Source organism: Variovorax sp. (assembly GCF_965279555.1).
Taxonomy (GTDB): domain Bacteria; phylum Pseudomonadota; class Gammaproteobacteria; order Burkholderiales; family Burkholderiaceae_C; genus Variovorax.
Window position 1 is genome coordinate 2345408 of the sequence record NZ_OZ257247.1, and the last position, 53639, is coordinate 2399046.

Genomic DNA, 53639 nt, shown 5'->3' on the forward strand with positions numbered 1-53639 from the left:
AGACGTGGCGGGGGAGCTGGCCGATCTTGCCGCGGGCAGGATTCAGGGGCGAGCCGAGCGTGACGGGCGGACCGTCTTCAAGGCTGTGGGTACCGCGCTGGAAGACTTGGCTGCCGCAGTGTTGATCTACGAAGCTTCCGATTCGAACTGAGGCGCCTGGCGCCGCATCGCTCCAGGACCTGTTCAGCCTTGGGCGCTGCGCATGTCGTGCTCGCGCAGCATCACGGGCTCCATGAAGCCCTGGGCCAGCCGCCGGCGCACGGCCGCCTCGATCTCCGGCACATGCTGCCCGAAGGTTTCAAGCGAATCGGCGCCCTCCGCGGTGCGGAAGTGGTAGCGCAGCGCCTCCCTCCCGATGCTCGCGCTGACGGCGTTGCCGCCGTCCACCGCCACCCAGAAGCGGACGGTGCCGGAGGCGTCATGAAAGTAGGGAGCATCGGACATCTTGGAGATCTTTCTGGGAAGCAGTCATGGCGCACGGGCCTCAGGAGCAAGCCGGGGCGTGGCGCACTGTGGCAGGTCTCCGGACTCGCGTCTGTGCGGTAGCGCTCCGAAGTGCCGGTTTCTGCCTGCCCTGCGGCGGCCTTCAGCTGAAGATCTTGTAGAACGCCGAGGGCCGCGTGCACCACGTCTTTGTGCCGCTGCTGCTGCCGCGCGCTTTCGGCGCGAAGCGCCCGGTGCAGGAAGTCGAGGTCCGATGCGCAATCCAGCACAACCTGCCGGAGCCTGAAAGCACTCTCGGCGGAAGCGTCGGCCGCCCCCGCGCGCATGCTCGAACGCAACCGCGCGGTATGGGCGATGGGCCGGCCGGCAGTGATCAGGCCTTGCCGTGCTGGTTGGGGTTGCTCTTCTGCTGTTCGGGCTTGTGCTGCGGCTGCCCTTGCTGGTGCTGCTTGCCCGGTTGGGCTTGGTCCTGCTGCTTTTGCGGCTGCTGGGCGGGCTTCTTGTCTGTTTGGTTGGACATGGCGATTTCCGGTGGCGCAGACGATGTTGACTGCCCATGCATTGAGCGCCGCGAGAGGTCCATGCCTGTAGGCGCTCGCCGGCCATCACGGTAGGCAAGCGAGAAGAACTCACCACGAATGCGGCAGCAGCGCCAGCACCGCAGCCGCCCGCAGCCGGCGCATTGCGCGCACAGGCAGGTAGCCGTGCGGAGCGCGTCGCGCCAGGGCACGCGGCGAACTCGCGGGAATGCACCAGGCCTTGACCGTCAGGTCGAGAACACGCCGCGCCTGGGCGGCCGGGGAAACATAGTGGGTGCGCAATTGCATGGTGCAGAGAATCGAATGAGAGCCTGGGCTCGATTCTGCAAAGCGCACCGGCTTTTTCCAAAGACGGATTCCAAGTTTCCTGATGCGGTCCTCGATTCGAGACGACACGCGACGAGACGACCCGGGCTCAGACGAAATCGGTCGACGGCTTTTCCCAGAGGTTCACACCGCCCTCCACCGCGTACTTGTCGATCTCGGCCAGTTCCTCGGCACTCAGCGGCGCATGCGCGAGCGCCGCCACGTTGTCGACGATCTGCTCGGGCCGGCTCGCGCCGATCAGCGCCGAGCTGACGCGAGGGTCGCGCAGGGTCCATGTCAACGCAAGCTGGGCCAGGCTCTGGCCGCGGCGCTTGGCGATCTCATTGAGCGCGCGGGCACGCTCGACGTTGGCCTGCGACAGATGCTCCTGCTTGAGCGAGCCGCCGCCGGGGCGGTTGATGCGCGCATCGTCCGGAACGCCGTTGAGGTACTTGTCGGTCAGCAGGCCCTGTGCCAGCGGCGTGAATGCAATGACGCCCGCGCCCAGTTCGTCTGTGGCGTTCAGCAGGTCTTTCTCGATCCAGCGGTTGAACAGGTTGTAGGCCGGCTGATGGATCAGCAGCGGCACCTTCCATTCGCGCAGCAGCGCCGCGATCTCGCGTGTCTTGCCCGCGGAGTACGAAGAAATGCCGATGTACAGCGCCTTGCCCTGCTGCACGGCCTGGGCCAGCGCGGAGGCGGTTTCCTCCAGCGGGGTGTCGGGGTCGAAGCGGTGCGAATAGAAGATGTCGACGTAGTCCAGGCCGAGGCGCTGCAGGCTCTGCTCGAGGCTGGCGAGCACGTATTTGCGCGATCCGCCGCCCTTGCCGTAGGGGCCGGGCCACATGTCCCAGCCGGCCTTGCTCGAGATGATGAGTTCGTCGCGGTAGTGCTTGAAATCTTCGCGCAGGATGCGGCCGAAGTTGGTCTCCGCGCTGCCGTACGGCGGGCCGTAGTTGTTGGCCAGGTCGAAGTGGTTGATGCCCAGGTCGAAGGCGGTGCGCAGCAACTGGCGCTGCGTGGCGATGGAGGTGGTGTCTCCGAAGTTGTGCCAGAGACCGAGCGAGATGGCGGGCAGCACGAGCCCGCTGCGGCCGACGCGGCGGTAAGGAAGCGCGTCGTAGCGATGAGAAGCGGCGAGGTAGGTCATGGGATTTCCACGCGATGAATGAACAATGAAAGGAGGCGCGCCAAGGCGCACTGCGCAACCATACCGCGGCGCGCGCCACTGCGCGAGCGCGAAGGCGCGCTCCGCAAATGCAAAGGAGGTGACCGTATCAACGGGGGGGCCGGGCACAAAGGAGGAAAGCGTCGATCGATATGCGGTCATGAAGCAACTGCCCGGCGCGGCGCCGCGAAGGCGCAGAATGCGGTCCCTTCCGGACTCGTTCAGCCGCTTCAGATGCACAACATCACCTTCTCCACCCCCACGCCAGAAGAGCTGCGCTCCGGTGAACTCGGCCTCAAGCTGCGCCATTTCAACTACGGCTTCGTCGGCGAGTACCCGCCTGAGCAGTACGTGCGCATCAACGCGCGTGACGAGTCCGGCCGGCTGGTCGGCGGCCTGCGCGCCTCGTTGTTTCTGTATTGGCTCGACATCGAGGCGCTGTTCGTCGAGGAAGACATGCGCGGCACCGGACTGGGCAGCCGGCTGCTGGCCGATGCCGAGCGCCAAGGCATCGCGCTGGGCGCAAAGAACGCGAAGCTGAACACCTTCGAGTGGCAGGCGCGTGGCTTCTACCTGAAGCACGGCTACGAGGACTACGCCCGCATCGACGACTACGCGCCGGGCTACTACCTGCAGTTCATGCGCAAGCCGCTGGTGGCCGCGCCGGGCTGATCCGCCCCGGCCCTGCTTACTTCGGCGCAGGCTTGCCGGCCCCGATCGCGTGGCTCTCCAGCCCCTCCCTGGGCAACAGCAAGGCCAGCGCGACCACGCCCAGGCTCACGACCAGCATGGTCACGAAGGTCAGGTGCAGCGAGCCTCCCAGCGCCAGGCGGATGCCGGCGTCCGTTGCGGCCGTGCCGTGCGAGCCTTGCAGCAGCAGGCGCAACTGGTCGTCGGTGAAGGCCATGGCCCCGTCGCCGCGCGTAAGCCCGAAATTGAAGACTGCGCCGAAGAAGGTCGCGCCCAGCGCGCTGCCGAGGTTGCGCGAGAACACGTTCGACGCCGTGGCCACGCCGCGCTGCGCCACGTCCACCGCCTCCTGAATGAGGATGAGCGAGGCCAGGCTCATCACGCCCATGCCCAGCCCCATGATGAAGGAGCCGACTGCCGCGAGCAGCGGCGTGCTGCCGGCCGACAGCAGCGCGAACGCCGCCGTGCCCACCGGAATGAGCGCCCCGCCGATCAGCACCATGCGCCACAGGCCGATGCGGTGGAAGGTGCGCGAGGTCAGCGTCGCGCCGATGGGCCAGCCCAGCATCACCATGGTGAGGGTGAGCCCTGCCGTGACCGACGAGCGCTGCAGCACCACCTGCACGTACATCGGCAGGAAGGTGGTAATGCCGATCAGCACCATGCCGCCCAGCATGGCCGCGCCGTTCACGGTGGCGATGATGCGGGCACCCCACAGCTTGAGCGACACCATCGGGTCGGCGGCGCGGCGCTCCTGCATCACGAACAGCACCAGCGTGACGGCGAAAACCACCGTCCACAAGACGGCGCTGCCGGTGTCGCCAATGCCGAAGTCGGTCAGCGCGATCATCAGCGCCGCGATGCCGGTGGTGAACAGCACCGCGCCCGCGATGTCGATGGACGAGCGCCGCACGGTAGGCGCCTCGTGCAGGTAGAGCCAGAAACCCGCGGCGGCGGCCAGCCCGATGGGCACGTTGACCCAGAAGATCCACGCCCACGACAGCTTCTGCACGATGAGCGCGCCGATCATCGGCCCCACCACCGCCGACACCGCCCACACGCTGGCCAGGTAGCCCTGCACCTTGCCGCGCTCGCGCGCCGGGTACAGGTCGCCCACGATGGTGAGCGACACGGGCTGGATTGCGCCGGCGCCGATGCCCTGGATCAGCCGGAAGCAGATCATGGCCGGCATCGACCACGCAAAGCCCGCCAGCACCGATCCGATGACGAACACCGCGATGCCCACGAACATGATGGGCTTGCGCCCGTACAGGTCGGAGAGCTTGCCGAACACCACGGTCATCGCGGTCTGCGCCAGCAGGAAGGATGCGAACACCCAGCTGTACAGGTGCAGGCCGCCCAGCTCCGAGGCGATCTGCGGCATCACGGTGGAAACGATGGTCGCCTCGATGGCCACCATGGCCATGGAAGCCATGATCGACGCGATGACCAGGGGGCGTCTTGTTGTTCTTGATGGAGATGTCATGAGCGGTGGATGCTATAGACGGCACGAGCCCCTGTCCGCTGCTCAAGCTCTCGGGGCCTCATGACCGGCGCGTGCTGCGCCATCAGTTCGGCCACCCAGTCGATGAAAACGCGCAGCTTGGCGCTGACATGCCGGCTGGGCGGAAACGCCAGGTACAGCGGCATCGGGTCGAGCCGCCAGTCGTGGAACAGCGGCACGAGTTCGCCGCTGGCCAGGTGTGCCCCGGCCATGTAGTCCGGCAGCCAGAGCACCCCCAGCCCTGCCAGGCCGGCCGCGAGGTAGGCATTGCCGTCGTCGACCGAGAGCACGTAGCGGCCCTGCACTTCGATGTGCTCGCCGCCTTCTTCGCGATGCATCGCATACGGAAAGGTCTTGCCGTTGCGCGACCACAGGAATCCCACGATGCGGTGATGCGTGTCTTCCAGCTCGCGCGGATGCGCTGGCGTGCCGGCGCGCTCCAGGTAGGCCGGAGCCGCATACACCCCGAGCTGCAAGTCGCCCACGCGGCGCGCCATCAGCGACCGGTCGGTGAGTTCGCCGCCGCGCACCACGCAGTCCACGTTCTCACCGATCAGGTCCACCATGCGGTCGCTCACGCCCATGTCGAGCTGGATGTCGGGGTAGCGCGCATGAAAGGCCGGCAGCGCCGGCACCAGGATCATGCGTGCCAGCGGGCTGGGCACGTCCACCCGCAGCCGCCCCCTTGGCGACGCCGAGGCGTCCGACAGGCTGGTCTCGGCATCGTCCATGTCGGCCAGCAGGCGCACCACGCGCTCGTAGTAGGCCGCGCCGTCGGCCGTGACGTTCACCTTGCGCGTGGTGCGGTTGAGCAGCTTCACGCGCAGGCGCGCTTCGAGCTGCTGCACCAGCTGCGTCACGGTGGTCTTGCTCATGTGCAGCGTGTCGGCCGCCTTGGTGAAGCTGCCTGCTTCCACCACGCGGGCGAAGGCCTGCATCGCATCGAAACGGTCCATGCGGGCTGCTCCTTTCGGGTCCGGGATTGTTTGGGTTTACCAAACAGTGATTGTTGGCCTTGCCGGTTTATCGGAACGCCGGGGCTGCCTAAAGTCCCTTCATCGTCATCAATCACAGCAGGAAGAAAGCAATCCATGGCCCAACGCGACGTCGTTTTCCCGCCGGGGCGCCAGGCGCTCTATGAAAAGAACCGCTATTCGCCGGCGGTGCGCGCCAACGGCTTCCTGTTCGTCTCCGGGCAGGTGGGCAGCCGCGAGGACGGCTCGCCCGAGCCGGAGCTGGAGGCACAGGTGCGCCGCGCCTTCGGCAACCTGAACGCGGTCCTGGCGGCCGCGGGCTGCACCTTCGACGATGTGGTGGACGTGACCGTCTTCATCGTCGATCCCGAAAAGAACTTCGAGAAAATCTGGAAGCTGGTACCCGAATATTGGGGCGAAGCGCCGCACCCCACGCTGACGGGCATCGGCGTGACCTGGCTCTACGGCTTCCAGTTCGAGATCAAGGTGATCGCTCAGCTCCCGGCGCTCAGTGCCGAGGTGTTGTCGTAGATGTAGCGCCGCGACCAGGGCAGCGTCTTCGCCGCCCTGCCCGCCTTGCGCCCGACGATCTGGTAGATCGCCACGTCGTCGTTCTCGAAGGCATAGGCGCAGCCTGCGAGGTAGATGCGCCAGATGCGGAATTTTTCTTCGTCGACGAGTTCGCGCGCCTTCGCTGCGTTGGCTTCGTAGGCGTCGCTCCAGCAGCGCAGCGTCTGCGCGTAGTGGCGGCGCAGGTTCTCGACGTCGAAAGCCTCGAGCCCGCCCTGCTGCATCGCCTGCAGCGCGAGGCTGATGTGCGGCAGCTCGCCGTTCGGAAACACGTAGCGGTCGATGAAGTCGCCGCCGCCATAAGACACGCCGCCGCCCTCCGGGTCAGATGAGGTGATGCCGTGGTTCATGACCACGCCGTCGTCGGCCAGCAGCTGCTGCACGCGCTTGAAGTAATCGGGCAGGTTCTTGCGGCCCACGTGCTCGAACATGCCGACGCTGGTGATGCGGTCGAACTGGCCGGTCACGTCGCGGTAGTCCTGCAGGCGGATCTCGATGCGGTCTTCCAGGCCCGCGGCCTTCACGCGCTCGGTCGCCAGGTCGAACTGGTTCTGCGACAGCGTCACGCCCACGCAGCGCGCGCCGAACTTCTGCGCCGCGCGGATCACCAGCGCGCCCCAGCCGCAGCCGATGTCGAGCAGGGTCTGGCCCGGCTTGAGTTGGATCTTGGTGAGGATGTGGTCGATCTTCTTGAGCTGCGCTGTCGCGAGGTCTTCGTCGCCGTTCTCGAAGTAGGCGCATGAATACACCATGTTCGGGTCGAGCCACAGCCGGTAGAAGGCGTTCGAAACGTCGTAGTGGTACTGGATCGACTTCTTGTCCGACGACTTGGTGTGCGTGAAGTAGCGCGCCATGTTCTGCAGCGCGCCACCGGGCTTGTCGATGGAGGTCCTGGCGAGCCCGTAGGCGATGTCGATGACGTCGCTGAGCTTGCCTTCGATGTCGATCTTGCTCTTGACGTAGGCCTCGCCGAGGTTGTCGAGCGTGGGCCGCAGCATCAGCGACAGCGCGGCGGGCGACTTGACGTGCAGCGTGACCGCAGGGCCGCTGAAGGTGCCGAAGTCAAAGGACTGTCCGTCCCACAAGGTGAGCCGCGCCGGCAGGTTGGCGCGTGCGCGGACACCGGCGCTCCACTGCGCCAGCTTCTTTTCCCAAAGCATGCATTTCTCCGTGTTGTTGGGTTCCCCCGTTCGAATGAGCGGGCTGCTGCAGCGACCAAAACAATAGCGAAATTCTGTGAGTCCTGCATGGTCGTGACGACGCAAGAAATCGCGGCAAGTGCTAGAAGGCGCCCGGCTTCCCTTGCGCTGCCTTGTCGGGCGCCGGCGCGTCGCTCGCCTCGATGAAGATGCGCTTGATCATCGGGAACCGCGCGCGCACCTGCCGCTCGATGGCCGCGACGGCGTCGGCCGCGTCGCCGGTCTGCGTGTCGTCCCTGAAGTTGACGTCGACGACAACCAGCACCTCGTCGGGGCCGATGTACATCGACAGCACATGGCCCACGTCTTCCACGCCCGGCTGCTCCATGGCAATGGCGCGGATGGCGCGCGCCGTCTCGGGCCGGATGCCCTCCCCGATCAGCAGGCCGCGCGCCTGGCTGACGAGAAACACCGCCACGCCCGCCAGCAGCAGGCCGATGACCACCGAGGCCACGCCGTCGAGCTCCGGCATGCCTAGCGAGTGGCTGAAGTAGATGCCCAGCGCCGCCACCGCCAGCCCCGCGAGCGCGGCGGAGTCTTCGGCCAGCACGGTGTAGGTGGTCGGGTCCTTGCTGCGCTCCAGCGCCTGCCAGAAAGGCTGCCCGCGTGCCTGCGCGCGGAACTCCTTCAGCGCGATGAAGAAGCTCGTGCCCTCGAACAGCGCCGCGGCCGCGAGCACGACGTAGTTCCAGGTCGGGTCGCGCATCGGCTCGGGGTGGCGGATGTGCTGAACGCCCTCGAAGAACGACACGCCGCCGCCCAGCCCGAAGATCAGCACCGCGACGATCAGGCTCCAGAAGTACAGCTCCTTGCCGTGCCCGAAGGGATGCTCCTGCGTGGCCGGCCGCTTGCTCAGGCGAAGCCCCACCAGCAGAAGCACGCCGTTGAAGGTGTCGACGGCCGAGTGGATGCCTTCGGACAGCATGGCCGAGCTGCCGGTGATGCCCGCCACCACGAACTTGGTGACAGCGATCGCAACGTTCGCGCCGATGGCGCCGTAGATCGCGACCTTCGATTCAGCCATGAAGCGAACCGGCCGCGCGCGTCATGCCGCTTCCATCGAGGCCGCCGCGAGCGCGTCGTTGCCCGCCTCGCCGAGCCAGCGGCGCTTGTCGCGCAGCGGCGGCGCGCCGAACATGCGGCCGTACTCGCGAGCGAACTGCGACGGGCTTTCGTAGCCCACGTTGTGCGCGGCCGAGGCCACGTCGGCACCGGCGATCAGCATCTGCCGGCGCGCCTCCTGCAGCCGCAACTGCTTCTGGTACTGAAGCGGGCTCATGGCGGTGACGGCCTTGAAGTGGTGGTGGAAAGACGACACGCTCATGTGCACCGCGCGCGCCATGTCCTCCACCCGCAGCGACTGCGCGTAGTTCACGCGCAGCGCGCTGATGGCCTTGGCGATGCGCTGGGTGTGGCTGTCCTGCAGCGCGATCTGCCGCAGCCGCGCGCCTTCGCCGTTCACCAGCAGGCGGTACATGATCTCGCGCTTGATGAGCGGCGCCATGATCGGCACGTCTTCCGGCGTTTCCAGCAGCCGCAGCAGGCGCAGCACCGGCTCCAGCACCGGCATTGCGATGCGGTTGACGTACATGCCGCGCGAGGCCGGCGCGTTGGCCTTGGCGGGCAGCTTCTCGTCGCGGATGAGTTCGCCGATGTCGTCCAGCGCCAGCTCCAGCCGCAACCCGAGGTACGGCTCGTTGTTGCTGGCCACGCGCACCTGGCCGCACACCGGCAGGTCGACCGAGGTCACGAGGTAGTGCATGGGGTCGTACACATAGATGTCGTCTCCCACGATGATGCGCTTGGAGCCCTGCGCGATAAGCCCGAGCGCCGGGGACGCGAAGGCGTGCTTCGGGCCTTCGGGCTTGCTGATGCAGAACACATGCAGGCCGGGCACGGCGGTGATGACGGTGCCGTCCTGCCCGCGCATGACGTGCTTGAGCAGTGCCACCAGCTCCTTGCGGGCTTCGTCGATCTCGGGTTCGAGCGGCATCGGCTGGGCCGGCTGGCCAACCACGGCGTTGATCTGGGGTGTTTCGTCGGACATGTTCGGGGCCTTGTCGCGATGGGGGGCCGCGCTGCGGCCCGTGGAGGAATGAGCGGTTTGCAGCTTAGCGCCCCGCCCGCAAATTCGCACGCGCCGCAAAAGAGGTCTGGAGAATCAGGCAAATACTTTGCAGGAACGCGCTCGCCTCGCCAGGGTCCGCGGCCGGATACTTTTCGCTGTCGCCCCGGGCCGACCGGCTCCGGAGCGCCTTCAACGCAAAGGAATCACGCCATGCAATACCGCAAATTCGGCCGCACCGGCCTCCTGGTTTCGGAACTGTGCCTGGGCACCATGACCTTCGGCGGCTCCTCCGGCATCTGGGGCCAGATCGGCAACCTGCAGCAGGCCGAGGCCGAAGGGCTCATCGGCCGCGCGCTGGACGCCGGCATCAACTTCATCGACACGGCGGATGTGTACTCCGAAGGACTGTCGGAGGAAATAACCGGCCAGGCCTTGAAGAACCTCAAGTTGCCGCGCGACAGCTTCGTGCTGGCGACCAAGGTGCTGGGCGAGACCGGCAGCAAGGGCGTCAACTCGGCCGGCGCCTCGCGTTTTCACATCATGGACGGCGTCAAGGCCAGCCTGAAGCGGCTGCAGCTGGACCATATCGACCTGTACCAGATCCACGGCTTCGACCCGCTCACGCCCATCGAGGAGACGGTTCATGCGCTCGACACCCTCGTGCGCCACGGCCATGTGCGCTACGTGGGCGTGTCGAACTGGGCTGCCTGGCAGATCGCCAAGGCGCTGGGCATCGCCGAGCGCGACCGGCTGGCGCGCTTCGAGTCGCTGCAGGCGTACTACACCATCGCCGGGCGCGACCTGGAACGCGAACTGGCGCCCATGCTGCGCAGCGAAAACGTCGGCCTGATGGTCTGGAGCCCGCTGGCGGGCGGCCTGCTGAGCGGCAAGTTCGGCCGCGACGTCGAGGCGCAACAAGGCAGCCGCCGCACCACCTTCGACTTCCCGCCGGTGAACATCGACCGTGCCTACGACTGCATCGACGTGATGCGCCAGCTGGCCGAGGCCCGCAAGGTGTCGGTGGCGCAGATCGCACTGGCATGGCTGCTGCACCAGCAGGTGGTGACCAGCGTGATCATCGGCGCCAAGCGCGCCGAGCAGCTGGACGACAACATCGCCGCCACCGCCATCAAGCTGACGCCCGACGAACTGGCCACGCTGAACAAGGTGAGCGCGCTGCCTGCCGAGTACCCCGGCTGGATGCTCGAGCGCCAGGGCGGCGCGCGGGCCAAGCGCCTGGCGGAGTCAGGCCAGCGCGGCTGAGGCTTCCGGCGCTTGCGAGGCAGCGAGGCGCGCGGCGTGGGCCGCCGTCGCGCGCAGGGCGCGCAAGTCGATGTGGCGGGCCGCCTGCGCGGCATCGGGGTGCGCCAGGTGGGGCACGATGCCCAACAGGGGCGCACCGAGCCGGGCCCGCAGCGTCTGCAGGTTGGCCTGCGGCGACAGCATCAGCGGATCGACCATGCTGGCCACCCAGCCTGCGAGCACCAGCCCACGCGCGCGGATCGCCTCGGCGGTCAGCAGCGCATGGTTGAGGCAGCCCAGCCGCAGCCCGACCACCAGGATCACCGGCAAGCCCAGCGCCACCGCGAGATCGGCGCTGTCCAGGTCGTCTGCGAGGGGCACGCAGAAGCCGCCCACGCCCTCGACCACCACCGCATCGGCGCGCGCCGACAGAAGAGAGAAGGCCGACAGCAGCGGCTGCAGCGCGATGCGCACGCCCTCTTCCCCGGCCGCGAGGTGCGGTGACATGGGCGCACGAAGCAGGTACGGGCAGCGCAGCGCCAGCGGCGCATCGACGTTGCCGGCTTCTTGCAGGCGGGTGACGTCCTCGTTGTGCCATTCCCCGTCGATCTGCTCCAGGCCCGCGGCCACCGGCTTCATGCCCACCGCGCGCAGGCCCGAGCCGGCCAGCAGGCTCAGCATCGCGCTGCTGACCAGCGTCTTGCCGATGCCGGTGTCGGTGCCCGTGACGAACCAGCGGCGCGGCGTCATGCGGCCTCCTCGCAAGGCTGCTGCGCAAGCGCCTGCCCCAATGCGCAGATCAGCCGCGCCACGTCGGCCTCCGTGTGGCTGGCCGACAGCGCGATGCGCAGCCGGGCGGTGCCCTCGGGCACGGTCGGCGGGCGGATCGCGCCGACGCGCAGGCCCTGCGCATCGAGCAGCGCCATCGTCTGCATCGCGCGTGCGTTGTCTCCAACGATCAGCGGCTGTATCGCCGTGGCCGAAGGCGGCAGCCACACGCTGCCATCGCGGGGCAGCACCTGGGCCAGCCCCTGCCGCAGCTGCGAGATGCGGGCCCGCAGCCGGCCGCGCCGCTCGTCGCCCTCCTCGCCTTCGATCAATGAAAGGCTCGCGAGCAAGGCATGCGCGACTGCCGGCGGCGCGGCCGTGGTGAAGATGTAGGGCCGCGCGCGCTGCACCAGGTAATCGACGACGGTGCGATGCGCCGCCACGAAGGCGCCCGCCACGCCCGCCGCCTTGCCCAGCGTGCCCACCAGCACCAGCCGTTCGGAGCGCAGCCCCACGGCTTCGAGCACGCCGCGCCCGGTGGCGCCCAGCACGCCGAAGCCGTGCGCATCGTCGAGCACCAGCCAGGCGTCGTGCCGCTCGGCCAGCGCCAGCAGTTCGGCCACCGGGGCGATGCATCCGTCCATGCTGAACACCGCGTCGCTCACGATGAGCTTGACCGGCGCATCGCAGGCCCCGAGCTGCGCGTCGAGCGCGGCCACGTCTCGATGCGGATAGCGCTCGACGCGGGCCTTGGCCAGCCGCGCGCCGTCGATCAGCGAGGCATGGTTGAGCGCCTCCGAGAAGATCACCGCCTCCGCCCCGCCCAGCGCCGACAGCACCGCGAGGTTGGCCATGTAGCCGGTGCAGAAGAACAGGCTGCGCGCCTCTGGGATGAACGGCGCCATCCAGTCCCCGAGCCGTTCTTCGAGCTGCGCATGCGCCCGCGAATGGCCCAGGATCAGGTGCGAGCCGCCGCTGCCGGTGCCGTACAGCACTGCGCCTCCGGCCCAGGCCGCCGCCAGTGCGGGATGCGCGGCAAGGCCCAGGTAGTCGTTGCTGCTGAAGCCGAGAATGGTGCGCGGCGCCAAGGCTCCGTGCAGCGTGAGCGTCTGCCGGGGCGCGCAGCCGGTCTCGGCAATCTGGCGGCAGCGGCGCAACGACTGCGCGTCGAGCGCGGCAATCTCGCCTTGCAGGCGCTCAAGCAAGCGCGACATCGCGAGCTCCTTCTTCCTGTGCGCCGGTGGCCGCGACGGCCTTCAGCGTGGCCAGCGTGCCGTCGACCAGCAGGTCGATTTCGTCGTCGCCGATGGCATACGGCGGCATCAGGTAGACGGTGTTGCCGATCGGGCGCATCAACAGCCCGTGGTCTCGCGCCGCCAGGTGGAAGCGCTCGGCGAAGCGCGCGCCCGGCTCGCGCACGTCGAATGCGGTGATCAGGCCCTGCTGGCGCAGGTGATCGACCGGCAAGCCCTCGAGCCCTTCGCGCAGTCTTTGCAGCAGGCGCGCGGCGCGGGCGCGGTTACGCCGCAATACGTCTTCGCTTTCGAACAGGTCGAGCGTGGCCAGCGCCGCGCGGCAGGCCAGCGCGTTGCCGGTGTACGAATGCGAATGCAGAAAGCTGCGCGCCGCATCGTCGTCGACGAAGCCGGCGTAGATGTCGTCGCGCGTCATCACCAGCGCGAGCGGCAGGTAACCACCGCTGATGCCCTTCGACAGGCACAGGAAGTCCGGCCAGATGCCGGCCTGCTCGCAGGCGAAGAAGCTGCCGGTGCGGCCGCAGCCGACCGCTATTTCATCGGCGATCAGATGCACCTCGTGGCGGTCGCACAGCGCACGCACGCGGCGCAGGTAGTCGGGGTCGTGCATCGCCATGCCGGCGGCGCATTGCACCAGCGGCTCGAGGATGACGGCGGCGATGCTGTCGTGATGCTCGTCCAGCAGCGATTCGAGTTCGGCGGCGGCGCGGCGCGCCGCGTCGGCGGGGCCTTCGCCCGGCAACGCGCCGCGCGCGTCCGGCGAGGCGACGAGATGCGCGTTCGCGAGCAGCGGCGCGTAGGCGTCGCGAAACACCGGCACGTCGGTGACGTGCAACGCGCCCAGGGTCTCGCCGTGGTAGCCCTGGCGCAGCGCCACGAAACGCTGCTTGCCGCCACGCCCGGCATTGCGCCAGGCATGGAAGCTCATCTTCAGCGCGATCTCCACAGCCGAGGCGCCGTCGGAGGCGTAGAAGCAATGGCCCAGCGCATGGCCCGTGAGCGCTGACAGGCGCTCGGCCAACTCCACCGCCGGCGCATGCGTGCAGCCCGCGAGCATCACGTGCGGCAGCGTGTCGATCTGCGCCTTCAGCGCGGCGTTGATGGCCGGGTGCGCATGGCCGAACAGGTTGACCCACCAGGAGCTGGTCGCGTCCATGTAGCGCCTGCCTTCATGGTCGAACAGCCAGACGCCCTCGCCCCGCGCGATGGGCAGCGGCGGCGCGGCTTCGAGCCGGATGCTCTGGGTGCACGGGTGCCACACATGGCGACGGCTGCGTTGCTGCCAGCCTGCATTGCCGGGAGAAGAATCGGTCGTTGAAGGCACCCGCGTATTCCTTTGAAGAGGGACTGAGGCGCGGGATCGTATAGACGCGTCACGCTGCGGGCAAACGGGCTTTGACGGCGTGACAAGGCGGTGTGTTGGGCGATGTTGGCGGGGGTAGAACGCGCGTTGGAGTCAACGTCGCGCAAGACAACGTCATCGTGCGAGCGGACCGGCATGCGGGCTCGTTGCAAGTTGTCAGGCTGCCGCCAGAGATCGCTGCGGAATGTCCGGTTTTCGCTGGCGAGCGAAGTGTTTCCGCGCTATTCGGCCATGCTTCTGGCGCATTTGCAACATCGCTAGCCTGGGCTTTTTCTCACCAGCGCGGTGATGTAGCCACGCAGCGTGATCGCACCGCGCTCAGGCCGCTGCGGCTCTAACCTGCTTTCGAGCGTCAGGCGCGTCATCGCCGCATAAGACCTGGCTGCAGCGTTCGAGAAGCCCTGCGCCTCGAATGCCTGCACCCATTGCGCCTGCGGCGTCTGCACCGCCTCCACCGGCCGCCCCAGCGCCTCGGCAAAAGCCGCCGCCACGTCGGCGGACGAGTAGCGCGCCGGCCCTTCGACATAGTGCGGGCCGGAAGACTCGGCCGGCCCCAGCATCAGCTTTGCAGCGAACTCGCCCAGGTCGTGCGGCGCGACCATCGGTAGCGTGAACTCCGGCGGGTACATGGTGTGCACCTTGCCCTCTTCACGCGCGGTCTTCAGCGACGCGTCCCAGTTGCTCATGTAGTAGGCCGCTCGCAATGCGCTGAACGGCGCCGGCCCGGCCTGCAGCGCCTGCTCCATCTCGTAAAGCACGCCAAGGTCGCCGATGCCTCCGCCGGGCTGCGCGCCATAGGTCGATTCGGCAACGATCTTCTCGGGCCTGCAGCCCTCGAGCGCGGCCAGGATCGCTCGCAAGCTGCGGCGTTCCTCGGCGACCGTGTCGGTGGACGGCGGCGCCGGCGGGTTCAGCACGAAAATCCTCTTGCCGCCCTGGAACACACGGTGCAGCGCGGGCGTGTCGAAAACATCGACCTCCGCCACGCGCGCGCCCTTGCGGCACAGCGCCTCGGTCTTGCTCGCATCGCGCGTCAGCACGGTGACGGGTTCGTTGCGCGCGAGCAAGGCCTGCGCGAGCGCCGAGCCGACATGGCCCGTCGCGCCAAGAATGATGTGCATCGCCAGCCTCCCGAGCTCAGCCGCGCTTCTCGGCGTTGCGCTTGCGGGTGGCGGCTGCCTTCTTGGCCGACGCGGAACGCTCGGCGGCCGTGCGATGTGCCGCAGCGGCGCCGCCCAGCCGGCCGCCTTTTCGCGCCGGCGCATGGTTCTCGGCCTTGCCGCGGCCGGAGCCCGACTTCTTTCCGCCGCCGGTCTCGGCATTCACCGTGGCCCAGGCGCGGCGTTCGGCCTCGTCCTTGCCGACGCCGCGGTGTTCGTAGCCTTCCTCGATGTGCTCGGCCTGCCGCTTCTGCTTGTCCGAATAGGACGACTTGTCGCCTCTTGGCATGTTCGTGCTCCTGCAATGTTGAGGAGCTTCCGATGCTGGAGATGCACGCCGCCTTGCGGGTAAGAAGACGCAAGCGCCTCGCGTAAGCGCTGTCTGTCTTCTGTCAAGGGTGTGTCAGGAGGCCGGCCACGCCACTTACGTCGGGACGCTGGCAAGAAGCGGCGCCGGTGCCAGCGAAGCCACCATGGCCAGCAGCGTGTCGCCGAAGCCGCCGCGTGCACGCGCATCGGTGCGCGCGCTGGTGATGACGCGCGGGCCGACGCTCCAGGCAATGCGCGCACCGCTGGCCTGCAGCGCCTCGATCAGCGCCACGTCTTCGCTGCAGGCCAGCGGCGCGAAGCCGCCGGCACGGCGATAGGCATCGGCCGCCACGCCCAGGTTGGCGCCGTGCACATGCCGGTGGTTGTCGGCATGCGTGTAGCGGCTGTCGAAATGCGCCCTCGCCCGCTCGCCTTCGGCGCCGAGCACGCTCCAATCGTCGACGCTGACGCAGCCGCACACCGCGTCGGCGTTTTCGGCGAGCTGCATCGCCAGCCAGTCGGGCGCGACCACGGTGTCGGCATCGGTGAAGGCCAGCCATCGCGCGCCGGCCTCGATGCACAGCTCGGCACCGCGGGCGCGCGCAATGCCGACGTTGCGCACGTCGAGCGCCAGCCGCGCCACGCGGTGCTGCTCGGCGATACGGTCGCTGCCGTCGGTGCAACTGTCGAGCACCACGATCACGCCCACCGGCTCGCCATCCAGCGCGGGGTGCCGCGCCGCCGCCCAGACTGCGGCCAGCGCCGCGCCCAGCCGTTCGCATTCGTTGTGCGCGGGAATCACGACGCCGATCATCGGATGCCCTCGCGCTGCGCCACCGAGCGGCCGTCGCGTGCCCATACATGCAGCACGAAATCGTCTTCCTCGTGAAGCACCAGGCGTGCGAGACCCAGTGCGCCGAGGATGCCGTGCACCTCGTCCGTCGGCAGGCCTCGCTGCTCGAAGCCGGGCCGCCAGTCGCAGGCCACCAGCATGCCGTCGGCGGCCAGAAAGGCCTCGCAGCATTCGGCCACGCGCTGCATGTCCGCGCGCTGCAGGAAATAGCCGACTTCACTGAGCACGATCAGGTCGAAGGGGCCGGCGTCGCGCGGCCAGTCGCCGGGCAGCACGTGCCGTTCGACACGCACGTTGGGCAGTTCGCGGGTGCGCTCTTGCGTGATCTGAACCGCGCGGTCGGAGAAATCGCTCGCCAGCAACTGCCCGCAGCGTGGCGCGAGCGCATGCGTGAGTTCGCCGGCGCCGCAGCCGGGTTCATAGGCCTTGCCGTAGTGCTGCCGCGGCAGCGCGGCCAGCAGCACGTTGCGCTTGCGGGCTTCGTACCAGCGCTCGCGCAATGCGTAGGGGTCGTCGCTGGACGCGTAGAGTGCGTCGAAATACGGGCGCTTTCCCTCGGTCACAGAAACACCACCTCGTAAGGCCGCGCGGCGCGTTGCACGGTGGTGTCGCGCAGCACCGGGCCGGAGCCGGTGGAAGCGTCACTCCGCAACTGGCTGGTGAAGGCCTGTACCGCCGCACGCTTGCGGCGCACGGCCTCTTCGCTGAGCAACAGGCGAAAGGCGTGCTGCCACGGCATGCGCGCATCGCCGGGGCGCGACCAGTGCCAGCCCCATACCGGCACTTCGACCAGCCGTGCGCCCGCGCTCGCGGCGGCCATGGCACAGGCCTCGCCAGTGGCTTCATGGTCGGGATGGCCGTCGTGGCGCCAGGTGGTGAACACCACGTCGCGTGGCCGCAGCAGCGACACCAGGCGTGCCGCGAGCACCGCCCGCAATGCCTTCAGGCCGCCATCGGGCATGCCAAGCCGGGCTGGCTCGATGCCGTCCAGCCCCAGGCGATGCAACGCCCGCAGGCTCTCGCGCGGGCGGGCCTGCGCGAGCCGCTCGGCCGGCCATTCGGTGGACCCCTGATGGCTGGCGGTGCCGTCGGTCACGGCGATCACTTCGACCGGCGTGCCGCTGTCGGCCAATTGCGCGAGCAGGCCACCGACGGACAGAACCTCGTCGTCGGGATGTGGCGCCACGACGACCGCGCGCGAACCCGCGGGAACCAGATCGTGCGGCGCAACCGTGGGCAGGCCTGCCAGGCCGGGCCAGTTGCGCCATTCGGCTTCGGTCGTGCCTTCGCCGCGGATGGCGCGGCTTTCTACAGCGTCCATGGCGATGTCTCCTCTTCGGTGCTTCTGGTGATGACCAACTGGCCGAGCGCCGCAAGGTCGCGCTCGGCATGGCTCTGGCGCAGGAACACGGGCAGATCGGCCATGGCGCGCGCGAACTGCGGTTCACGGCACAGCGGACCGGCACCGACCGCGCGGCCGGCGTGGTGCATGAGGTCTGCGGCGGCTCGCTCGACAGCGAGCCGGACCCGCATCGCGACGCGCTGCGCGTTGTCGCGCGGATGGCGGTCGATCCATTCGGCGGATTCGCGCAGCAAGGCAGCGGCCCCGCCGAGTGCAACCTCTATAGCGCCCAGATGAGCTTGCCGGTGGGCATCGGCCTTCGGCCCGGTGGATTCGCGAACCCGCCGCGCAATGCCGAGCGCGCCGCCAAACCAGCAGGCAGCAATGCCCGCCCCGCCCTGCCAGAAGCCCGGGCGCCGCGTGTAGTCGCCGGGCTGGCCGATCAGCACGGCCCGTGCGTCGTCGAAGCGCACATCGACACTGGCGCTCGCGGCCATGCCGACGGCATGCCAGCCTTCACCGGTCACGCGGACGCCGGGCTGGTCCATCGCGACCGCTGCCAGGCATGGTTCGCCTTCCGCATTCCAGCCGCTGACCACCGCATGCGTGACGCTGGCCGCGCCGGAACACCAGGCCTTGGTGCCATTCAGCCGCAGATCGCGTCCGCCTTCAGCCGCTTCGAAAACCACGCGTGCATCGGGCGGCTCGGCGCACCATGTGCCCCAGCGCGCGCCCGACGGAACGGCCGGCACGCCGCCAAGCTCGGCCAGGATGGCGAGCGCGTCCGTGTGGCCTTCGAAAAGCTTGACGAGCGAGAGATCGTGCGCCGCGACTGCTGCCAGCACGCGCCAGCGCGCGAGAGTCTGGCCGCTGCCCGGTAGAGGAAGAGCGTCGAGTCCCGCGTCGACCAGGTGCTCGAGCGCCAGGTCGCGACCGTGCCGGCGTGTGAGCGAGGCAAGGGCATCGGCGGGGGCTGCATCGAACATGGCCAGACCTTAGAAAAGCCTCGCGCGCCAACCCGTCGGCGCGCAGCACCGGCGCCTGTAGGAGCTTGGCTGCCGCTCGGCCTCTTCCTTCGCCTGTCCGCAGGAACACTCTGGCGCCCTGCTGGTTGAACGCAGCGTCAGCGTGTTCTACGTGTTCGCAGTGTGATGGAGTAGCGCAACGCCTCGGTCGGCGCAATGGCGTGTTGCCATGCCCAGCGCGCCGGCCCGCGCAGCAGGTACACCGAGCGCGGCTCGATCAGGAATTCGAGAGCGGCCGGCCCCGAGGCTGCCGCGCCGGGCACGTAGGGCCTGAACTGCATCACCGCGTCGTTGTGCAGAGAGACGCCGATGATGTCCTCGAAGTCGGGCACGTCGCGGTGCCAGCCCAGCGGTGTGCCGGGCCGGTACTCGGCGATCAGCACGTGGCTGAGGTCTTCGGGCCCGATGCCGGCCCATGCGGCCACCTTGGCCCGCAGCGGATGCAGCGCCTCGGGCAGCGGCGCGCCGGGCTTGAGGCGGTTGGTGTCGAAGTCGTAGCTGCCGCCGAAGCTGGTGCCGCGGCGCCGCGCCGTGTATTCCTTGTAGCGCATCTCCTTGAGCGGCAGGCCCTGCACGATTCGCAGCAGTTCGGCCTCTTCGGCGGCGCACAGGAAGCCGCGCTCGTAGCGCAGGCCCCCGATGGCCGCCACCGGCGCCTCGCCGAACAGGTCGGGCTGGGCGGCATGCTCGAGGCGGCTGGCGGTGCGCATTTTCCTTGTCACCTGCCTTCAGTCACGGTTTCATGGTGCGCCATCTGCGTCCCCGGCCATTCGCACATGCCACCAGCGCGGCAGCAGTTCGCGGATCTCGGCGCGCGCGAAGCGGTCGTCCAGCAGATGCAGCACGCCCCTGTCTTCCTCGGTGCGGATCACGCGGCCGGCGGCCTGCACCACCTTCTGCAGGCCCGGGTAGAGGTAGGTGTACTCGTAGCCCTTGCCGAAGCGCGTCTGCATGCGCTCGCGGGTGATCTCGTTGAGCTCGTTGTATTGCGGCAGCCCCAAGCTGGCCACGAAGGCGCCGATGAGCCGGCTGCCCGGCAGGTCGATGCCCTCGCCGAAAGCGCCGCCCAGCACCGCGAAGCCGATGCCCTGCCCGCCTTCCTCGAAACGCGCGATGAAGCCGTGGCGCTCGGCCTCGCGCATGCCGCGCGTCTGCGTCCACACCGGCACGCCGGGGTGCCGCATCGAGAAGGCGGCGCAGGCTTTCTCGAGATAGTCGAAGCTGCTGAAGAACGCGAGGTAGTTGCCCGGCAGGCGCTCGAACTGCGCGCCGATGATGTCCGCCACGTTGCGCAGCGAGCCCGCGCGGTCGCGAAAGCGCGTCGACACATCCACGGCCACTTCCACACGCAGCTGCGCGCTGTGGAACGGCGAGGCCACGTCGAGCAGCGCGGTGTCTTCGGGCAGGCCGAGTGCGTCGCGGTAGAACTCGAAAGGCGACAGGGTGCCCGAGAAACAGGTGACCGACGCCGCCTCCACGAAGCGCCCTTGCAGGAACGGCGCCGGCACCAGGTTGCGAATTGCCAGCCGGCGCGCCTGCTGCGTGGCGCCCAGCGTGCGCTCGAACACCGAATGGTCGCCGAAGGCCTCGGCCAGCCGCGCGAAATGCAGCGCGTCGAAGAAAAAGCGCTGCAGCGGCCCTTGCGAGGCATCGGGCGTGGCCGCGAAGTGCTCGGCCATGGCGGTGTTGGCCGCCTGCAGGGTGCGAAGAAAGCGCTCGGGGATCTCGTCGCCGGTTTCGTAGTCGGCCTGCTGCGACTGCTGCACGGTGTCCCACTCGCGGAACACGCGGGCCAGCGGACCGCGCAGCGCTGCGGGGGCCATGCGATGGGCTTCCTCCAGCGCGCCGCCGTCGAGCTCGGCGGTGTACATGCCGCGCGCGCGTTCGAGCAGGTTGTGGGCCTCGTCCACCAGCACGGCGGCGCGCCAGTCGGCCTCGCGCATGGTGGCGTAGAGAAAGGCGCTGCTGTCGAAGTAGTAGTTGTAGTCGCCGACGATGGCGTCGGCCCAGTGCGCCATTTCCTGTGCGAGGAAATAGGGGCAGACCTCGTGCGCAAGGCCGATGTCGCGCAGCGCCTGCCGGTCGAGCCACGCCACCTGCGCGGCCTGCTCGCGCGCGGCGGGCAGCCGGTCGTAGAAGCCCTTGGCGAGCGGGCATGCATCGCCGTGGCAGGCGCGATCGGGGTATTCGCAGACTTTTTCGCGGGCCGCGAGTTCGAGCACGCGAAGCCGGCCCTGGCCGCGTCCCTTGTCGAGCACCCGCAGCGCGTCGAGCGCCACAGGCCGGCCCGAGGTCTTGGCCGTGAGGAAGAACAGCTTGTCGATCTTGCGGCCGGCACGCGCCTTCAACAGCGGGAAGATGGTGGCCAGCGTCTTGCCGATACCGGTGGGCGCCTGCGCCATGAGGCAGCGGCCGCCCGCGCCCGCGCGATAAACGGCCTCGGCCAGCTCGCGCTGGCCGGCGCGAAAGCTGCCGTACGGAAACGCGAGCGCGGCCAGCGTGCCGTCCAGCGCGGCGCGATGCGCGGCTTCGCTTTCGGCCCAGGCGGCATAACGGCCGCACAGCAGTTCGAAGTGCTCGCGCAGGGCCTCGCGGGTGTGGTGCTCTTCGAGCACGGTCTCGTCACCGGTGGCAAGGTCGAGGTAGACCAGCGCGACCGTCATCTCGTCGAGGCCGTCCCGCTCGCAGAGCATCCAGCCGTAGGTGCGGGCCTGCGCCCAATGCAGCGCGCGGTGGTTGCCGCGAATGGCGTCGAAGTCGCCGCGGAAGGTCTTGATCTCTTCCACCCTTGCCTTGTGGAATTCATAGCCGTCGGCACGGCCGCGCACATGCACTCCGCCGCAGGTGGCTTCCAGACCGACCTCGCATTCATAGTCGCCGCCGCGCCGGTGCTGCACCAGCGCGTGGCCGGCCATGCCTTCGAGCGCGCTGGGCGCGGGCACGAAGCGAAGGTCGAGGTCGCCCGCCTTCGCGCCGAAGGCGCACAGGGCCTTGACGGAAACGGTGTGAGCAACCGGATGGAGGGGTTCGGAGTCCATTGCGAAACAACTGGATGGATATACAGATGTTATCGCCGACCGGGCCCAAGGACCAATCCTGGTGGCTGCTACGATGCCGCACCGGGGAAAACAGCCTCCCGGCCTGCAAAGCAAGACGGTGTCCCGTCCAAGCGCTGGAGACCCACAACCGAGCATTCCGTGGACACTGCCTTGCCCGACGCCCCCCCCGCGTCTTCCGCGCCTCCGCAGCCCGTCACTTTTGCCGAAGCCTTGCGCTTCTGGCTCAAGCTCGGCTTCATCAGCTTCGGCGGTCCCGCCGGCCAGATCGCGATCATGCACACCGAGCTGGTCGAGCGCCGCCGCTGGATCAGCGAGAAGCGCTTTCTGCATGCGCTGAACTTCTGCATGCTGCTGCCCGGCCCCGAGGCACAGCAGTTGGCCACCTATATCGGCTGGCTGATGCACAAGACCCGCGGCGGCATCGTCGCCGGGGCGCTGTTCGTGTTGCCTTCGCTGTTCATCCTGATCGCGCTGTCATGGATCTACCTCCGCTTCGGCAACGTGCCCGCGGTGGCCGGCGTTTTCTACGGCATCAAGCCGGCGATCACTGCGCTGGTCTTGCATGCGGCCCATCGCATCGGCAGCCGGGCATTGAGAAACGGGTGGATGTGGGGCATTGCAGCCGCAGCCTTCCTGGCGATCTTCGTGCTCGGCACGCCGTTTCCAGCCATCGTGCTGGCGGCCGGCCTGATCGGGTACTTCGGTGCGAAACGGGCGCCCGGCGTTTTCGCGCTGGGCGCCAGCCACGGCGCGGCCCGGCAGAGCTACGGACCCGCGCTGATCGACGACGACACGCCCACGCCGCCGCACGCACGCTTCTCGCGCTCGCGGCTGGTCAAGGTCCTGGGCATCGGCCTGGGCCTGTGGCTCGCGGCCATGGGCATTCTTGTTGCCTTCCAGGGCCTGGACGCGACCCTCGCGCAGATGGGCTGGTTCTTCACCAAGGCCGCATTGCTGACCTTCGGCGGCGCCTATGCCGTGCTGCCCTACGTCTACCAAGGGGCAGTCGAGCAGCATCACTGGCTGACGGGCGCGCAGATGATCGACGGGCTGGCGCTCGGGGAAACCACGCCGGGCCCGCTGATCATGGTCGTGGCTTTCGTCGGCTTCGTCGGCGGCTGGCTGCACCGGGTGCTGGGGCCTGATTCGCTCTTCCTGGCGGGTGCGCTGGCCGCCACCGTGGTGACCTTCTTCACCTTCCTGCCGTCATTCGTCTTCATTCTGGCCGGCGGCCCCGCCATCGAAGCAACGCACGGCAAGCTGGGGTTTACCGCGCCGCTGTCCGCCATCACGGCGGCGGTGGTGGGCGTGATCCTGAATCTGGCGTTCTTCTTCGCCTATCACGTGCTGTGGCCGCAGGGCTTCGGCGGCCACTTCGACGCCATGTCAGCGGCAATAGCCGTGGCTGCAGCCATTGCCTTGTTCCGCTTCAAGGTCGGGGTGCTGCCGCTGCTGGGTGCCTGCGCGATGCTGGGACTGGTGCTTTCCCTGCTGATCCCTGGCTAGCTAGTCAGTGCGCGTGCCGATGGTGGGCGTCCGGCACATGCGCATGGGCATGCCGCAGCGGCTCGTGCACATGGGGATGGCTGTGGGCGCCCGACGGCATGACCTCATGGGTGTGATCGTGGTGCCCGTCGTCATGGCGGTGCGCGTGTTCATGCGCGAGGCGCTCGTGCGCATGCTCGTGGCCATGGGACTCCATCAGGTGCAGCACCACGCCGAGCATCATCAGCACGCCGCCCGCCGCCATCACCCAGGTACCGCTTCGGTCGCCGAGCGCGATGGCAAAGGCCGCGCCGATGAACGGCGCAAAGGCGAAGACCGAGCCGGTGCGCGCAGCGCCGAAGGCTCTCTGCGCAAGCAGGTAGAAGCGAAGGCTGAGCCCGTACCCGGTCGCGCCGACGGCGAACAGGATCACCGCCGAAGCCGGCGCAGGTGCCGGCTCCTGCAGCAACCGGCCCAGCAAAGTAGCCGCCACCGCGCCGATGGCCGCCTTTCCCAGCACGACCTGCCCCGGGTCGCGTTCGGCCAGCGCGCGCGAAAGCGTGTTGTCGATGCCCCAGGCAGCAGTCGCCACCAGCACCGCCAGCACTCCCCAGAGTTGCGCGCCGCCGCTTCTGCCCTGGTCCAGAACCAGGGCGACGCCGCCGGCGAACAGAAGCAGCATGGCAGCCCATACGCGCCTGTCCATGGTCTCCTGGTAGAGCAAGCGCGCCAGCAGCGCCGTGAACAGCGCCTCCAGCGTCAACATCAGCGAAGCGCTGGTGCCGCCTGTGTGCTGCAGTCCCCAGGCGAGGGCGACCGGGCCGATCAACGCGCCGAACATGGCCATCAGCAGGAGCCGGGGCAGATCGGCGCGCACCATGCGCGCTTCGCGCTCCACCCGCTGGCGGGTCGCGAAGCCGACAGCCGCCGCACCAGCATAAAGAAGCGCCGCGGTCGTGAACGCCCCCATGCCCTGCCCGAAATGCTGGACGAGCGGCGTGCTGAGGCCGAAAAGAGCGGCAGCGAGCAATGCGAGCAGCCCGCCCTTCACGGCGGGGAGGGAAAGATGGCTGGCGGTCATGGTCGTCTATCTGGTGGCGAAGCGGATTGTCATGGCTGCGCTTCCTCTGCGAAATCGCAGGGGATAGCCTTGACGAGGCTTTCTCCGACAGGGAAAGCGTCGTTTTTCGGCAAAACTTGACAAGTTTTGCTTACAAATGCGACCGATGAACTCTCACTCCGCGATAGACCCCGAAGACTTCGACCGTCTGCTGAGCCGCAACCTCAAGCTCCCCCTGATCGGCGGCATCTTCGGCGCCATGGTGTTCGTCGGGCTGATCCTGTTCCTGCTCAACACCATCGGCTGGGTCGAGCACACCGACCGCGTGACCCGTGCCGCCAGCGAGCTGCAGCGCCAGAGCATCGACATGGAAACCGGCATGCGCGGCTTCCTCATCACCGGTGACGAGGCTTTCCTGGAGCCCTATCAGAGTGCCCTGCCCCGCATGAAGTCCGACACGGCCGCATTGCGCGAACTGGTGTCGGACAACCGCCAGCAGGTCGAGCGCCTCGACCGCATCGCGGCCACGCAGGCAACGTGGAACGAATTCGCGCGCAGCCTGATCGCCGCGCGCCGCGCCGGAGAGGACGCCCAGGCCCAGGTGCGGCTGGGCCGCGGCAAGCGGCTGACCGACGACATGCGCGCCGAGTTCAACGCCTTCATCGACACCGAACAGACGCTGCGCTTCCAGCGCAACAACAATGCCAACAGCACCGCGTGGTGGGTGATCTGCCTGTTCCTGCTGTTCACGCTGACGCTGACCGGGCTGGTGGCCTATTTCGGCCGCCGGCAGCTGATGCGGCTGTCCGACAGCTACGACGTGGTGCTGAAGGAGCAGGCAGCCCACGCCGACCGACTGACGCACGAGGCCTGGCTGCGCGGCGCGCAGACCGAGCTGGTGGGCGAACTGGTGGGCGAGCTCAGCGCGCCGGACATGGGACGCAAGATCCTGGCCTTCTTCTCGCGCCACCTGGGCACATCGGTCGGCGCCATGTATGTGCGCGAACGGCACGGGCCGCTGCGCCGGGCCGCGAGCTATGGTTTCTCGAGCGCGGCCGAGGCCACGCCGCAAGTTTTCTCGCCGACCGAGAGCCTGGTCGGCCAGGCCGCGGCCGAGCGCCGCCGCATGGTGATCGAGCCTGTCGATGCCGACTACCTGAAGGTCAATTCGGGCCTGGGCGAGATGACGCCCAAGGCCGTGCTGCTTCTGCCGGTGGCCAGCGACGGCATGGTCAACGGCGTGATCGAACTCGGCCTGCCGGGCCCGCTGGACGAGCGCGGCAGCCAGCTGCTGGACGTGGTGGCCGACGACATCGGCAGCTCGCTGGCTGCGGCGCGCTACCGCGAGCAGTTGCAGGACGTGCTGGCCGAGACCCAGCAGCTCAACGAGGAACTGCAGGTGCAGCAGGAAGAACTGCGCACCGCCAACGAAGAACTCGAGGAGCAGTCGCGTGCGCTGCGTGCCTCCCAGGCCATGCTGGAGAACCAGCAGGCCGAGCTGGAGCAGACCAACAGCCAGCTGTCGGAGCGCACCGAGGCGCTCGACCAGCGCAACACCGCGCTGCGCCGCGTGCAGCGCGACCTGGAAGACCGCGCCGACGAACTGCAGCGCGCCAGCCGCTACAAGTCGGAGTTCCTGGCGAACATGTCGCACGAGCTGCGCACGCCGCTGAACAGCGCGCTCATCCTGGCCAAGCTGCTGGGCGACAACCCGCAGGGCAACCTTACCAAGGAGCAGGTGAAGTTCGCGGAGTCGATCTATTCGTCGGGCAACGACCTGCTGGTGCTGATCAACGACATCCTCGACATCTCGAAGGTCGAGGCCGGCAAGCTCGAAGTGGTGCCTGAAGACGTCTCCCTGCGCCGGCTCGCCGAGAGCCTGGAAACCACTTTCCGGCCGCTGGCGAAGCAGAAGAACCTGAGCTTCCGCCTCGAAATCAAGCCCGATGCGCCCGCCTCGCTCGTGACCGACCGCCAGCGCGTGGAGCAGATTCTGAAGAACCTGCTGTCGAACGCGCTCAAGTTCACCGACCGCGGCGAAGTGGCGCTGGTGGTGTCTGCCGCGGCGGACGGCGGCGCTACCTTTGCGGTGTCCGACTCGGGCATCGGCATCGACCCGCAGCAGCACGAGCTGATCTTCGAGGCCTTCCGCCAGGCCGACGGCACCACCAGCCGGCGCTACGGCGGCACGGGACTGGGCCTGTCGATCTCGCGCGACCTCACGCAGCTGCTGGGCGGCACGCTCGCAGTGCAGAGCCAGCCGGGCCAGGGCAGCACCTTCGTGCTGCAGCTTCCGGCCAAGGCGCCGCAGGCCTCGGGCAATGCATCGGCCGCGCCGTCGGCCGTCTACACGCCCAAGCCGGCGCACGCCCCGGTTGGCTTGGCACCGGCCGCGCCAGCCGTGCCGCTCCCGCCCCAGCCACCCTCCCCGGTGCCCGCGCCGCAGTTCGCGGACGACCGCTCGCTGCCGCGCGACCAGGTGCGCCGCGTGCTGGTGATCGAGGACGAGCCGCAGTTCGCGCACATCCTCTACGACCTGGCGCACGAACTCGGCTACCGCTGCCTGGTGGCGCACGGCGCGGCCGACGGCTTCGAGCTGGCCACGCAGTTCGTGCCCGACGCCATCCTGCTGGACATGCGCCTGCCCGACAGCACCGGCCTGGACCTGCTGCAACGCCTGAAGGACTCGCCGCACACCCGCCACATCCCGATCCACGTGGTTTCGGCCGCCGACAACGCGCAGGGCGCGGCGCTGCAGATGGGCGCCATCGGCTATGCGCTGAAGCCGACCACGCGCGACGAGCTGATGCGCGTGTTCGCGCGGCTGGAAGACAAGCTCACCCAGAAGGTCAAGGTGGTGCTGCTGGTGGAAGACGACGAGCTGCAGCGCGAGAGCGTGATGCGCCTGATCGAGGACGACGACATCGAGATCGTCGCCGTGGGCTCCGGCGAAGAGGCGCTGGAGCTGCTGCGCACCCGCGTCTTCGACTGCATGATCACCGACCTGCGGCTGCCCGACATGCAGGGCAGCGAGCTGCTCAAGGCGATGGCGGCCGAGGAAATCGTGTCGTTCCCGCCGGTCATCGTGTACACCGGGCGCAATCTCACGCGCGACGAGGAAACCGAGCTGCAGCGCTACTCGCGCTCGATCATCATCAAGGGCGCGCGCTCGCCCGAGCGCCTGCTGGACGAAGTGACGCTGTTCCTGCACAAGGTGGAAGCCGAACTGTCGAGCGAACGCCAGGGCATGCTCAAGACGGCGCGCGGGCGAGACCGCATCTTCGAGGGCCGAACCATCCTGCTGGTGGACGACGACGTGCGCAACATCTTCGCGCTGACCAGCGCGCTCGAGCAGCGCGGAGCGGCCGTGGAAATCGGCCGCAACGGCCGCGAGGCGTTGGAAAAACTCGACCAGGTGCGCGAGATCGACCTGGTGCTGATGGACGTGATGATGCCGGAGATGGACGGCCTGGAGGCCACGCGCCGCATGCGCGCCGACCCGCGCTTCGAGAAGATGCCGGTGATCGCCATCACCGCCAAGGCCATGAAGGACGACCGCGAGCAATGCCTGGCCGCGGGCGCCAACGACTACCTCGCCAAGCCCGTGGACCTGGAACGGTTGTTCTCGCTGCTGCGGGTGTGGATGCCGAAAATGGAGCGCCTGTGACCACCTCACACCCCACCTCTCCAACGCCGCCGGCCACGCCGCCGCTGCCGCCGCTGAGCGACACAGAAATCGAGCTGCGCCTGCTGATGGAGGCCATCTACCTCAAGTACAGCTACGACTTCCGCAACTACACCATGGCCTCGCAGAAGCGCCGCGTGCTGCATGCGCTCGAACAGCTCGGGTTGCCGAGCATCTCGGCGCTGCAGGACCGCGTGCTGCGCGACCCGCTGCTGTTCGGCCGGCTGCTGCAGTTCCTGACCATCCCGGTGAGCGAGATGTTCCGCGACCCGGCGTACTTCCTGGCGCTGCGCCAGCACGTGGTGCCGATCCTGCACACCTACCCCTCGGTCAAGGTCTGGGTGGCGGGCTGCAGCACCGGCGAGGAAGTGTTCTCGCTCGCCATCCTGCTGCGCGAGGAAGGCCTGCTCGAGCGCACGCAGATCTACGCCACCGACATCAACCCGGCCTCGCTGGAGAAGGCGCGCCAGGGCATCTTTCCGCTGGAGGCGATCCGCGGCTACACCACCAACTACCAGCGCGCGGGCGGACGCAGCGCGTTTTCCGACTACTACACAGCCGCCTACGAAGCCGCGCGCTTCGACCCCTCGCTGTGTGCCGACGTGATCTTTGCCGACCACAGCCTGGCCACCGACAGCGTGTTCGCGGAAACGCAGCTGGTGTCGTGCCGCAACGTGCTCATCTACTTCAACCGGCAGTTGCAGGACCGGGCGCTGGGGCTGTTCCACGAGTCGCTGTCGCACCGCGGCTTCCTGGGGCTGGGCTCGAAGGAGAGCATCGATTTCTCCGGCTATTCGGACCGCTTCGACACGCACGCGCGCGCGGAGCGCATCTACCGCAAGGCCACATGAAAAGGCGGATTCGCTCGACCAACAAGCGCGTGGAGGCCGTGGTGCTCGGCGCCTCCGCGGGCGGCATCGACGCGCTCAACACGCTGCTGCGCGACCTGCCCGCCACCTGGCACATTCCGTTGGCCGTGGTGCTGCACCTGCCAGAGGAACACGAGAGCCACCTGGCCGAGATCTTCGCGCAGCGGCTGCCCATTCCGGTGCGCGAGGCGGGCGACAAGATGCCGCTTGCAGCCGGCAGCCTGTACTTCGCGCCGCCGGGCTATCACCTGTCGATCGAGCGCGAGCGCACCTTCTCCCTGAGCTGCGAGCCGCCCGTGCTGTTCTCGCGGCCGTCGATCGACGTGCTCATGACCTCCGCGGCCGATGCCTACGGCCCCGCCCTCGCCGGTTTCCTGCTGACCGGCGCCAACTATGACGGTGCCGAGGGGCTGCACCGCATCCATCTGGCCGGCGGACTGACCGCCGTACAGGACCCGACCGAAGCTCAGATCCCGACCATGCCCCAAGCCGCCATCGCGCGCCACGCCCCCGACTACGTGCTCCCGTTGCGCGAACTGCGCGCCCTGCTTCTGCAACTGGAGTCGGCCCATGAACATTGACATCGAGAGCAAGCTGCTGATCGTCGATGACCTGCCGGAGAACCTGCTGGCGCTGGAGGCGCTCATCCGTGCGCCGGGGCGCGTGGTGTATCGCGCGGCCTCGGCCGAAGCGGCGCTGGCGCTGCTGCTGGAGCACGAGTTCGCGCTGGCCATCGTCGACGTGCAAATGCCGGGCATGAACGGCTTCGAGCTGGCCGAGCTGATGCGCGGCACCGAGCGCACGCGGCACATTCCCATCATCTTCGTGAGCGCCGCGGGGCGCGAGCTGAACTACGCTTTCCAGGGCTACGAAAGCGGCGCTGTCGACTTCCTGCACAAGCCGCTGGACCCGCACGCGGTGGTCAGCAAGGTCAACGTGTTCGTCGACCTGCACCGCCACCGCAAGGCGCTGCGCCACGAGATGGACCAGCTCGCGGCCGCCCACCACAAGCAGGAAGAACTGGTGCAGCAGTTGCAGCACACCCAGCGCGAGCTGGAGCGCGCGGTGCGCATGCGCGACGACTTCATGTCGATGGTGTCGCACGAGCTGCGCACGCCGCTCAACACCCTCTACCTCGAGGCGCAGCTGCGCCAGCTGCATCTGTCGAAGGGCAACCTCGCCAACTTCGCGCCCGACAGGCTGCCGTCGATGATCGAGCGCGACCAGCGGCAGATCCGCAACATGGTGCGTCTGATCGACGACATGCTCGACGTGACGCGCATGCGGCGCGACGCGCTGTCGATCCAGACCAAGCCGGTGGACCTGAGCGCGCTCTCCCGCGCGGTGGTCGAAAACCTGCGCCAGCAGGCCGAGGCCGCCGGCTCGGTCATCACGCTGCAGGCGCCGCCCGAGCTGCGCGGCGTGTGGGACGAATTCCGCATCGAACAGGTGCTCACCAACCTGCTGACCAACGCGCTGCGCTACGGCGGCGGCAAGCCGGTGGAGATGACGGTGAGTCTCGAAGGCGACACCGCCCGGGTGGCGGTGCGCGACCAGGGCATCGGCATCGCGCCGGAAGACCACGCGCGCATCTTCGAGCAGTTCGAGCGCACCGACGACAGCCGCCGGCATGCGGCGGGGCTGGGCCTGGGGCTGTACATCACGCGCAAGATCGTGTGCCTGCATGCGGGGCACATCGGCGTGGAGAGCGCCCCCGGCGAGGGCTCGACCTTCGTAGTCGAACTGCCGCTGCAGATTCCCGATTCCGGCAACACCGCCGCGCAACCAGCGTAGGCATGCTCCTACCCCCATGCGGGCGGGCGGCCGCGATACTGATTACTTCGAAAATCCGGAAAGAAACAAAGCTGTGAATGTGCTGATCGTCGACGACAACGAAGCCGCGGCCGACCTGTTGCAGGAACTGCTGACATTGCAGGACCACACGGCGCGCTGCACCTACACAGCCCGACAGGCGCTCGACGCGGCCGCAGCCGAGAGCTTCGATGCCGCGCTGATCGACCTCACGCTGCCCGACTTCCCGGGCACCGAAGTGGCCCGCCAGTTGCGCGCCAATGCGGCCTCTGGCGCACCGAAGCTGCTGGTGGCGATCTCGGGTTTCTCGGCCAATGACAGCGGCGGCCAATCGGCCAAGGGCCTGTTCGACCACCACCTGCAAAAGCCGATCGACATCGACAAGCTGGACCGGATCCTGGCGCAGCCGCCGGGCTGAACACGGCTCAGCGCCGTTTGCCGCGCCTCGTGTAGCTGCGCATGGCCTCGTAGCGATACAGCCGGAATCCGTCCCTCTGCATGAAGCTGACCGGCTCCCAGCCGCGGGCCAGCGCGCTGTCGGTGATCTGCGCCATCTGCACGCCCAGGTAGTCCTGCAGGCTGTCGGCCACGGCGAGTTCGAACTTCTCGAGTTCGCCATCGAGCGCGTGCACCGCGGCGATGGCGGTTTCGACGCTGGTGAAGGGGTGCACGGGCATCGACGTTGCATCGCCCGTGCGCGCACGCGGCGGGCTGGGAAGCTCTGGCGCGAAGCTGATGGTGGCCCCGCCTTCCATTCCGATGAGTCCGGTCATGCCATTAACCCGACGTCGCGCGGATAGGCGATGCCGCCAGGCGCCGTCAGGCCGAGGCTCTTGAGGTCTTCGGTTATTGCTGTTGCCACCTCGATCTGTTCAACCATGGTTCCTCGCTCCTTCGGCATTTCCGTGCCGTTGGAGCATTCAAGGCAAGCGTCATGCCTTGTGGAATTCGGGGGTGCGACAAAGGAGGTGCGTGGCGGCCGAATCCAAGAATGTGACTTTTTGTGACTTTTTCGTCACTTGCAGAAACAAAAATGGCATGCCAGAAGGCATGCCATGGGTTGGAGAAAGCCGTCAGTCGCGGTCTTCGTAATAGTCGCCGTTAGGCGGACGGTACGGATAGCCGGGGCCGTAGTAGACGCGGCCCGGAGGCGGCACGTAGACCGGGGCCGGACGGTAGTACACGGGCGGCGGGGGACGGTAATAGACCGGTGGCGGAGGTGCGTAGTAGATCGGGGCCGGATACGAATAGACCGGTGCGGGCGGGTAGTAAGGCGCCGCCGGATAAGCGTCGACATAGCCCGGCGTTCCGATCTGCACCGACCAGCTCGTGCGTGCGCTGGCGGAGCCCACGGCAAGCAGCGCAGCGGCCGCGATTGCGCCGATGGCGGCCCATTTGAAAACGGAAGAATGATTTTTGGTGTTCATTGCGGCTCCAGAGCCAGGAGGGACCGGGGCGGACAGCGCCCGGGTTCATACGCAACGCATCTTGCACGCACGCGGTGCACCCGGCGCGCGGACAGATGGTTGCCAAACGTCACCGCCGCGCGATTTCCCGGCGTGTCAGCATCACGTCGCCGCCCGTCGTATTGAAGGAGATGGTCGGGGCGCTGAAGTCGCTCAGTGGCGCACCGAGGCCGATTTCCCCGCTGCCGTGCAGCACGCATTCCTCGCGCCGCAGGGCAATTTCGGTGCTGGGGCCGCCATTGCCGTTGAAACGCACCCAGGTGCCGTACGTGCTGACGTCGATCAGCACGCAACTGCCCTGCCGCACCTCGATGCGCGCATGCAGCCGGGACACGCGCGGATCGTTCACCACGAACTGCGCGTCGTCGACGCGGCCGAGATGGATGGGCAACTGCTCGAGGCTGAACATGGAGCGCACGTCGAGCCAGGCCAGCTCGATCTGGCCGAACGATGAATCAGGCATGCGCGCAGGCGCGAGCGCCGCGGGCACGGTCAGGAAAGACGTCACTTCCTCCTGCCAGTCGATGCGGTGCACCACCGACATCTCGCTGCGCCCGCGAATGTTGATGAGCCCGAGGTCGCGGTGCTGCACGCCGCCATCGCGCAGCTGCGAGATCACGGCGTCGGTCACCCAGATCTGGCCGGGGCCGGCAAGGTCGCTGAGCCGCGACGCCAGGTTGACGGCGTCGCCATAGCAATCGCCCTCGACCTCCACCACATCGCCGCTGGCAACGCCGATCTGCAGCGCCATGCGCAACGGCGCGGGCCAGACCAGCAGGCGCTTCTGGTGATAGCGCTGCAATTCGATGACCGCGTGCGTGGCGGCCGAGCCGCTGGAGAAGATGGCAAACACGCCGTCTCCCAGCGACTTGACGACCCGCCCGCCATGGGCCTGGCAGACACCGCCGATCCATTGAGTAAGTCGTGTCACGGTTTCCGTGGCTCTTGCATTGCCCATGGCCTCGAAGACCCTGGTGCTCCCCGTCAAGTCCGCGAATACGACTGTGGAATTGACACCCATATTGTTGTGGTTCTCGATTGCGATCTTTAGTTAACTATGGTCCGCGCTCCTGGTGTTCCTCCGCAAGCAGTTTTCCTTGACACGCGCCTGGTCAAAGGAACGATCTGCACAACTTCGCTGTTGACGGAGTTGTATACGCGAGTAACAGAGAGACGGATTCACAAATTGATCACAACCCGATGTAGTACTTAAGAAAACAAAATTTAATCGCGGAATTAAATCGTAGGTAAAGCGTGTTGTTTGCAGACAAGAAACATTGTTCCGGATCTTGTGCAACCGTGAACTGAGGCTTAAGGTAGCGACCGTTCTGGCTTTCGGCAATACGCTTTTCGTCCCATGCTTTTCCGCCGCATTCTTCGTCTGCTGAACGTACCCGGTTTCGGGTCCCGCCAGGTGGCGGAGAACCAATTGGGGCGCATCCGTACCGCGATGCTGTCGATTCTCCAGGGCCACGGCGGACACTCCATACAGCGTGTCAGCCAGCGTGTTCGCTTTGCGGTCGACGTCGAGGCCCTCTGGTATCTGCGCCAGGACGTGATGATCGCGCTGAGCGCCATCGACGGCGAAACGGCCGCACGCCGCCAGATGAAAGCCATCAACAGCATGTTCAAGGGCGGCCTGCCCGGCTCGATGGCTCCCCGCACGCACCAGCGCTTCACGGACAACGGCTGAAGCCGCGCGGTGGCCTGCCCGGCCGGCCGCTTCAATGGGCGTGATGATGGTGGTCGTGCCCGTGATGGTCGTCGTCATGGCCGGACGCGTGCCGATGGCCCCAGACCAGAAAGACATCGCGCCCTTGCGCCGCCATCGAGACCTTGGCCCCCACGGGCAGCAACACCTTCGTGGGCACATGCCCGAACGGCAGGCCCGCCAGCACCGGCACCTTGAGCGACCCGCGCAGCCGGTCGATCACCGTGTTCATGCTGAAGCCGCGGTCGTAGCCCGGCACTTTGCGGGTGCCTGTGAATTGCCCGAACACGACGGCACGCTGTCGCGCCAGCACACCGGCGAGCTTCAGCTGGTCGAGCATGCGTTCGACGCGGTACGGATGCTCGTTGGTGTCCTCGATGAACAACACGCCCTTCTCCACCACCGGGAAGTACGGCGTGCCGAGCAGGCTGGTCAGCACGCAGAGGTTGCCGCCCCACAGCACCGCGTCTTGCACGGGCTTGAACTTCAGATCCACATCACGCGCCGGCATGCGCCAGCCGGTGCCCTCGCCCTGCCCGCACACCAGGTCGTCGAAGCAGGCTTCCATGATGTCGTCGGGCCCGCCTTCAGCGCCGAAGTCTTCACCGACTGCCGGGCCCGACCACGTGGTGGCGCCGGTCTTGGCGAACAACGCGTTCTGCAGCGCGGTGAAGTCGCTGCACCCTACGAATTCGGTGCCCTTCTCGATGGCCTTGGCCAGGGCCTTGTACGGAAGCGAATCGAGGATGCGGGTGAGGCCGTAGCCGCCGCGCGAGATGAGCGCCACGTCGGCACCGCTGGCCGCCGCGCGCGAGATCGCGGCGAGCCGCGTGACGTCATCGCCCGCGAAACGTTGATGCACCGAAAGCGCTGCCTCGTCGATTTCGACTTCATGGCCCAGCGCCTTGAGGCGCTTCACGCCGCGCCGGAACGCGGCCTTGTCGCGGATCGCGCTGGAGGGGGAGTAGATGTAGATGTGTTTGGTCACGAGGTCGAGTATCCCATTGCGTTTCGCACATGCTGCACGAAGGTGCGAGCCTGCGCGACAGTCGGCCCGGAGGAGGATGCGACCGGGCCGAGTGCGCGCAACGCGGCCTCGTAGCCCCGGTCCGGAAAAGGTGCGCGCCAAGCGTCCTTGATGCGCTCGTGGCCCTCGGGCGCGACAAGCGAGGCGGCAAAGCGCCCGGGCGCCGCGGCGTGCAGCAGCGACGCCAGGTCACTCGCCGCCGCGCTGTGCACCAGCACCAACGTCGAAACGTCCTGCACGCGCGCCAGCCATTCAAGCAGCACGTCGCGGTGCCATTCAAGCTGATGCGCCACCTCGCGCTTGGGCTTGTCGCTCTTGCCGAAGCCGATGAGGTCGGGCACCAGCGTGCGCAACCCGGGCTGGCCGACGAGATGCCTGAAGAAGTAGCCCCACTCGCCGGGGCCGTGCAGGCAAAGGCAGCAGGCGACATCGCCTTCGCCACCCTCGCCGCTTTCATCGACCCAATGCATGCGCCAGCCACGCTGGGCAGGCAGGTCCTGAACGCAATGCGGCGCAAAGGCGTAGTCGGGCAGCGCGGCGAAGCGGTCCGCCGGCGTGCGCAGTGCGTCGTCGCGCAACGGCTCTGCCTGCTCGCGCGCTGCACTTCGACGCTGCTGGAAGAAAGCCTGGAGCACGGCGGCGCATTCGTCGGCAAGCACCCCGCCGTTCACCTGCGTGCGATGGTTCAGGCGCGGCTGCGCAAAAAGGTCCAGCACCGAACCCGCCGCGCCGGTCTTGGGATCGGTCGCACCGAACACCACGCGTGCCAGCCGCGAATGCAGCATCGCGCCCGCGCACATCGCGCAGGGCTCCAACGTGACGAACAGCTCGCAGCCATCGAGCCGGTAGTTGCCAAGCGCAGCGGCACCGGCGCGCAGCGCGTTGATCTCCGCATGCGCGCTCGGGTCGTGCTGCGCGACCGGTGTGTTGCGGCCGGTCGCGATGAGCTGGCCATTGCGCACCAGCACCGCGCCCACAGGCACCTCGCCCGCTTCGGCGGCCAGTCGCGCCTCTGCCAGCGCGAGCGCCATCCAGCGCGCATCGTCCGTGGTTGATGGAAGCGAAGTCGATTCAGTTGTCATCCGGCATTTCGCGCGGCTTGCTCGCGGCTTCGAGCGCGTCCTTGACCTGCTGCTGCACGCGCTGCGACTGCTCGCGCACATTGCCCGCCGGCTCGCCGGCCGGGGCCGCGGCAACGCCGGGCACCGAAGGCACCACCGGAACGACGCTGCTGGTCATCTGCTTCTTCGCGACCAGCCCGACGATCAACAGCGCCAGCAACAGGCCGATCAATCCAAGTCCGCGCATGTCAGCGGCCCTCCGCTGCAGGAGCTGCCGAATTCAGGCCCAGGCGGTCCATCCAGGTGGCCAGGGCCTGTTCGTCCGGCGTGCCGGTGCTGTACATCGCGTGCATGGCGGCGTGCGATTCACGGCGATGCTGGTTCAGCTTGACCTTGCATTGAAGCGCCGTCACGCGCAGCTCGAAGCCGACGATGCCGGCGAGCATCTTGAGCTGGAACTCCTCGCCCAGGTCGCGCCATTGCTGCGCATAGGCCGGCTCGTGGTCGCCGATGAGCTTCTTGAGCAGCGCATCCTTGGCAGCAGGCTCTTCGATCAGCGTGGCCTCGACCGTGCAGTGCACGGTCAGGTAGTTCCAGGTGGGCACCCGCGCCAGGTCGGGATAGACCGAAGGCGACAGGTACGCATGCGGCCCGAGGAAGGTGGCTACCGCCGTGGGCCGTGCCTGCAGATAGCGCCAGTGCGGGTTGGGCTTGGCGCAATGGCCCAGCAGCACCAGTTCGTCGGTCCCTCGCGGCTCGGCCACCAGCGGCAGGTGCGTGACGAACGGCAGGCCGGCGTCGTCGTTGGAGATCAGGCTCGCGAACGGATGCGAGCGCATCAAGTCCAGCGCGATGGCCGGGTCCTTGGCATTGAACTGCGGAGGCAGGTACATGGGGCGGTTTCCTCGTGGCGAGGCCCGATTGTCCCCGAGCCGCCTATCTTGTGCGCGCGCTCTCCAGCAGCTTGACCATCGCGGTGTAGCCCCGCGCCTTTGCAAGCTGCAGCGGCGTGTTGCCCTGCCGGTCGGCCAGCGCAAGGTTGGCGCCGCCGTCGATCAGCGCAGCCAGCGTGCGCTGGTGGCGCGGACCGCCGTCGCCGAGCACGATCGATTCGATCACCGCCGTCCAGTGCAGGTTGTTGACATGGTCCAGCGGCGCACCGGCCGCGATCAGCCGGCGCACGACTTCGTCATGCCCCAGGTGCGCGGCGGCGATCAGCGCCGTGCCGTCGTAGCGGCTCGTGACCTGCCCGGCCTTGGCGCCGAGCGAAAGAAGCAGCGAAAGCGTGGCGCCGTCATCGGCCACCGCGGCGATGGTGACTGCGTCGTAGCGGTCGTCCTCGAGCAGATCGAGATTCGCGCCCGCCTTGGCCAGCAGCTTGATCGCCTCGCGCTGCCGCGCATGCGTGGCCACCTGCAGCGGCGTGCGCCCGCGTGTGTCGCGGGCATCGAGATTCGCGCCCGAAGCGATCAGCGCCTTGAGCTTCGGCAGGTCACCCTGCCAGGCGGCCTGGTGCAGCCCGTCGTACGCCAGCACCTCGGCCGCCAGCGGCGGCACCTGGGCGAGCGCGCCCAGCGGCACGCACAGCCCGAGCGCGACCGCCAGCACACCCGACCAGATACCGCGCGCCGCCATCATCAGAGCAGGCCCTTGACCTTCTCGATCGCCGCGTTGGCACATTGCTCGTCGAGATGGCCGCCGGGCGCGCCGCCCACGCCCACGGCGCCGATCACTTCATTGCCCGACTTCACCGGCACGCCGCCGCCCAGCAGCAGCATGCCCGGCAGATACACCAGGTTGGCACCGCCGGGGTTCTTCTGCGAACCTTCCATCATGGCCTGCGTCGGGCTCTTGGCCGAGGCCGAAGTCCAGGCCTTGCGCTCGCTCGATGCCAGCGTGTGCGGGCCGGCGTTGTCGGCGCGCTGCACGGCACGCACGGTGCCGGCGCGGTCGACCACGGTGGCGGCAACGTTGTAGCCGTTGGCGGCGCAGGCGGCCACGGCTTCGGCGGCGATCTGGTTGGCCAGCGCGAGCGACATGTTCTTTTCAGTGCGAACGGCGGGTGCCGGTGTCTGGGCTTGAGCAACCGAAGCGGCGAGCAGGACGGCGAGGCTGCCGAGGCGAAGGATGGATTGCATTGTTCGTTTTCTCCAGTGGATGGTGTTTGCGCCGACCGTTGCCGACGGCTTCGCCACTTTAGAAAACACCGGCCTGCGCAGCCATTCGTACGGCTACGCGCGGTGCTCCGTAGAACTACGGAGCACCGCCGTCGACCAGCACCGCATAGCGGCGAATCAGCTGCGCGAGCGAATCGCAGTCGAGCTTGGCGAACAGGTTGGCGCGATGCGTCTCGACCGTGCGCGGCGACAGCGCGAGCGTGCGCGCTATCTCCTTGTTGGTGAGCCCCTGCACGATGAAAGCCAGTACCTCGCGCTCGCGCTCCGACAGTTGCGCCACGCGCTCCCGCGCGGCGTTGTCGGCCTGCGAGCGTTCGCGCGAACGCACATGCTGGCGCACCGCCTGCTGCAGCGCCTCGAGCAATTGCTCGTCGTCCACCGGCTTCTCGAGGAACTCGGCCGCGCCGGCCTTGAAAGCGCGCCGGCACATCTCGACCGTGCCGTGGCCGGTCAGCATGATGACGGGCTGGTCCACGCCTTGCTCCATCAGCCGGTCGAGCACCGTGAGGCCGCTGATGCCCGGCATGCGCACGTCGAGCACGATGGCGCCGACGCTTGCACGGTCGAAGCCGTCGATGAAAGCCGCCGGGTCCGCCCAGCCCTGCACGCGCAGGCCGACCGTGCCGATCAGCAGCGACAGGCCGTCGCGCACCGCTTCGTCGTCGTCGATCAGGTGGATCAGCGGCGACTGCGGCTGGTGGAGTGCCGGCGCGTTCATGGCGCGCGCTCCGCAGGCGGCGCGACCAGCGGCAGCAACAGCGTGAAGCGTGCGCCGCGCGGCGATGCATTGGCCGCGCTCAGGCTGCCGCCCATGCCGCTGGCCAGCGTTTCGCTCAGGCTCAGGCCAAGGCCCAACCCGCCTTCGCGCGTGCTGAAGAAGGGTTCGAAAAGGCGCGGCAAGGCATCGAGAGGGATGCCGCGTCCGTTGTCGGTGACGGTCAGCACGCCCTCCTCGCCGTTGCGCCCCACCGCGATGGCCAGGCGCCGGTCGCCCGCGGGCACCAGCTCGAGCGCCTGCAGCGCGTTCATCAGCAGGTTGTGCACGATCTGCTCCAGCGCCACGGCTTCGGCCTGCACCCGCACCGGCGCCTGCGCCGTCGGGTCGAACTGCGTGACGATGTTGCGCCGGCCGAACTCAGGCGCGAGCAGGTGCATGGCGCTGCGCACCACCTCCTGCAGCACCAGCGGCTTGGCTTCTCCCGCAGCCTCGGGCCGCTCGATCACCCGCCGCAGGCGGCCGACAACACCCGCCGCGCGGCGCGCCTGTTCGACCGCCTGGCCCATCGCGTCGCGGGCGGTGGCCAGGTCCGGCGGCTCGTCGTCCAGCAGGCGGCGCGCGGCCTGCGCATTGGCCAGCACCGCGGTCAACGGCTGGTTGAGTTCATGCGCCAGCCCGGCCGACAGTTCGCCCAGCGCGTTGAGCCGCGCGACCTGCCCGAGCCGCAGCAGCTCTTCTGCCCGGCGCCGCGCGATGCGTTGGCGCTGCGCCATCCACAGTCCGGCCAGCAGCAGCGCCGTCGCGACGGCCCAGGCGCCGATGCCGCGCCATGGGAGCTCGCCCCAGCCCACTTGCCGCTCCGCCACGAGGTCGAAAGGCTGGCTCGGCGACGCCAGCGGCTTGGTCAGGTCGAAGCGCCAGCCACCCACGGTGGGCCGGCCGGGTTGCAGTACCAGTTGCTGGCCGTCACGCTGCAGGCTCAGCCGCACCGGGCTGACATGCGGGTTCATGGGCCAGTCGCGCCAGGGCACCGAGCCGGCCAGGTCGATGTCGAGCGCGTAGCTGAACGGCGTGGCGCCGATCACCAGCACATAGCGGCCGTGCGCCAAATCGAGCGAGGCGAGATCGGCCCGATGCTGGCTGCGCGAGCGGGTCTCGGCGGCGGCCAGCGCGGCGGGTGTGGCGCTCGCCGCGGGTCCGGTGTCCGGCCAGGGCTCGTCGCGCTCACGGCGCTGCACCCGCAGGATCGACGAATACACGGACGGCAGGCGCTGCTCGGGATGGTCTGCGCCGGTGCTGGGCTCCAGCAGCGCCAGCGTGGCCAGCACGGCGTCGTACTGCACCATCTGCTGGCTCATGAGCCGGTGAGCGATGCGCACGTCGGTCTCGAAGTCCTGGTGCATCTGCGCCAGTTCGGCTCGCGCGATCCACACGGCACCGGCCACGGTGAGCACCACCCATGCCAGCCACCATCCACCTTGCGCGCGCAACCACTGTTTCATGGCGCGGATTGTGCCCGGCGTGGCAAGCCGCCCCCGTGTTGGCCGAGAATGCCGCCCCAGACATGGCTGAAGTACAGGACTCCCTTTTCCCCGATCTGCCGCGCCCCCAGGAGGCGCTGCCGCCCGCGCCACCCGACGAGGCGCCCGCCAGGAAGAAGCCGCGCGCCGGCACGGTCGAGCCCGCGCCGGCGGATCCGGCGCTCGTCGAACTCGCCGCCACGCTGCCGCCCAACCTGCGGCTCGGCACCTCGTCGTGGAGCTACCCGGGCTGGGCCGGCCTGGTGTGGAACGGCGAATACGCCGAGTCGGCGCTCTCGAAGAACGGCCTTTCGGCGCTCGCACAGCATCCGCTGTTCCGCACCGTGAGCCTCGACCGCAATTTCTACCGCGCGCTCACCGCCAGCCAGTACGCGCGCTACGCGGCCATGGTGCCCGACGACTTCCGCTTCATGGTGAAGGCGCCCAGCCTGGTGACCGACGCCACCGTACGCGACGAAAGCGGACGCGGCATGCAGGCCAACCCGGTGTTCCTCAGCAGCGAGATCGCGCGGCAGGAATTCGTGCTGCCCGCGCTAGAAGGCCTGGGCCATCGCATCGGCGTGCTGGTGTTCCAGTTGAGCCCGATTCCCGGCCACCTGCTGGCCGACCAGCCGGCGCTGCTGGCGCGCATTGCCGACATGCTCGGCGCGCTACCCGACGTGAAGCAGGCCGCGCCCAATGCGGTGATCGCCGTCGAGGTGCGCGACCCGCAACTGCTGAACCCCGCCTTCGCCGACATGCTGCGCAGCGTGGGCGCCACCTTCTGCATGGGCCTGCACGCCAAGATGCCGGCCATCGAAGAGCAACTGCCGATGCTGCGCGCACTGTGGCCCGGCCCGCTGGTATGCCGCTGGAACCTGCACCGCCGCCACGGCCGCTTCGGCTACGAAGACGCGGAAAAGCTCTACGGCCCGTTCGACAAGATCGTCGATCCCGACCCCGAGACGCGCGCCGCGCTGGCGAAGGTGATTGCGGGCACCACCCGCGCGGGCCAGAACGCCTTCGTCACCGTGAGCAACAACGCCGAAGGCTGCGCGCCTCTCACGATCGCGCAGCTCGCTCGCGACCTTGCCGCGCTGAAGCCCGGCTAGTCAGCGGATGTCGTGCTTGGCCGCCACGGTCATCTCGACCTCGACGGTCGCGTTCTTCGGCAGCGCATAGACCCCGACCGCCGTGCGCACATGCACGCCGGCGTCGCCGAACACGCGGTGCAGCAGGTCGGACGCAGCATCGGCCACTTCGCTCTGCTGCGTGAAGTCGGCGGTGCACTGCACGAACACGCCGACGCGCAGCACCTTCTCCACCGCGTCGAGCGAGCCGAGCGAACGGCGCAGCAGCGCCAGGCTGCGCAGCGCGCAGATCTGGGCGCCCTCGCGGGCCTTGTCCAGCGACACCGCGTCGCCGACGCGGCCCGTGACGACCACCGTGGTGCCCACGCGCGGCACCTGCCCGCTGAGGTAGACCGTGCGGCCGTCGCGCACGATCGGCACGTAGTGGCCGCCGGCAATGATGTCGCCGTCGAAGCTGTGGCCCAGCTCGGCTGCAATCTGGTCGGCGATCTGGTCTCGGCTCTGCGCTGTCATATCTGTTCCATCAAAAAGAGCCTCATTGTCGCCAGCCCCTCTGCGGGAAAACAGATACAGATCGATCCGCTTCGAGCCGCAACAGATGGCCCGAAGCGGCTGCCTTCACTGGTCGAACGAGAGAAAGACGCGGCCGCCCTCGATCTTCACCGGGTAGCTGCGCAGGTCTTCGGTGAGGGGCGCGCACATCGCCTTGCCGGTGCGCACGTCGAAGCGGCCCTGGTGCAGCGGGCACTCGATCTCATGGCCTTCGAGGAAGCCGTCGCACAGCCGCGCATGGCCGTGGGTACAGATGTTGTCGGTGGCGTGAATGCCATCTTCGGTGCCGTACAGCGCGATGTCGCGCCCCTGCACCTCGATGCCCACCACGTCGTCCGAAGGAACGTCGTCGACCGACGCGGCGTCGACCCAAGTCATCGTGCTCATTGTTGTGTCCTTGCTCGGTGGAGTGGTCAGTTGTCGGGCTTCAGGCCGGCGCGCTCGATCACGGGTTTCCAGCGGCGCAGTTCCTCCGTCATGAACTTGTTCAGCGCCTCGGGCGTGCTGCCCACGGGGTCGAAGTACGCGGTCTGCAGGCGCTTGAGCGTCTCTGGCTCCTTCAGCACCGCGGCTATCTCGCGGCTCATGCGCTGCACCACGTCGTTCGGCGTGCCCTTGGGTGCCATGTAGGCAAACCACGGCACCGCCTGGATGTCGGGCAGGCCCGACTCGCGCAGCGTCGGCAGTTCCGGCAGCAGCGCCGAGCGCTCGGCCGATGTAACGGCCAGCGCCTTCAGCCGCCCGGCCTTGGCCTGCGGCATCACCGAGACCGGCGGCAGGCAGGCGAACTGCACGTCGCCCTGGATGATGGCCGTGACTGCCTGGCCCGACGAAGCGTATGGAATGTGCACCGCGAACGAATTCGTCTTGAGCTTGACGAGCTCCACGCCCAGGTGCGAGATAGAGCCGTTACCGGTCGATGCGAAATTGAACTTGCCCGGGTTGCGCTTCATCGCGTCGAGCCAGCCCTTGACCGAATCGACGTTCATCGAATTCGACACCGCGCACACGTTGGGCGTGGTGGCGGCGAGCGACACCGGCACCAGGTCCTTGAACGGGTCGTACGGCAGGTTCTTGTAGAGGACGGTGTTGTAGACCAGCGGCGCGTTCACCGACAGCAGGAAGGTGTAGCCGTCGGGCTGCGCCTTCGAGGCCTGGTCGGTGCCGGTGTTGCCGCCCGCGCCGGGCTTGTTGTCGACGATCAGCGGCTGGCCGATGCGCGCGGCCAGCTTGTCGTTGAGGATGCGCGCGAGGATGTCGGGCGACGAGCCGGCCGCAAACGGCACCACGATGCGGATCGGGCGCTGCGGCCAGTTCTGTGCGTGGGCCGCCGCAGCCATTGCCAGTGCCGTGAAGGCGATGCCGAGCCGGGCGAGCCTCATGCCTTGGCCTCCACCGACACCATGCCCAGGTGGTCCTGCTGCTCGCGCGCGATGAAGCCTGCGATGAGCGCTCGGTAGGCGGCCTCGACCACCTCCGGATAGGCGCCCTTCTCCTCGGCCAGCGCCTTCACCTTGTCGATCACCTCCTGCTGTCGCTGCGGCGCCGAGACCTGGAAGGCGTCGCGCTTGAAGCGAGCGGCGTCCTTCACGTAGCGGCCGCGCTCGGCAAGCAGTGCGACGATCTGGCGGTCGAGCCGGTCGATGTTCTCGCGCACCTCGGCGAGGTTGGCGCACAGCGGCACATAGGCCGGGTCGGTGAAGCGGCGCAGCGGCGCGCCGTGTGTCTCTGGTTCTTTTTGCTGCATGGCTGGCTCGGGTTTCAGATCGGATAAATGATGGAGTTCGGGATCATCTCGCTGTCGAACACACACAGGCGCGACGCGAACTTCAGTCCCTCGGGCGTGGACACCACGGTGTCGATGTAGCGCCCCACGTTGAACACGGTGGAGGGCTGGTCGAGCTTGGTGCGGAACACCGCGTAGTTGGCCTCGCTGTGGATCTTGCCGTCGGCATCGACCGCGTGCACCAGCGGCAGGCCGACCACGTGGCGCTGGTAGTACGGGTCGTGGAACAGCGTCTCCTGGATGCCGTAGACCCGGTCTTCGAGCATGCCCCGGCTCTCGAACGAGAGCGTGGCCAGCGGCAGGCCGCGTTCGTGGTTCTCTCGCGGCTGCAGGCGGTAGCTGCACTGCTCAGTGAAGAAGCCCGGCCACAGGCCCCACTGGCCGGAATCGACGGCGTGCGCGTAGGCGGCGTAGAGCCGCGAGAGTTCGAGGTAGGTGTCGGCGTCGAGCTTCATCATGCCTCCATCACCTCGCGCCAGTAGCGGTACATGCCGCGAATCAGCGTCTCCGTCACCATGTGGTCGGTGTTGGCGACCTCCCGGCCTCCAAGCTCGGCAAGCGTGCGGTGAAAAGGCTTCTGCTCGAAGCCTTCCTGCGAGAACTCGATGACCTCGCCGTCGTCCGCCGAGACGAAGCCCGCGGGCCCGAACAGGTTGGCCTGGCGCAGGCGGCGCTGGGTCATTTCCTCGGTGTCGTCCTCGAAGCCGAAGTGCGTCCAGACGAAATCGAAGGCGTCGTGCCCCACAGGCTGGATGTGCCGGGTCGACACGCTGTTGACCTGCTGCTGCAGGATCAGGCTCGGGAACAGCGTCATCATCACCGCCGTCGGGCCGCCCCACCAGGGCTCGGGCACGATGTCGAGGACGCGCGGGTCCTTGAGTTGCATGCTCTCCTTGAAGCTCGACACCTGCGTCACCTGCGCGGCCTTGCCGGCGCTGCCGCGCGTGGAGATCATCGCGGCGTGGCGGCCGCGCGCGTCCATCTTGAGCTCCGACTTGTTGTCGGCGCGCCAGAGGCCGAAGGTCACGAACCAGGTGTGCAGCAGGCCCGGGTGGTACGGGTCCTTGATGTTCTCCTGCATCAGCTTCCAGTTGCCTGGAATGCGCTGGCGGCTGTAGCCGAGGATCTTGAGCTTGCGGCCGTCGAACAGCCGGTCGAAGTAGTGGAGGATGTCGGGCCCGAGAAAGTCCTCGAACGATTCGATCCCATGGTCGAACGACGCGAACACCACGCCCCCGCGCGACGCCACCTTGAGCTTGGTGAGGCCGTTCTCCTCGGTCTTGAAGTCCGCGGGCATGCCGCCGTTGACCTTGCCGTCCTGCTTCACGCCGCGCCGGAACGGCACGCCCTGCAGGTCGCCCTTGAGCGTGTAGTTCCACTGGTGGTAGGGGCAGACGAACTCCTTGCGGTTGCCGTGGCGCTCCCGGCAGAACTGCATGCCGCGGTGCGCGCAGACGTTCTCGAACACATGGATCTCGCCCGCCTCGTCGCGCGACATGATGACCGACCGCTCGCCAATGGCGGTGCGCTTGAAGTCGCCCGGGTTCGGAATCTCGGCCTCCAGGCCGACGTAGCACCAGTGCTTCTCGTAGAAGAAGCGCTGCAGCTCCTTCTTGTGCAAGGCCTCGTCGGTGTAGGCCATGAAGGGAATGCGGCTGGTCTGCTCGCTCTCCCATTTCAGTTCGACGGGGAACACGGCTGGCGTGGTCATCGTGGGTCTCCTTTGTTGTGTTCAGGTGCCTTGCAGGTAGAAGGCGTCGGCATGCGTCTGCTCGGGTGCGAGGCCCCGGCCGCGCACCAGTTGCGTCACGGCCTCGACCATCGGCGGCGAGCCGCAGAGGTAGGCGCGCCAGCCGTCGAGGCTGCCGGGCCAGTCGGCGCGGATCGCGTCGGTGATGAGGCCCACGCGCTGCTTTCCGTTAGCCGGTCCGGTGACGACGACCACCTGCACGTTCAGACCCGGGTGCTGCGCCTGCAGCTCCCGCAGCTCCTGCAGGCCGTACACGTCGGCATCGGAACGCACGCCGAGGTACAGGTGGATCGGCTGCGTGAGCCCGGCCGCAATGGCACCGCGCACGATCGAAAGAATCGGTGCCAGCCCGGTGCCGCCCGCCGCGCAGAGCATCGGCCCGCGATGCCTGGTGCGCAGGTAGGCCGTGCCGAGCGGCCCGCTCACGCGCACCGAATCGCCGATGCGCAACTGCTCGAAGACGTGCGCCGTGACGCGCCCGCCGGGTACGCGGCGCACGTGGAATTCGAGTTCCGCGTCGCGGCTCAGCCCCGCCATCGAATACGGCCGGGCAAGGTCGGGGGCGAACTGAAGCTGCGCATACTGGCCTGGAGAAAACTCCAGCGGCTTGTTGGGCTTGAGGCGCAGGCGGCGGATGTCGTGGGTCAGTTCGTCGATGCCTGTCACCGTGGCCTTCAGGATGCGCGCCGGATGCACGACCACTTCGTCGGGCTCGGGAATCTCGATCGCGCAGCTTTCGGTCAGGGTGCTCTGGCAAGCCAGCACGTAGCGTTCACCCTGGCCGTCGGGGCGGATGGCGTCCTGTCCGCCGTCGAGCACCTGGCCAGACACCACCTTGCAGCGGCAGGTGCCGCAGCGCCCCGACATGCAGCTGTAAGACACCGGCACGTGATGCTCGCGCAGCACTTCGAGCAGGTTCGCGCCGGGGCGGACCTCGAGGGTGCGGGCAAGGGGATGTATGTGCAGGTCCATCGTGGGTTTCTTGCGCCGGCGTGGGTGCCGGCTTGTCTCTGGGAGGCGATGATGCGCGGGCGTTTTCGATTGACCAATAGAATTCGGTGAATCCTCCTCATCACTGCGCTGAATAAAGGTCCGCCGTGCAACTCAAGGATATCGACCTCAACCTGCTGCTCGTGTTTGACCGCATGCTGGCCGAGAAGCGCGTGTCGGCCGTGGCCGAATCGCTGGGCCTCTCGCAGCCGGCCATCAGCAATGCGCTGGCGCGCCTGCGCAAGCTGCTGGGCGACGAACTGTTCCTGCGCACCGCGCGCGGCATGGAGCCCACGCCCTTCGCGCTGCAGCTGGCCGAGCCGGTGGCCTATGCCATGGGCGCGCTGCACACGGCGCTCAACCAGCAGGTGGTGTTCGACCCCGCCACCAGCACGCGCAGCTTCACGCTCGCCATGACCGACATCGGCGAGATCTACTTCACGCCGAAGCTGATGGAAGCACTCTCGGTGGCCGCGCCCGGCGTGACCGTGAGCACGCTGCGCAACAACACCGCGACCAACCTGCGCGACGAACTGGAAGCCGGCCACGTCGACATCGCCATCGGCCTGCTGCCGCAACTCAAGGCGGGTGTGTTCCAGCGCCGGCTGTTCCTGCAGCACTACGTGTGCCTGTTCTCGCAAGCGCATCCGCTCGCGAAAAAGCGCAGCGTTTCATTGAAGGACTTCAGCGCGGCCGACCACGTGCAGGTCCTTGCCGCCGGCACCGGCCACGGCAAGGCCGACGACGTGATGGCGGCGCAGGGCATCCAGCGGCGCATCAAGCTGCGCGTGCCGCACTTCGTGGCCATCGGCCACATCCTGCGCTCGAGCCACATGATCGCGACGGTGCCCGAGCGGCTCGCGCAGAGCATCGCAGAGCCCTTCGGGCTGGTGTGGCGCCCTCACCCGGTGGCGCTGCCGCAGATCGCGATCAACCTGTTCTGGCACGCGAAGGCGCACCGCGACCCGGGCAACCAATGGATGCGCGGATTGCTGTTCGACAACTTTGCGGATGGCGGCTGACCGGTTGGCCGATGCCGGCTATCGGTCGGCCTTCAGAGGCTCGATGCGATCGGGCATGCCGTGCCTCGCAAGCTGATCGACATTTCGCAGCAGCGTCGGCACCCGATACGGGCCGTGCATGCGCACAACCTGCGTGGCGGCAGCCGGAGCGTCGATGCCGACGGCCGTCACGAACAAAGGCGCTTCGCTCTGGCCGCGCCGCACCTCGATGGCATCGGTCGCGCTGTGATAGCGCGTCTTCGCGACACCGACCACGGGTACCTTGCGCTGCAGCGCTTCATGCAGATGCGCGCCCAGGCCCGGATGCCCCGGTGCCAGCGTCACGTAGCCGTCCACGATGATCAGGTCCGCCTGCGGGCCATTGCGCAGAACACCCAGCAGGCAAGGCAATTCGCGCCTGTAGAACGCACCGGGCTCGTACGGCGCCACCTCGCTGAAGCCGGCCACGGCCTGTGTTTCTTCGCGCTCCGCGGTCCAGCCGCGAAACCAGGCACCGGCCGCCACGGCGATGCCTTCGGCGCGATAGTCGACGTCGAGGCAGGCCAGCAGCGGCGCTTCCATCTCAGGCCTCCGTTGCTTCGGATTCGAGCGCCGCGGCGGGCCACTGGCCGAGCACCTCGTGCACGCCCTGCCCCACATGGCTGTCGATCAGCGCGAGCTTGCCGGCGCTCCAGCGCATCGGCTCCTCGATGGCGTGCTTCTCGAGCTTGCGCCTCGCGTACGCCAGCGTCATGTGCGGCGTGAAGCTGCGCTTGGGCTTGAAGCCGGCATCGGCCAGCGCTTCGCCCAGTCGCTGCCTGAAGGCCATGAGCGCCTCGACACCCGCGTCGTCGCCATAGAGCACGAGCGCATGGTTCTTCGCATAGGTCATGGCTTCGTCGAAGACGACATCGAATGCGGGTGGCGGCAGGGTCGCTGCGGCGGCCAGGGCCTGTCCGACCTTGTCGCGCGGCACCTCTGCGTAGTCGCCCAGGTCGAACAGCGTGACATGCAGGCGGTGCGCCTCGACAACCGTGCCCTTCAATGCGTGCTGGAAATTCATGCGCTCGCCGAGCGCGGCAATCGTCGTGGCGTCCTGCGCGCCGGGAAGCAATGCGAAGAAGAGCGAATGCGGCATCGGCTCGGCGCGTCGCGCCTTGCTGCGGGGGCGCGGCAAGGGCCGCGGCGGGGGATCGATACCGGGAAGAAGAAGCTGTTGAGACATCCCTCGATCATCGCCCATCGATCAGGTGCCTTCAGGTGCTCTTCAGCAAGCACCAAGCTCGTCTTCAGGCTGGAATTTCAGAATCGCTGAGCGCTGATGGCATGGCTCCAAGCCGCCACCAGTCTCAATGATCCCAACGACTCCAACCAGGAATTTAATCTTGACGAAAACGCAAGCCTGCACCGTCTTCGCCGCACTTCTGCTCGGCACCGCATCCATCGGCGCCTACGCCGCCGGCCCCGCACAGGACACCGGTCTCTACGTGGGCGGCTCCGTCGGCCGTTCGAGCTACAGCCTCTCATCTTCCAACACCGTGCCCACCCCGTGGGGCGGCCAGAAAGCCAGCAAGGCCGGCACCGCCTACAAGCTGTATGGCGGCTATCGCCTGACGGAAAACTTCGGCGTGGAAGTCGGCTACGCGCGCCTTGGCCGCGTGAGCCAGTGGACGGCGGCGGGCCTGGGCTACTCGAGCCTGCAAAGCGGTACCGGCCAGGCCTTCTACGCGGCCGCCACGGCACGCCTGCCGCTGGGCGATGCCTTCGCCCTCAACGGCCGCCTGGGTGTTTCGCGCGGCCGCATCTCCGGCGGCGACAACAACAATGGCGGCTCCTTGTGGCAACCCGGCGGCCAGCGCTTCTCGGGCAGTTCGACCGGCCTCATGGCGGGCTTCGGCGCCGAATACCGTGTGACGCAGAACCTCGCGATCACCGCTGATTACGACTACTTCGGCAAACTGTCGAAGCAGGCCAAGGGCGGCATGCTGTCGGTGGGTTTGAAGGCGAGCTTCTAAGCGCCGGCGCAGCGACCGCGACTGGCGCACTCACGCCAGTCGCGGTAGTCGGCGAATGCGCAACCGACAGCGCACTCGGAACAGGAATTTTCAGACCGAATGCTCGCGAAATGTGGCACCTCACTCCCACTCCATCATCAACAGGACGCCCAAACCCGCATGGTTAAAGGGAATGGCTGTGATCGATATGGCGCCTGACCGTCGCTTTTACCGTCTGAAACGCACATCTTTTGCTGGCGCGGGAGATGGAGCGATTTGCGGGAAGTCAACACTTGCGGCCTCATCGTCGATCAGGATGAATCTTACTGCCCCATAGACCGCGCGAGAACGATCAAACTTTCCCTGTTGTTGCCCTAAGCGCTGTAACGCCGTGCACTACCGCTCCATCCCACTCGCGGTAGTGCTGAAGCACTCGAGAATTCAGCTGTACCTGGCCGGCGTCATCTATCACGAGAAGACCGCGGTCGTATAGTGTGTGCAGGTCGCACCGAAGCAAGATGCCGTCCTCCGCGGCGTTGTGACCGGACCGCCAGCTACGCCCGCTCAAGTGAGCTGCTTCTAGCGCCTCGGGCACGTCGCAGCCAGTGACCGCGCATCGCCCCTCACAAGCGCGGAATACCGCCAGGCGGAATGCAGCCTGCTGTGTCCGAACCTCGACCTGCGCGAAACGCGCAGCACGCTGTTCCAAGTCATCAGCTGGTTGGTTTGCCGCCAGCGGAGTGCCAGCGGGCGGTATTGTCGAGGCCCGACTGCTTTCGCCACCCCAGTACGCGTAGCACTTCTGCCGCTCGCCCTCATCGTCGTAGACGCCGAACTCCTTGAGGATGCCGTCCGAGCATCGGCGCGTCTTTGCATCAACGACGATGGCGGTGATGATTGGTTCGCCCTCTCGCTTGCAGTCGTGCCCGAGCCTACCCAGCGCGCTGGTTAGCGGGTAGAACGTCAGGCCGAAGCGCTCCATCACATCGGTGTAAGTCAGCGTACCTTTGGCGCTGCACACGTCCTCGAATAGCGCGCGCATCACCGGAATCTTCAGTTGGAAAGCATCCGTGGAGACGCCTGTCTTCATGGAAGCGTCTGCTGGGAATGGCCCCTCGCCCGCCGCAGTGCGGAACGTCAGCGCATGAACAGCAAGTTCGCGCAGCGGCACGAGGTCCCCAAGGACAGCGGCCAGCTTGCCGTCCTGACCTACCCCCTCCTAGCCGTACCAGCGTAATGGCAGTGAAGTCCGTCAACTTGGAGAATGACGGACATGAGAAAGAGCAGATACACCGAGGAGCAGATCATCGGTTTCATCAAGCAAGCCGAGTCCGGCTTGCCGATCAAAGATCTGTGCCGCAAGGGCGGCTTCAGCGATGCGACCTTCTACAAATGGCGCGCCAAATACGGCGGGATGGACGTGCCCGATGCCAGGCGCCTGCGTGAGCTCGAGGCCGAGAACAACAAACTCAAGAAGCTGCTGGCCGAAGCGCACCTGGACATCCACGCGCTGAACACGGCCTTCGGGGTAAAGCGATAGCCCCGCAAGCCAAGCGCGCGGCCGTCGCCATCATGATCGGGGAATGCGATCTGAGCGAGCGACGTGCCTGCAGGCTTGTGGGGCTCTCCCGCGACAGCTATCGCAATCCACCCGAGGCCGATGCCATGACGCAAGAGCTCAGCAGCAAGATCGTCGAGATCGCGCATGCACGTCGGCGCTTCGGCTATCGGCGCATCCACGACATGCTGCGCCCGCACTTCCCGGGCGTGAACCACAAGCGCGTCTACCGCCTGTACAGCGCGGCCAACCTGGCGGTGCGCAAGCGCAAGAAGGTCAAACGCCCCGCGAACGAACGCGTGCCGCTGCAACTGGCCACGACGGTCAATGAGGTGTGGAGCATGGACTTCGTCAGCGACAGCCTGAGCACGGGACGGCGCATCAAGTGCTTGACCGTGGCCGATGACTTCAGCCACGAGTGCGTGAGCATCTCGGTGGACTGGGGAATCTCGGGGCAATACGTTACGCGGCTGCTGGATCAAGCGGCCGTGTTCAGAGGCTACCCGCTGGCTGTGCGCACCGACAACGGCCCGGAGTTCACCAGTCGCGCCTTCATGGGCTGGGCGCAGGCCCACGGCGTCCGTCACATCTTGATCGAGCCGGGACGGCCCATGCAGAACGGCTACATCGAGAGCTTCAACGGCAAGTTCAGGGACGAGTGCCTGAACGAACAGTGGTTCGAGACGCTGCAGCAGGCCCGATCGGCCATCACGCTCTGGCGCCAGGACTACAACGAGGTCAGGCCGCACAGCAGTTGCCAGCGAATGCCTCCGTCGAAGTTCGCCGAGCTGCATCGCCAGCGCGCTGGCGATGCAGCTCGATCCACTTCAGCAACCGCCGAGATCAATTAATCTTGCAACCCCGGACTTCCTCGTTATGAATGGCACGGCTAGGAGGGGGCAGGTCAGCCGTACGGAACCTGCTCTTCCACGCCGCAGCAAGTTGTCCCGATAGGTACTGATCTTCACCATATCTCCATACAGCAAGTTCATGGAGTCCGAGGTGGAACATCTACGACAAGCATCCCATGCGGCCGGCACCCACGACCGCCAGTCGCTTCCCTTGCCAGGCACCGAAGCCTACGAGGCCCTACCCCAGTTTCCGCAGCACAGCCCTCTTCCCTTTCGTCGCACCATCCGACGTCCCGAACTGCACCAGATCATCCCTCTGGCCGAGACGACGATCTACGAAATGGAACAGCGCGGCGAATTCCCGCGCCGCTTCCGCCTCACCGCCCGGTGCGTCGTCTGGGACTTGGCAGAAGTCGAAGCCTGGATCGAAGACCGCAAGCAAGCCTCTCGATCAGCGAAGACCAACTCGTCCAGCGGACCGGACATGAGGCTGCGCCGGCACCGCCCTGTTCGATGACATCGCCATCAAATGCTTGCAGCGGCTACGCGGCATCCACTCGGATCAGCACAGCCCCGGGCAGCGCTTGTGCCATCTGCGTCGTGGCAAGCGTGACCGCAGCATCGCGGTCGCTCGCCTCCCTGCTGAAAGCCAGGCCGACATGACGCAGCCGTCCCCAGCCGACCGTGGCATCGGCGCAGTCGCTGTCCGCCAATTGGCGAAGGACATCCTCCTGCGATTCCATGCCCGAGCCCAGTGCATAGACCAGTGTGAAATCGTGAATCATCGCGTCAGCCTCCTTCGTCATCTGGCACCAGCGATCCGCGCCAGCGCTTCGTCAAGCTGCTGGCGATCTGCCGCACGCTTGGCGGCCGTGCGCTGCGCCAGGTTGTGCAGCTTGCGCCGCACACCGGGTAACTCGGCCGCATGGGCAAGTCCGATCAAACTGAAATCCGGCTTCTCATCCTCGACGGATTGCAGAAAGGCTCGCGACGGCCCATCCAGCCAATGCGCTACGCGCGCCAACATGCGCTCGCGGCTTTCCAGCAAGGCAGCCACGCTGATAGGCTCGGATGTCATGCCCTTGAAATGGGCCTCGAAGGTAGCCTCGAAATCCGTGGGCACACGTGGCGCTAGCATCTCCCAGGCCGGCTTGGGACTGCACGTCAGGTAGACGAGCAAAGTTCGCCAGAGACCCGCATCCGCGCGTTCATCCTCCAGCAGCAGGCCCACGTCGAAGAGATCGCGCGGATGCTGCCGCGACAGCGCAGCCGCCAGCTTGCCGGCATAGAGGTCGGCGAACGCCAGCACCTGCACCTCGGCAAAGCCGAAGGCCTCCTCCACCCGTGGCCGCACGACCATGGTTCGCACCGGATGCACCGTGCCACGCATGACCGGCGTCGTCTCGATCTGCACGCGCGCACGGCCGCGACTGGCCACCAAGCGAGTGACCGCCCCACCCTCGCCCGCCGAAGTCTGCACCTGCAATTTCAGAGGCCGGGCGCGCAACGCATCGGCCAACCGCCCGAGTGCTTCAGCGATCAGCTTCGCATCTTCGGCATAGTCGTGCACCGGCAACCAGGCCAGATCGATGTCCACCGACAGTCGTGGCAGATCGTGCTCGAACAAGTTGATGGC

The 53639-nt window shown here is 67.6% G+C and carries 60 protein-coding genes (2 of these 60 running past the window's edge); 16 read left to right on the plus strand and 44 right to left on the minus strand.

Annotation, left to right across the window (positions count from 1 at the left end; translation table 11 throughout):
* A protein-coding gene (locus ACQY8B_RS11185) for an ornithine cyclodeaminase family protein (protein WP_422086775.1) crosses the window boundary here: on the plus strand, window positions 1-151 show its 3' portion. It extends 794 nt beyond the left edge of the window; the window shows 151 of its 945 coding nt (coding positions 795-945); its start codon lies beyond the left edge, outside the window; it ends in the stop codon at window positions 149-151.
* 32 nt (window positions 152-183) lie between these two features.
* On the opposite strand, the gene ACQY8B_RS11190 is transcribed toward ACQY8B_RS11185, so the two are convergent.
* The 4 genes from ACQY8B_RS11190 to mgrA all read right to left on the minus strand — a co-directional run bounded on the left by ACQY8B_RS11190 (window position 184) and on the right by mgrA (window position 2439).
* A complete protein-coding gene (locus tag ACQY8B_RS11190; RefSeq protein WP_422086776.1) occupies window positions 184-444 on the minus strand; it encodes a DUF1488 family protein in 261 nt (86 codons plus the stop codon).
* Between the two features lie 373 nt (window positions 445-817).
* Entirely contained in the window at window positions 818-964 is a 147-nt protein-coding gene (locus ACQY8B_RS11195; RefSeq protein WP_422086777.1) for a hypothetical protein, read from the minus strand.
* Between the two features lie 109 nt (window positions 965-1073).
* The gene (locus ACQY8B_RS11200; RefSeq protein ID WP_422086778.1) at window positions 1074-1271 is read right to left on the minus strand and encodes a hypothetical protein; all 198 of its coding nucleotides are present in this window, start codon (window positions 1269-1271) and stop codon (window positions 1074-1076) included.
* A gap of 127 nt (window positions 1272-1398) precedes the next feature.
* A complete protein-coding gene (mgrA, locus tag ACQY8B_RS11205) occupies window positions 1399-2439 on the minus strand; it encodes an L-glyceraldehyde 3-phosphate reductase (protein WP_422086779.1) in 1041 nt (346 codons plus the stop codon).
* Between the two features lie 252 nt (window positions 2440-2691).
* On the opposite strand from mgrA, the gene ACQY8B_RS11210 reads away from it, so the two are divergent.
* Window positions 2692-3129, plus strand: coding sequence for a GNAT family N-acetyltransferase (locus ACQY8B_RS11210; RefSeq protein WP_422086780.1), 438 nt, complete (start codon window positions 2692-2694; stop codon window positions 3127-3129).
* 16 nt (window positions 3130-3145) lie between these two features.
* Here the strand turns inward: ACQY8B_RS11210 and ACQY8B_RS11215 are convergent, their stop codons facing one another.
* Both ACQY8B_RS11215 and ACQY8B_RS11220 read right to left on the minus strand, forming a co-directional pair.
* Window positions 3146-4633, minus strand: coding sequence for an MFS transporter (locus ACQY8B_RS11215; protein ID WP_422086781.1), 1488 nt, complete (start codon window positions 4631-4633; stop codon window positions 3146-3148).
* Window positions 4630-5607 carry a LysR substrate-binding domain-containing protein gene (locus ACQY8B_RS11220; protein ID WP_422086782.1) on the minus strand — a complete coding sequence of 326 codons (978 nt, stop codon included), beginning with the start codon at window positions 5605-5607 and terminating at the stop codon, window positions 4630-4632. Before ACQY8B_RS11220 ends, ACQY8B_RS11215 begins: the two co-directional genes overlap by 4 nt.
* 135 nt (window positions 5608-5742) lie before the next feature.
* Here ACQY8B_RS11220 and ACQY8B_RS11225 point away from each other — a divergent pair, with 135 nt between their 5' ends.
* Complete coding sequence (locus ACQY8B_RS11225; RefSeq protein ID WP_422086783.1) at window positions 5743-6156, plus strand: RidA family protein; 414 nt, start codon at window positions 5743-5745, stop codon at window positions 6154-6156.
* Here ACQY8B_RS11225 and ACQY8B_RS11230 read toward each other — a convergent pair.
* The 3 genes from ACQY8B_RS11230 to ACQY8B_RS11240 form a co-directional block, all read right to left on the minus strand.
* Entirely contained in the window at window positions 6120-7355 is a 1236-nt protein-coding gene (locus tag ACQY8B_RS11230; RefSeq protein WP_422086784.1) for a class I SAM-dependent methyltransferase, read from the minus strand. The two genes, ACQY8B_RS11225 and ACQY8B_RS11230, sit on opposite strands and share 37 nt — an antisense overlap.
* A 121-nt stretch (window positions 7356-7476) precedes the next feature.
* Entirely contained in the window at window positions 7477-8418 is a 942-nt protein-coding gene (locus ACQY8B_RS11235) for a cation diffusion facilitator family transporter (RefSeq protein WP_422086785.1), read from the minus strand.
* Window positions 8419-8439: 21 nt separating this feature from the next.
* Window positions 8440-9441 (minus strand): AraC family transcriptional regulator, encoded by a 1002-nt coding sequence (locus ACQY8B_RS11240; RefSeq protein ID WP_422086786.1) that lies wholly within the window; start codon window positions 9439-9441, stop codon window positions 8440-8442.
* Between the two features lie 231 nt (window positions 9442-9672).
* Here ACQY8B_RS11240 and ACQY8B_RS11245 point away from each other — a divergent pair, with 231 nt between their 5' ends.
* On the plus strand, window positions 9673-10725 hold the full coding sequence (locus ACQY8B_RS11245; protein ID WP_422086787.1) for an aldo/keto reductase: 1053 nt from the start codon (window positions 9673-9675) through the stop codon (window positions 10723-10725).
* Here ACQY8B_RS11245 and bioD read toward each other — a convergent pair.
* From bioD to ACQY8B_RS11300, 11 genes are all read right to left on the minus strand, one after another.
* Window positions 10708-11454 carry a dethiobiotin synthase gene (gene bioD / locus ACQY8B_RS11250; RefSeq protein ID WP_422086788.1) on the minus strand — a complete coding sequence of 249 codons (747 nt, stop codon included), beginning with the start codon at window positions 11452-11454 and terminating at the stop codon, window positions 10708-10710. The genes ACQY8B_RS11245 and bioD overlap by 18 nt on opposite strands.
* Window positions 11451-12686, minus strand: coding sequence for an 8-amino-7-oxononanoate synthase (bioF, locus tag ACQY8B_RS11255; RefSeq protein WP_422086789.1), 1236 nt, complete (start codon window positions 12684-12686; stop codon window positions 11451-11453). The genes bioD and bioF overlap by 4 nt, the downstream gene beginning before the upstream one ends.
* Window positions 12670-14052: an adenosylmethionine--8-amino-7-oxononanoate transaminase gene (gene bioA / locus ACQY8B_RS11260; protein WP_422086790.1), complete on the minus strand. Its 1383-nt coding sequence runs from the start codon at window positions 14050-14052 to the stop codon at window positions 12670-12672. The genes bioF and bioA overlap by 17 nt, the downstream gene beginning before the upstream one ends.
* Before the next feature lie 296 nt (window positions 14053-14348).
* Complete coding sequence (locus ACQY8B_RS11265) at window positions 14349-15212, minus strand: NmrA family NAD(P)-binding protein (protein WP_422086791.1); 864 nt, start codon at window positions 15210-15212, stop codon at window positions 14349-14351.
* Between the two features lie 16 nt (window positions 15213-15228).
* On the minus strand, window positions 15229-15540 hold the full coding sequence (locus ACQY8B_RS11270) for a plasmid stabilization protein (protein WP_422086792.1): 312 nt from the start codon (window positions 15538-15540) through the stop codon (window positions 15229-15231).
* Window positions 15541-15675: 135 nt separating this feature from the next.
* Window positions 15676-16374, minus strand: coding sequence for a glycosyltransferase (locus ACQY8B_RS11275; RefSeq protein ID WP_422086793.1), 699 nt, complete (start codon window positions 16372-16374; stop codon window positions 15676-15678).
* Window positions 16371-16976: a class I SAM-dependent methyltransferase gene (locus ACQY8B_RS11280; protein ID WP_422086794.1), complete on the minus strand. Its 606-nt coding sequence runs from the start codon at window positions 16974-16976 to the stop codon at window positions 16371-16373. Before ACQY8B_RS11280 ends, ACQY8B_RS11275 begins: the two co-directional genes overlap by 4 nt.
* Window positions 16973-17734 (minus strand): PIG-L deacetylase family protein, encoded by a 762-nt coding sequence (locus tag ACQY8B_RS11285; RefSeq protein ID WP_422086795.1) that lies wholly within the window; start codon window positions 17732-17734, stop codon window positions 16973-16975. Before ACQY8B_RS11285 ends, ACQY8B_RS11280 begins: the two co-directional genes overlap by 4 nt.
* Entirely contained in the window at window positions 17722-18741 is a 1020-nt protein-coding gene (locus ACQY8B_RS11290; protein ID WP_422086796.1) for an acyl-CoA dehydrogenase, read from the minus strand. The genes ACQY8B_RS11285 and ACQY8B_RS11290 overlap by 13 nt, the downstream gene beginning before the upstream one ends.
* A gap of 137 nt (window positions 18742-18878) precedes the next feature.
* Window positions 18879-19490 (minus strand): alpha-ketoglutarate-dependent dioxygenase AlkB, encoded by a 612-nt coding sequence (locus ACQY8B_RS11295; protein WP_422086797.1) that lies wholly within the window; start codon window positions 19488-19490, stop codon window positions 18879-18881.
* 30 nt (window positions 19491-19520) lie between these two features.
* Window positions 19521-21818 carry a helicase C-terminal domain-containing protein gene (locus ACQY8B_RS11300; RefSeq protein WP_422086798.1) on the minus strand — a complete coding sequence of 766 codons (2298 nt, stop codon included), beginning with the start codon at window positions 21816-21818 and terminating at the stop codon, window positions 19521-19523.
* A gap of 159 nt (window positions 21819-21977) precedes the next feature.
* Between ACQY8B_RS11300 and chrA the strand changes: the two genes are divergently transcribed.
* The gene (gene chrA / locus ACQY8B_RS11305) at window positions 21978-23345 is read left to right on the plus strand and encodes a chromate efflux transporter (protein WP_422086799.1); all 1368 of its coding nucleotides are present in this window, start codon (window positions 21978-21980) and stop codon (window positions 23343-23345) included.
* A gap of 4 nt (window positions 23346-23349) precedes the next feature.
* On the opposite strand, the gene ACQY8B_RS11310 is transcribed toward chrA, so the two are convergent.
* The gene (locus tag ACQY8B_RS11310; RefSeq protein ID WP_422086800.1) at window positions 23350-24405 is read right to left on the minus strand and encodes a DMT family transporter; all 1056 of its coding nucleotides are present in this window, start codon (window positions 24403-24405) and stop codon (window positions 23350-23352) included.
* Window positions 24406-24550: 145 nt separating this feature from the next.
* Here ACQY8B_RS11310 and ACQY8B_RS11315 point away from each other — a divergent pair, with 145 nt between their 5' ends.
* The 5 genes from ACQY8B_RS11315 (at window position 24551) to ACQY8B_RS11335 (ending at window position 31168) form a co-directional block, all read left to right on the plus strand.
* Window positions 24551-28051 (plus strand): response regulator, encoded by a 3501-nt coding sequence (locus ACQY8B_RS11315; RefSeq protein WP_422086801.1) that lies wholly within the window; start codon window positions 24551-24553, stop codon window positions 28049-28051.
* Window positions 28052-28137: 86 nt separating this feature from the next.
* Complete coding sequence (locus ACQY8B_RS11320; protein WP_422089180.1) at window positions 28138-28920, plus strand: CheR family methyltransferase; 783 nt, start codon at window positions 28138-28140, stop codon at window positions 28918-28920.
* On the plus strand, window positions 28917-29519 hold the full coding sequence (locus ACQY8B_RS11325; RefSeq protein ID WP_422086802.1) for a chemotaxis protein CheB: 603 nt from the start codon (window positions 28917-28919) through the stop codon (window positions 29517-29519). The genes ACQY8B_RS11320 and ACQY8B_RS11325 overlap by 4 nt, the downstream gene beginning before the upstream one ends.
* The gene (locus ACQY8B_RS11330; protein ID WP_422086803.1) at window positions 29509-30732 is read left to right on the plus strand and encodes a hybrid sensor histidine kinase/response regulator; all 1224 of its coding nucleotides are present in this window, start codon (window positions 29509-29511) and stop codon (window positions 30730-30732) included. Before ACQY8B_RS11325 ends, ACQY8B_RS11330 begins: the two co-directional genes overlap by 11 nt.
* A gap of 73 nt (window positions 30733-30805) precedes the next feature.
* A complete protein-coding gene (locus tag ACQY8B_RS11335; protein WP_422086804.1) occupies window positions 30806-31168 on the plus strand; it encodes a response regulator in 363 nt (120 codons plus the stop codon).
* 7 nt (window positions 31169-31175) lie between these two features.
* Here ACQY8B_RS11335 and ACQY8B_RS11340 read toward each other — a convergent pair whose 3' ends face one another.
* The 3 genes from ACQY8B_RS11340 to ACQY8B_RS11350 form a co-directional block, all read right to left on the minus strand.
* Complete coding sequence (locus ACQY8B_RS11340) at window positions 31176-31523, minus strand: hypothetical protein (protein ID WP_422086805.1); 348 nt, start codon at window positions 31521-31523, stop codon at window positions 31176-31178.
* Window positions 31524-31823: 300 nt separating this feature from the next.
* Entirely contained in the window at window positions 31824-32177 is a 354-nt protein-coding gene (locus ACQY8B_RS11345) for a hypothetical protein (RefSeq protein WP_422086806.1), read from the minus strand.
* Between the two features lie 109 nt (window positions 32178-32286).
* A complete protein-coding gene (locus ACQY8B_RS11350; RefSeq protein WP_422086807.1) occupies window positions 32287-33237 on the minus strand; it encodes an adenylate/guanylate cyclase domain-containing protein in 951 nt (316 codons plus the stop codon).
* A gap of 336 nt (window positions 33238-33573) precedes the next feature.
* Here ACQY8B_RS11350 and ACQY8B_RS11355 point away from each other — a divergent pair, with 336 nt between their 5' ends.
* The gene (locus ACQY8B_RS11355; RefSeq protein ID WP_081270588.1) at window positions 33574-33909 is read left to right on the plus strand and encodes a hypothetical protein; all 336 of its coding nucleotides are present in this window, start codon (window positions 33574-33576) and stop codon (window positions 33907-33909) included.
* A 31-nt stretch (window positions 33910-33940) separates the two neighbouring features.
* Here the strand turns inward: ACQY8B_RS11355 and ACQY8B_RS11360 are convergent, their stop codons facing one another.
* The 8 genes from ACQY8B_RS11360 to ACQY8B_RS11395 form a co-directional block, all read right to left on the minus strand.
* Window positions 33941-34915, minus strand: a complete 975-nt coding sequence (locus tag ACQY8B_RS11360; RefSeq protein ID WP_422086808.1) for an LD-carboxypeptidase — start codon at window positions 34913-34915, stop codon at window positions 33941-33943.
* Entirely contained in the window at window positions 34912-36036 is a 1125-nt protein-coding gene (tadA, locus tag ACQY8B_RS11365) for a tRNA adenosine(34) deaminase TadA (RefSeq protein WP_422086809.1), read from the minus strand. Before tadA ends, ACQY8B_RS11360 begins: the two co-directional genes overlap by 4 nt.
* Entirely contained in the window at window positions 36026-36262 is a 237-nt protein-coding gene (locus tag ACQY8B_RS11370; protein ID WP_422086810.1) for a hypothetical protein, read from the minus strand. The genes tadA and ACQY8B_RS11370 overlap by 11 nt, the downstream gene beginning before the upstream one ends.
* A 1-nt stretch (window position 36263) precedes the next feature.
* Window positions 36264-36908, minus strand: coding sequence for an FMN-binding negative transcriptional regulator (locus ACQY8B_RS11375; RefSeq protein ID WP_422086811.1), 645 nt, complete (start codon window positions 36906-36908; stop codon window positions 36264-36266).
* Window positions 36909-36951: 43 nt separating this feature from the next.
* Window positions 36952-37650 carry an ankyrin repeat domain-containing protein gene (locus ACQY8B_RS11380; protein ID WP_422089181.1) on the minus strand — a complete coding sequence of 233 codons (699 nt, stop codon included), beginning with the start codon at window positions 37648-37650 and terminating at the stop codon, window positions 36952-36954.
* Window positions 37651-37652: 2 nt separating this feature from the next.
* On the minus strand, window positions 37653-38153 hold the full coding sequence (locus tag ACQY8B_RS11385; RefSeq protein WP_422086812.1) for a GlcG/HbpS family heme-binding protein: 501 nt from the start codon (window positions 38151-38153) through the stop codon (window positions 37653-37655).
* 115 nt (window positions 38154-38268) lie between these two features.
* Window positions 38269-38910: a response regulator transcription factor gene (locus tag ACQY8B_RS11390; protein ID WP_422086813.1), complete on the minus strand. Its 642-nt coding sequence runs from the start codon at window positions 38908-38910 to the stop codon at window positions 38269-38271.
* Complete coding sequence (locus tag ACQY8B_RS11395; protein ID WP_422086814.1) at window positions 38907-40412, minus strand: sensor histidine kinase; 1506 nt, start codon at window positions 40410-40412, stop codon at window positions 38907-38909. The genes ACQY8B_RS11390 and ACQY8B_RS11395 overlap by 4 nt, the downstream gene beginning before the upstream one ends.
* 62 nt (window positions 40413-40474) lie before the next feature.
* On the opposite strand from ACQY8B_RS11395, the gene ACQY8B_RS11400 reads away from it, so the two are divergent.
* Window positions 40475-41542 carry a DUF72 domain-containing protein gene (locus tag ACQY8B_RS11400; RefSeq protein ID WP_422086815.1) on the plus strand — a complete coding sequence of 356 codons (1068 nt, stop codon included), beginning with the start codon at window positions 40475-40477 and terminating at the stop codon, window positions 41540-41542.
* Here the strand turns inward: ACQY8B_RS11400 and ACQY8B_RS11405 are convergent, their stop codons facing one another.
* The 7 genes from ACQY8B_RS11405 to ACQY8B_RS11435 all read right to left on the minus strand — a co-directional run bounded on the left by ACQY8B_RS11405 (window position 41543) and on the right by ACQY8B_RS11435 (window position 46581).
* Window positions 41543-42034: a RidA family protein gene (locus ACQY8B_RS11405; RefSeq protein ID WP_422086816.1), complete on the minus strand. Its 492-nt coding sequence runs from the start codon at window positions 42032-42034 to the stop codon at window positions 41543-41545. It abuts the gene before it with no gap.
* Window positions 42035-42139: 105 nt separating this feature from the next.
* Complete coding sequence (locus tag ACQY8B_RS11410) at window positions 42140-42460, minus strand: non-heme iron oxygenase ferredoxin subunit (protein WP_422086817.1); 321 nt, start codon at window positions 42458-42460, stop codon at window positions 42140-42142.
* A gap of 26 nt (window positions 42461-42486) precedes the next feature.
* Window positions 42487-43455, minus strand: coding sequence for a Bug family tripartite tricarboxylate transporter substrate binding protein (locus ACQY8B_RS11415; RefSeq protein WP_422086818.1), 969 nt, complete (start codon window positions 43453-43455; stop codon window positions 42487-42489).
* The gene (locus ACQY8B_RS11420) at window positions 43452-43820 is read right to left on the minus strand and encodes a chorismate mutase (RefSeq protein ID WP_422086819.1); all 369 of its coding nucleotides are present in this window, start codon (window positions 43818-43820) and stop codon (window positions 43452-43454) included. Before ACQY8B_RS11420 ends, ACQY8B_RS11415 begins: the two co-directional genes overlap by 4 nt.
* A gap of 14 nt (window positions 43821-43834) precedes the next feature.
* Entirely contained in the window at window positions 43835-44317 is a 483-nt protein-coding gene (locus tag ACQY8B_RS11425; protein WP_422086820.1) for an aromatic-ring-hydroxylating dioxygenase subunit beta, read from the minus strand.
* Window positions 44314-45570 (minus strand): aromatic ring-hydroxylating dioxygenase subunit alpha, encoded by a 1257-nt coding sequence (locus ACQY8B_RS11430; RefSeq protein WP_422086821.1) that lies wholly within the window; start codon window positions 45568-45570, stop codon window positions 44314-44316. Before ACQY8B_RS11430 ends, ACQY8B_RS11425 begins: the two co-directional genes overlap by 4 nt.
* Window positions 45571-45591: 21 nt before the next feature.
* Window positions 45592-46581 carry a 2Fe-2S iron-sulfur cluster-binding protein gene (locus ACQY8B_RS11435; RefSeq protein WP_422086822.1) on the minus strand — a complete coding sequence of 330 codons (990 nt, stop codon included), beginning with the start codon at window positions 46579-46581 and terminating at the stop codon, window positions 45592-45594.
* A 125-nt stretch (window positions 46582-46706) separates the two neighbouring features.
* On the opposite strand from ACQY8B_RS11435, the gene ACQY8B_RS11440 reads away from it, so the two are divergent.
* Entirely contained in the window at window positions 46707-47621 is a 915-nt protein-coding gene (locus tag ACQY8B_RS11440) for a LysR family transcriptional regulator (protein WP_422086823.1), read from the plus strand.
* A gap of 18 nt (window positions 47622-47639) precedes the next feature.
* Here ACQY8B_RS11440 and ACQY8B_RS11445 read toward each other — a convergent pair whose 3' ends face one another.
* Complete coding sequence (locus ACQY8B_RS11445) at window positions 47640-48182, minus strand: endonuclease V (protein ID WP_422086824.1); 543 nt, start codon at window positions 48180-48182, stop codon at window positions 47640-47642.
* A 1-nt stretch (window position 48183) separates the two neighbouring features.
* Window positions 48184-48738: a 2'-5' RNA ligase family protein gene (locus tag ACQY8B_RS11450; RefSeq protein WP_422086825.1), complete on the minus strand. Its 555-nt coding sequence runs from the start codon at window positions 48736-48738 to the stop codon at window positions 48184-48186.
* A 247-nt stretch (window positions 48739-48985) separates the two neighbouring features.
* Between ACQY8B_RS11450 and ACQY8B_RS11455 the strand changes: the two genes are divergently transcribed.
* Window positions 48986-49615 carry a porin family protein gene (locus ACQY8B_RS11455; protein ID WP_422086826.1) on the plus strand — a complete coding sequence of 210 codons (630 nt, stop codon included), beginning with the start codon at window positions 48986-48988 and terminating at the stop codon, window positions 49613-49615.
* A 331-nt stretch (window positions 49616-49946) separates the two neighbouring features.
* On the opposite strand, the gene ACQY8B_RS11460 is transcribed toward ACQY8B_RS11455, so the two are convergent.
* Window positions 49947-50684: an HNH endonuclease gene (locus ACQY8B_RS11460; RefSeq protein WP_422086827.1), complete on the minus strand. Its 738-nt coding sequence runs from the start codon at window positions 50682-50684 to the stop codon at window positions 49947-49949.
* Window positions 50685-50867: 183 nt separating this feature from the next.
* On the opposite strand from ACQY8B_RS11460, the gene ACQY8B_RS11465 reads away from it, so the two are divergent.
* Window positions 50868-52003 (plus strand): IS3 family transposase gene (locus tag ACQY8B_RS11465; protein ID WP_422086828.1). Its coding sequence is split into 2 segments (ribosomal slippage): window positions 50868-51117 and window positions 51117-52003, totalling 1137 coding nucleotides; the frame shifts between segments, so codons are not numbered across the junction.
* Window positions 52004-52142: 139 nt separating this feature from the next.
* Window positions 52143-52520, plus strand: coding sequence for a helix-turn-helix transcriptional regulator (locus ACQY8B_RS11470; protein ID WP_422086829.1), 378 nt, complete (start codon window positions 52143-52145; stop codon window positions 52518-52520).
* Between the two features lie 25 nt (window positions 52521-52545).
* Here the strand turns inward: ACQY8B_RS11470 and ACQY8B_RS11475 are convergent, their stop codons facing one another.
* Together ACQY8B_RS11475 and ACQY8B_RS11480 are read right to left on the minus strand one after the other, a co-directional pair.
* Entirely contained in the window at window positions 52546-52788 is a 243-nt protein-coding gene (locus ACQY8B_RS11475) for a transcriptional regulator (protein ID WP_422086830.1), read from the minus strand.
* 17 nt (window positions 52789-52805) lie between these two features.
* A protein-coding gene (locus ACQY8B_RS11480) for a nucleotidyl transferase AbiEii/AbiGii toxin family protein (protein ID WP_422086831.1) crosses the window boundary here: on the minus strand, window positions 52806-53639 show its 3' portion. The gene runs 114 nt beyond the window's last position; only the last 834 of its 948 coding nucleotides appear in the window; its start codon lies beyond the right edge, outside the window; its stop codon occupies window positions 52806-52808.

Excerpts from the sequence above, each read along its gene's own strand:
- ACQY8B_RS11190 (WP_422086776.1), bottom strand. The coding sequence starts at position 444 with ATGTCCGATGCTCCCTACTTTCATGACGCCTCCGGCACCGTCCGCTTC.
- ACQY8B_RS11195 (WP_422086777.1), bottom strand. The coding sequence starts at position 964 with ATGTCCAACCAAACAGACAAGAAGCCCGCCCAGCAGCCGCAAAAGCAG.
- ACQY8B_RS11200 (WP_422086778.1), bottom strand. The coding sequence starts at position 1,271 with ATGCAATTGCGCACCCACTATGTTTCCCCGGCCGCCCAGGCGCGGCGT.
- mgrA (WP_422086779.1), bottom strand. The coding sequence starts at position 2,439 with ATGACCTACCTCGCCGCTTCTCATCGCTACGACGCGCTTCCTTACCGC.
- ACQY8B_RS11210 (WP_422086780.1), top strand. The coding sequence starts at position 2,692 with ATGCACAACATCACCTTCTCCACCCCCACGCCAGAAGAGCTGCGCTCC.
- ACQY8B_RS11215 (WP_422086781.1), bottom strand. The coding sequence starts at position 4,633 with ATGACATCTCCATCAAGAACAACAAGACGCCCCCTGGTCATCGCGTCG.
- ACQY8B_RS11220 (WP_422086782.1), bottom strand. The coding sequence starts at position 5,607 with ATGGACCGTTTCGATGCGATGCAGGCCTTCGCCCGCGTGGTGGAAGCA.
- ACQY8B_RS11225 (WP_422086783.1), top strand. The coding sequence starts at position 5,743 with ATGGCCCAACGCGACGTCGTTTTCCCGCCGGGGCGCCAGGCGCTCTAT.
- ACQY8B_RS11230 (WP_422086784.1), bottom strand. The coding sequence starts at position 7,355 with ATGCTTTGGGAAAAGAAGCTGGCGCAGTGGAGCGCCGGTGTCCGCGCA.
- ACQY8B_RS11235 (WP_422086785.1), bottom strand. The coding sequence starts at position 8,418 with ATGGCTGAATCGAAGGTCGCGATCTACGGCGCCATCGGCGCGAACGTT.
- ACQY8B_RS11240 (WP_422086786.1), bottom strand. The coding sequence starts at position 9,441 with ATGTCCGACGAAACACCCCAGATCAACGCCGTGGTTGGCCAGCCGGCC.
- ACQY8B_RS11245 (WP_422086787.1), top strand. The coding sequence starts at position 9,673 with ATGCAATACCGCAAATTCGGCCGCACCGGCCTCCTGGTTTCGGAACTG.
- bioD (WP_422086788.1), bottom strand. The coding sequence starts at position 11,454 with ATGACGCCGCGCCGCTGGTTCGTCACGGGCACCGACACCGGCATCGGC.
- bioF (WP_422086789.1), bottom strand. The coding sequence starts at position 12,686 with ATGTCGCGCTTGCTTGAGCGCCTGCAAGGCGAGATTGCCGCGCTCGAC.
- ACQY8B_RS11265 (WP_422086791.1), bottom strand. The coding sequence starts at position 15,212 with ATGCACATCATTCTTGGCGCGACGGGCCATGTCGGCTCGGCGCTCGCG.
- ACQY8B_RS11270 (WP_422086792.1), bottom strand. The coding sequence starts at position 15,540 with ATGCCAAGAGGCGACAAGTCGTCCTATTCGGACAAGCAGAAGCGGCAG.
- ACQY8B_RS11275 (WP_422086793.1), bottom strand. The coding sequence starts at position 16,374 with ATGATCGGCGTCGTGATTCCCGCGCACAACGAATGCGAACGGCTGGGC.
- ACQY8B_RS11285 (WP_422086795.1), bottom strand. The coding sequence starts at position 17,734 with ATGGACGCTGTAGAAAGCCGCGCCATCCGCGGCGAAGGCACGACCGAA.
- ACQY8B_RS11290 (WP_422086796.1), bottom strand. The coding sequence starts at position 18,741 with ATGTTCGATGCAGCCCCCGCCGATGCCCTTGCCTCGCTCACACGCCGG.
- ACQY8B_RS11295 (WP_422086797.1), bottom strand. The coding sequence starts at position 19,490 with ATGCGCACCGCCAGCCGCCTCGAGCATGCCGCCCAGCCCGACCTGTTC.
- ACQY8B_RS11300 (WP_422086798.1), bottom strand. The coding sequence starts at position 21,818 with ATGGACTCCGAACCCCTCCATCCGGTTGCTCACACCGTTTCCGTCAAG.
- ACQY8B_RS11310 (WP_422086800.1), bottom strand. The coding sequence starts at position 24,405 with ATGACCGCCAGCCATCTTTCCCTCCCCGCCGTGAAGGGCGGGCTGCTC.
- ACQY8B_RS11315 (WP_422086801.1), top strand. The coding sequence starts at position 24,551 with ATGAACTCTCACTCCGCGATAGACCCCGAAGACTTCGACCGTCTGCTG.
- ACQY8B_RS11320 (WP_422089180.1), top strand. The coding sequence starts at position 28,138 with ATGGAGGCCATCTACCTCAAGTACAGCTACGACTTCCGCAACTACACC.
- ACQY8B_RS11325 (WP_422086802.1), top strand. The coding sequence starts at position 28,917 with ATGAAAAGGCGGATTCGCTCGACCAACAAGCGCGTGGAGGCCGTGGTG.
- ACQY8B_RS11330 (WP_422086803.1), top strand. The coding sequence starts at position 29,509 with ATGAACATTGACATCGAGAGCAAGCTGCTGATCGTCGATGACCTGCCG.
- ACQY8B_RS11340 (WP_422086805.1), bottom strand. The coding sequence starts at position 31,523 with ATGACCGGACTCATCGGAATGGAAGGCGGGGCCACCATCAGCTTCGCG.
- ACQY8B_RS11345 (WP_422086806.1), bottom strand. The coding sequence starts at position 32,177 with ATGAACACCAAAAATCATTCTTCCGTTTTCAAATGGGCCGCCATCGGC.
- ACQY8B_RS11350 (WP_422086807.1), bottom strand. The coding sequence starts at position 33,237 with ATGGGTGTCAATTCCACAGTCGTATTCGCGGACTTGACGGGGAGCACC.
- ACQY8B_RS11355 (WP_081270588.1), top strand. The coding sequence starts at position 33,574 with ATGCTTTTCCGCCGCATTCTTCGTCTGCTGAACGTACCCGGTTTCGGG.
- tadA (WP_422086809.1), bottom strand. The coding sequence starts at position 36,036 with ATGACAACTGAATCGACTTCGCTTCCATCAACCACGGACGATGCGCGC.
- ACQY8B_RS11370 (WP_422086810.1), bottom strand. The coding sequence starts at position 36,262 with ATGCGCGGACTTGGATTGATCGGCCTGTTGCTGGCGCTGTTGATCGTC.
- ACQY8B_RS11375 (WP_422086811.1), bottom strand. The coding sequence starts at position 36,908 with ATGTACCTGCCTCCGCAGTTCAATGCCAAGGACCCGGCCATCGCGCTG.
- ACQY8B_RS11380 (WP_422089181.1), bottom strand. The coding sequence starts at position 37,650 with ATGGCGGCGCGCGGTATCTGGTCGGGTGTGCTGGCGGTCGCGCTCGGG.
- ACQY8B_RS11385 (WP_422086812.1), bottom strand. The coding sequence starts at position 38,153 with ATGCAATCCATCCTTCGCCTCGGCAGCCTCGCCGTCCTGCTCGCCGCT.
- ACQY8B_RS11390 (WP_422086813.1), bottom strand. The coding sequence starts at position 38,910 with ATGAACGCGCCGGCACTCCACCAGCCGCAGTCGCCGCTGATCCACCTG.
- ACQY8B_RS11395 (WP_422086814.1), bottom strand. The coding sequence starts at position 40,412 with ATGAAACAGTGGTTGCGCGCGCAAGGTGGATGGTGGCTGGCATGGGTG.
- ACQY8B_RS11400 (WP_422086815.1), top strand. The coding sequence starts at position 40,475 with ATGGCTGAAGTACAGGACTCCCTTTTCCCCGATCTGCCGCGCCCCCAG.
- ACQY8B_RS11405 (WP_422086816.1), bottom strand. The coding sequence starts at position 42,034 with ATGACAGCGCAGAGCCGAGACCAGATCGCCGACCAGATTGCAGCCGAG.
- ACQY8B_RS11410 (WP_422086817.1), bottom strand. The coding sequence starts at position 42,460 with ATGAGCACGATGACTTGGGTCGACGCCGCGTCGGTCGACGACGTTCCT.
- ACQY8B_RS11415 (WP_422086818.1), bottom strand. The coding sequence starts at position 43,455 with ATGAGGCTCGCCCGGCTCGGCATCGCCTTCACGGCACTGGCAATGGCT.
- ACQY8B_RS11420 (WP_422086819.1), bottom strand. The coding sequence starts at position 43,820 with ATGCAGCAAAAAGAACCAGAGACACACGGCGCGCCGCTGCGCCGCTTC.
- ACQY8B_RS11425 (WP_422086820.1), bottom strand. The coding sequence starts at position 44,317 with ATGATGAAGCTCGACGCCGACACCTACCTCGAACTCTCGCGGCTCTAC.
- ACQY8B_RS11430 (WP_422086821.1), bottom strand. The coding sequence starts at position 45,570 with ATGACCACGCCAGCCGTGTTCCCCGTCGAACTGAAATGGGAGAGCGAG.
- ACQY8B_RS11435 (WP_422086822.1), bottom strand. The coding sequence starts at position 46,581 with ATGGACCTGCACATACATCCCCTTGCCCGCACCCTCGAGGTCCGCCCC.
- ACQY8B_RS11445 (WP_422086824.1), bottom strand. The coding sequence starts at position 48,182 with ATGGAAGCGCCGCTGCTGGCCTGCCTCGACGTCGACTATCGCGCCGAA.
- ACQY8B_RS11450 (WP_422086825.1), bottom strand. The coding sequence starts at position 48,738 with ATGCCGCATTCGCTCTTCTTCGCATTGCTTCCCGGCGCGCAGGACGCC.
- ACQY8B_RS11460 (WP_422086827.1), bottom strand. The coding sequence starts at position 50,684 with ATGAAGACAGGCGTCTCCACGGATGCTTTCCAACTGAAGATTCCGGTG.
- ACQY8B_RS11470 (WP_422086829.1), top strand. The coding sequence starts at position 52,143 with ATGGAGTCCGAGGTGGAACATCTACGACAAGCATCCCATGCGGCCGGC.
- ACQY8B_RS11475 (WP_422086830.1), bottom strand. The coding sequence starts at position 52,788 with ATGATTCACGATTTCACACTGGTCTATGCACTGGGCTCGGGCATGGAA.